General features: G+C 68.6%; 84 protein-coding genes (2 of these 84 only partly in view). 6 read left to right on the top strand and 78 right to left on the bottom strand.

Going from position 1 to position 49354, the window contains the following annotated elements; translation table 11 throughout:
• The 18 genes from ACIPK4_RS12300 to ACIPK4_RS12215 form a co-directional block, all read right to left on the bottom strand.
• Positions 1-556, bottom strand: partial view of a hypothetical protein gene (locus ACIPK4_RS12300; RefSeq protein ID WP_402311575.1) — the 5' portion only. Its footprint begins 314 nt before the window's first position; the window shows 556 of its 870 coding nt (coding positions 1-556); it begins with the start codon at positions 554-556; its stop codon lies off the left edge, out of view.
• Positions 557-569: 13 nt separating this feature from the next.
• Complete coding sequence (locus ACIPK4_RS12295) at positions 570-4121, bottom strand: phage tail tape measure protein (RefSeq protein ID WP_402311574.1); 3552 nt, start codon at positions 4119-4121, stop codon at positions 570-572.
• A gap of 18 nt (positions 4122-4139) precedes the next feature.
• The gene (locus tag ACIPK4_RS12290; RefSeq protein ID WP_402311571.1) at positions 4140-4412 is read right to left on the bottom strand and encodes a hypothetical protein; all 273 of its coding nucleotides are present in this window, start codon (positions 4410-4412) and stop codon (positions 4140-4142) included.
• 32 nt (positions 4413-4444) lie between these two features.
• Positions 4445-4963, bottom strand: a complete 519-nt coding sequence (locus ACIPK4_RS12285) for a hypothetical protein (RefSeq protein WP_402311569.1) — start codon at positions 4961-4963, stop codon at positions 4445-4447.
• Positions 4963-5442 (bottom strand): hypothetical protein, encoded by a 480-nt coding sequence (locus ACIPK4_RS12280; RefSeq protein WP_402311566.1) that lies wholly within the window; start codon positions 5440-5442, stop codon positions 4963-4965. The genes ACIPK4_RS12285 and ACIPK4_RS12280 overlap by 1 nt, the downstream gene beginning before the upstream one ends.
• A 62-nt stretch (positions 5443-5504) precedes the next feature.
• Positions 5505-5837, bottom strand: a complete 333-nt coding sequence (locus tag ACIPK4_RS12275) for a hypothetical protein (protein ID WP_402311563.1) — start codon at positions 5835-5837, stop codon at positions 5505-5507.
• Positions 5838-5849: 12 nt separating this feature from the next.
• The gene (locus ACIPK4_RS12270; RefSeq protein ID WP_402311560.1) at positions 5850-6230 is read right to left on the bottom strand and encodes a hypothetical protein; all 381 of its coding nucleotides are present in this window, start codon (positions 6228-6230) and stop codon (positions 5850-5852) included.
• A gap of 26 nt (positions 6231-6256) precedes the next feature.
• On the bottom strand, positions 6257-6643 hold the full coding sequence (locus ACIPK4_RS12265) for a hypothetical protein (RefSeq protein WP_402311557.1): 387 nt from the start codon (positions 6641-6643) through the stop codon (positions 6257-6259).
• Entirely contained in the window at positions 6640-7047 is a 408-nt protein-coding gene (locus tag ACIPK4_RS12260) for a DUF6093 family protein (protein WP_402311555.1), read from the bottom strand. Before ACIPK4_RS12260 ends, ACIPK4_RS12265 begins: the two co-directional genes overlap by 4 nt.
• Complete coding sequence (locus ACIPK4_RS12255; protein ID WP_402311552.1) at positions 7044-7628, bottom strand: hypothetical protein; 585 nt, start codon at positions 7626-7628, stop codon at positions 7044-7046. Before ACIPK4_RS12255 ends, ACIPK4_RS12260 begins: the two co-directional genes overlap by 4 nt.
• A gap of 15 nt (positions 7629-7643) precedes the next feature.
• Positions 7644-7877, bottom strand: a complete 234-nt coding sequence (locus ACIPK4_RS12250; protein WP_402311550.1) for a hypothetical protein — start codon at positions 7875-7877, stop codon at positions 7644-7646.
• Positions 7878-7890: 13 nt separating this feature from the next.
• Positions 7891-8298 (bottom strand): hypothetical protein, encoded by a 408-nt coding sequence (locus ACIPK4_RS12245; RefSeq protein ID WP_402311548.1) that lies wholly within the window; start codon positions 8296-8298, stop codon positions 7891-7893.
• 30 nt (positions 8299-8328) lie between these two features.
• Positions 8329-9279 (bottom strand): phage major capsid protein, encoded by a 951-nt coding sequence (locus ACIPK4_RS12240; protein WP_402311546.1) that lies wholly within the window; start codon positions 9277-9279, stop codon positions 8329-8331.
• A 54-nt stretch (positions 9280-9333) separates the two neighbouring features.
• Positions 9334-9876: a hypothetical protein gene (locus tag ACIPK4_RS12235; protein WP_402311544.1), complete on the bottom strand. Its 543-nt coding sequence runs from the start codon at positions 9874-9876 to the stop codon at positions 9334-9336.
• Positions 9877-9925: 49 nt separating this feature from the next.
• The gene (locus ACIPK4_RS12230; protein ID WP_402311543.1) at positions 9926-10993 is read right to left on the bottom strand and encodes a hypothetical protein; all 1068 of its coding nucleotides are present in this window, start codon (positions 10991-10993) and stop codon (positions 9926-9928) included.
• On the bottom strand, positions 10990-12357 hold the full coding sequence (locus ACIPK4_RS12225) for a phage portal protein (RefSeq protein ID WP_402311541.1): 1368 nt from the start codon (positions 12355-12357) through the stop codon (positions 10990-10992). The genes ACIPK4_RS12230 and ACIPK4_RS12225 overlap by 4 nt, the downstream gene beginning before the upstream one ends.
• A gap of 15 nt (positions 12358-12372) precedes the next feature.
• On the bottom strand, positions 12373-14004 hold the full coding sequence (locus tag ACIPK4_RS12220) for a hypothetical protein (RefSeq protein WP_402311539.1): 1632 nt from the start codon (positions 14002-14004) through the stop codon (positions 12373-12375).
• A gap of 504 nt (positions 14005-14508) precedes the next feature.
• Positions 14509-14733: an HNH endonuclease gene (locus ACIPK4_RS12215; protein ID WP_402311810.1), complete on the bottom strand. Its 225-nt coding sequence runs from the start codon at positions 14731-14733 to the stop codon at positions 14509-14511.
• Positions 14734-15367: 634 nt separating this feature from the next.
• On the opposite strand from ACIPK4_RS12215, the gene ACIPK4_RS12210 reads away from it, so the two are divergent.
• Positions 15368-15505, top strand: coding sequence for a hypothetical protein (locus tag ACIPK4_RS12210; RefSeq protein WP_402311537.1), 138 nt, complete (start codon positions 15368-15370; stop codon positions 15503-15505).
• A gap of 40 nt (positions 15506-15545) precedes the next feature.
• Here ACIPK4_RS12210 and ACIPK4_RS12205 read toward each other — a convergent pair whose 3' ends face one another.
• Entirely contained in the window at positions 15546-15716 is a 171-nt protein-coding gene (locus ACIPK4_RS12205) for a hypothetical protein (protein ID WP_402311536.1), read from the bottom strand.
• A gap of 407 nt (positions 15717-16123) precedes the next feature.
• On the opposite strand from ACIPK4_RS12205, the gene ACIPK4_RS12200 reads away from it, so the two are divergent.
• Positions 16124-16351: a hypothetical protein gene (locus tag ACIPK4_RS12200; RefSeq protein ID WP_402311534.1), complete on the top strand. Its 228-nt coding sequence runs from the start codon at positions 16124-16126 to the stop codon at positions 16349-16351.
• Here the strand turns inward: ACIPK4_RS12200 and ACIPK4_RS12195 are convergent.
• Entirely contained in the window at positions 16348-18975 is a 2628-nt protein-coding gene (locus ACIPK4_RS12195) for an SGNH/GDSL hydrolase family protein (protein WP_402311532.1), read from the bottom strand. The two genes, ACIPK4_RS12200 and ACIPK4_RS12195, sit on opposite strands and share 4 nt — an antisense overlap.
• Before the next feature lie 19 nt (positions 18976-18994).
• On the bottom strand, positions 18995-19225 hold the full coding sequence (locus ACIPK4_RS12190; protein ID WP_402311529.1) for a DNA-binding protein: 231 nt from the start codon (positions 19223-19225) through the stop codon (positions 18995-18997).
• Positions 19226-19372: 147 nt separating this feature from the next.
• Here ACIPK4_RS12190 and ACIPK4_RS12185 point away from each other — a divergent pair, with 147 nt between their 5' ends.
• Positions 19373-19549: a hypothetical protein gene (locus ACIPK4_RS12185; RefSeq protein WP_402311527.1), complete on the top strand. Its 177-nt coding sequence runs from the start codon at positions 19373-19375 to the stop codon at positions 19547-19549.
• A gap of 226 nt (positions 19550-19775) precedes the next feature.
• On the opposite strand, the gene ACIPK4_RS12180 is transcribed toward ACIPK4_RS12185, so the two are convergent.
• From ACIPK4_RS12180 to ACIPK4_RS11905, 56 genes are all read right to left on the bottom strand, one after another.
• A complete protein-coding gene (locus ACIPK4_RS12180; protein WP_402311526.1) occupies positions 19776-20249 on the bottom strand; it encodes a hypothetical protein in 474 nt (157 codons plus the stop codon).
• Between the two features lie 91 nt (positions 20250-20340).
• Complete coding sequence (locus ACIPK4_RS12175; protein ID WP_402311523.1) at positions 20341-20811, bottom strand: hypothetical protein; 471 nt, start codon at positions 20809-20811, stop codon at positions 20341-20343.
• Positions 20808-21263, bottom strand: coding sequence for a hypothetical protein (locus tag ACIPK4_RS12170; protein ID WP_402311521.1), 456 nt, complete (start codon positions 21261-21263; stop codon positions 20808-20810). The genes ACIPK4_RS12175 and ACIPK4_RS12170 overlap by 4 nt, the downstream gene beginning before the upstream one ends.
• Before the next feature lie 47 nt (positions 21264-21310).
• Complete coding sequence (locus tag ACIPK4_RS12165; RefSeq protein WP_402311518.1) at positions 21311-21559, bottom strand: hypothetical protein; 249 nt, start codon at positions 21557-21559, stop codon at positions 21311-21313.
• 206 nt (positions 21560-21765) lie between these two features.
• Positions 21766-23823: a hypothetical protein gene (locus tag ACIPK4_RS12160; protein WP_402311516.1), complete on the bottom strand. Its 2058-nt coding sequence runs from the start codon at positions 23821-23823 to the stop codon at positions 21766-21768.
• A 7-nt stretch (positions 23824-23830) separates the two neighbouring features.
• Positions 23831-25021: a hypothetical protein gene (locus ACIPK4_RS12155; RefSeq protein ID WP_402311513.1), complete on the bottom strand. Its 1191-nt coding sequence runs from the start codon at positions 25019-25021 to the stop codon at positions 23831-23833.
• An 18-nt stretch (positions 25022-25039) separates the two neighbouring features.
• Complete coding sequence (locus tag ACIPK4_RS12150; protein WP_402311510.1) at positions 25040-25237, bottom strand: hypothetical protein; 198 nt, start codon at positions 25235-25237, stop codon at positions 25040-25042.
• Entirely contained in the window at positions 25222-25536 is a 315-nt protein-coding gene (locus ACIPK4_RS12145) for a hypothetical protein (RefSeq protein WP_402311508.1), read from the bottom strand. The genes ACIPK4_RS12150 and ACIPK4_RS12145 overlap by 16 nt, the downstream gene beginning before the upstream one ends.
• Position 25537: 1 nt before the next feature.
• Positions 25538-25699, bottom strand: a complete 162-nt coding sequence (locus tag ACIPK4_RS12140; RefSeq protein WP_402311506.1) for a hypothetical protein — start codon at positions 25697-25699, stop codon at positions 25538-25540.
• A gap of 87 nt (positions 25700-25786) precedes the next feature.
• Positions 25787-25963: a hypothetical protein gene (locus tag ACIPK4_RS12135; protein WP_402311503.1), complete on the bottom strand. Its 177-nt coding sequence runs from the start codon at positions 25961-25963 to the stop codon at positions 25787-25789.
• 76 nt (positions 25964-26039) lie between these two features.
• Positions 26040-26225 (bottom strand): hypothetical protein, encoded by a 186-nt coding sequence (locus ACIPK4_RS12130; protein WP_402311501.1) that lies wholly within the window; start codon positions 26223-26225, stop codon positions 26040-26042.
• An 8-nt stretch (positions 26226-26233) separates the two neighbouring features.
• Positions 26234-26773 carry a DUF6919 domain-containing protein gene (locus tag ACIPK4_RS12125; protein WP_402311498.1) on the bottom strand — a complete coding sequence of 180 codons (540 nt, stop codon included), beginning with the start codon at positions 26771-26773 and terminating at the stop codon, positions 26234-26236.
• Positions 26773-26928: a hypothetical protein gene (locus ACIPK4_RS12120; protein ID WP_402311496.1), complete on the bottom strand. Its 156-nt coding sequence runs from the start codon at positions 26926-26928 to the stop codon at positions 26773-26775. Before ACIPK4_RS12120 ends, ACIPK4_RS12125 begins: the two co-directional genes overlap by 1 nt.
• 48 nt (positions 26929-26976) lie before the next feature.
• Positions 26977-27177: a hypothetical protein gene (locus ACIPK4_RS12115; RefSeq protein WP_402311494.1), complete on the bottom strand. Its 201-nt coding sequence runs from the start codon at positions 27175-27177 to the stop codon at positions 26977-26979.
• A gap of 36 nt (positions 27178-27213) precedes the next feature.
• On the bottom strand, positions 27214-27405 hold the full coding sequence (locus ACIPK4_RS12110; RefSeq protein WP_402311492.1) for a hypothetical protein: 192 nt from the start codon (positions 27403-27405) through the stop codon (positions 27214-27216).
• A gap of 42 nt (positions 27406-27447) precedes the next feature.
• The gene (locus ACIPK4_RS12105) at positions 27448-27978 is read right to left on the bottom strand and encodes a hypothetical protein (RefSeq protein WP_402311491.1); all 531 of its coding nucleotides are present in this window, start codon (positions 27976-27978) and stop codon (positions 27448-27450) included.
• A gap of 10 nt (positions 27979-27988) precedes the next feature.
• On the bottom strand, positions 27989-28150 hold the full coding sequence (locus tag ACIPK4_RS12100; protein WP_402311489.1) for a hypothetical protein: 162 nt from the start codon (positions 28148-28150) through the stop codon (positions 27989-27991).
• Entirely contained in the window at positions 28150-28389 is a 240-nt protein-coding gene (locus tag ACIPK4_RS12095; protein WP_402311488.1) for a helix-turn-helix domain-containing protein, read from the bottom strand. Before ACIPK4_RS12095 ends, ACIPK4_RS12100 begins: the two co-directional genes overlap by 1 nt.
• A gap of 114 nt (positions 28390-28503) precedes the next feature.
• Entirely contained in the window at positions 28504-29268 is a 765-nt protein-coding gene (locus tag ACIPK4_RS12090) for a GntR family transcriptional regulator (RefSeq protein WP_402311485.1), read from the bottom strand.
• Positions 29269-29379: 111 nt separating this feature from the next.
• Entirely contained in the window at positions 29380-29982 is a 603-nt protein-coding gene (locus ACIPK4_RS12085) for a hypothetical protein (protein ID WP_402311482.1), read from the bottom strand.
• Positions 29983-30013: 31 nt separating this feature from the next.
• Positions 30014-30523, bottom strand: coding sequence for a hypothetical protein (locus ACIPK4_RS12080; protein ID WP_402311479.1), 510 nt, complete (start codon positions 30521-30523; stop codon positions 30014-30016).
• Positions 30501-30707, bottom strand: a complete 207-nt coding sequence (locus ACIPK4_RS12075) for a hypothetical protein (RefSeq protein WP_402311476.1) — start codon at positions 30705-30707, stop codon at positions 30501-30503. Before ACIPK4_RS12075 ends, ACIPK4_RS12080 begins: the two co-directional genes overlap by 23 nt.
• On the bottom strand, positions 30707-30949 hold the full coding sequence (locus ACIPK4_RS12070; protein WP_402311473.1) for a hypothetical protein: 243 nt from the start codon (positions 30947-30949) through the stop codon (positions 30707-30709). The genes ACIPK4_RS12075 and ACIPK4_RS12070 overlap by 1 nt, the downstream gene beginning before the upstream one ends.
• Positions 30946-31299 carry a hypothetical protein gene (locus ACIPK4_RS12065; protein ID WP_402311472.1) on the bottom strand — a complete coding sequence of 118 codons (354 nt, stop codon included), beginning with the start codon at positions 31297-31299 and terminating at the stop codon, positions 30946-30948. Before ACIPK4_RS12065 ends, ACIPK4_RS12070 begins: the two co-directional genes overlap by 4 nt.
• Entirely contained in the window at positions 31296-31490 is a 195-nt protein-coding gene (locus tag ACIPK4_RS12060; RefSeq protein ID WP_402311469.1) for a hypothetical protein, read from the bottom strand. Before ACIPK4_RS12060 ends, ACIPK4_RS12065 begins: the two co-directional genes overlap by 4 nt.
• Positions 31487-31675 (bottom strand): hypothetical protein, encoded by a 189-nt coding sequence (locus ACIPK4_RS12055; protein ID WP_402311467.1) that lies wholly within the window; start codon positions 31673-31675, stop codon positions 31487-31489. Before ACIPK4_RS12055 ends, ACIPK4_RS12060 begins: the two co-directional genes overlap by 4 nt.
• Positions 31676-31677: 2 nt before the next feature.
• Positions 31678-31908 carry a hypothetical protein gene (locus tag ACIPK4_RS12050; RefSeq protein ID WP_402311464.1) on the bottom strand — a complete coding sequence of 77 codons (231 nt, stop codon included), beginning with the start codon at positions 31906-31908 and terminating at the stop codon, positions 31678-31680.
• Positions 31905-32057 carry a hypothetical protein gene (locus ACIPK4_RS12045; RefSeq protein WP_402311462.1) on the bottom strand — a complete coding sequence of 51 codons (153 nt, stop codon included), beginning with the start codon at positions 32055-32057 and terminating at the stop codon, positions 31905-31907. Before ACIPK4_RS12045 ends, ACIPK4_RS12050 begins: the two co-directional genes overlap by 4 nt.
• 65 nt (positions 32058-32122) lie before the next feature.
• On the bottom strand, positions 32123-32389 hold the full coding sequence (locus tag ACIPK4_RS12040) for a hypothetical protein (protein WP_402311459.1): 267 nt from the start codon (positions 32387-32389) through the stop codon (positions 32123-32125).
• Positions 32390-32531: 142 nt separating this feature from the next.
• On the bottom strand, positions 32532-32885 hold the full coding sequence (locus ACIPK4_RS12035; protein WP_402311456.1) for a hypothetical protein: 354 nt from the start codon (positions 32883-32885) through the stop codon (positions 32532-32534).
• Positions 32882-33061 (bottom strand): hypothetical protein, encoded by a 180-nt coding sequence (locus ACIPK4_RS12030; RefSeq protein WP_402311453.1) that lies wholly within the window; start codon positions 33059-33061, stop codon positions 32882-32884. The genes ACIPK4_RS12035 and ACIPK4_RS12030 overlap by 4 nt, the downstream gene beginning before the upstream one ends.
• A gap of 76 nt (positions 33062-33137) precedes the next feature.
• The gene (locus ACIPK4_RS12025; protein ID WP_402311451.1) at positions 33138-33359 is read right to left on the bottom strand and encodes a hypothetical protein; all 222 of its coding nucleotides are present in this window, start codon (positions 33357-33359) and stop codon (positions 33138-33140) included.
• 65 nt (positions 33360-33424) lie between these two features.
• Complete coding sequence (locus ACIPK4_RS12020) at positions 33425-33877, bottom strand: hypothetical protein (RefSeq protein ID WP_402311448.1); 453 nt, start codon at positions 33875-33877, stop codon at positions 33425-33427.
• Positions 33878-33914: 37 nt separating this feature from the next.
• Entirely contained in the window at positions 33915-34586 is a 672-nt protein-coding gene (locus ACIPK4_RS12015; protein WP_402311445.1) for a hypothetical protein, read from the bottom strand.
• A 5-nt stretch (positions 34587-34591) separates the two neighbouring features.
• A complete protein-coding gene (locus tag ACIPK4_RS12010; RefSeq protein WP_402311442.1) occupies positions 34592-35959 on the bottom strand; it encodes a replicative DNA helicase in 1368 nt (455 codons plus the stop codon).
• Entirely contained in the window at positions 35956-36918 is a 963-nt protein-coding gene (locus ACIPK4_RS12005; protein ID WP_402311439.1) for a hypothetical protein, read from the bottom strand. The genes ACIPK4_RS12010 and ACIPK4_RS12005 overlap by 4 nt, the downstream gene beginning before the upstream one ends.
• A 38-nt stretch (positions 36919-36956) precedes the next feature.
• The gene (locus tag ACIPK4_RS12000; RefSeq protein ID WP_402311437.1) at positions 36957-37160 is read right to left on the bottom strand and encodes a hypothetical protein; all 204 of its coding nucleotides are present in this window, start codon (positions 37158-37160) and stop codon (positions 36957-36959) included.
• Positions 37157-37819 (bottom strand): SAM-dependent methyltransferase, encoded by a 663-nt coding sequence (locus ACIPK4_RS11995; protein WP_402311435.1) that lies wholly within the window; start codon positions 37817-37819, stop codon positions 37157-37159. Before ACIPK4_RS11995 ends, ACIPK4_RS12000 begins: the two co-directional genes overlap by 4 nt.
• Complete coding sequence (locus tag ACIPK4_RS11990; RefSeq protein ID WP_402311432.1) at positions 37819-38661, bottom strand: hypothetical protein; 843 nt, start codon at positions 38659-38661, stop codon at positions 37819-37821. The genes ACIPK4_RS11995 and ACIPK4_RS11990 overlap by 1 nt, the downstream gene beginning before the upstream one ends.
• Complete coding sequence (locus ACIPK4_RS11985) at positions 38658-38927, bottom strand: hypothetical protein (RefSeq protein WP_402311429.1); 270 nt, start codon at positions 38925-38927, stop codon at positions 38658-38660. Before ACIPK4_RS11985 ends, ACIPK4_RS11990 begins: the two co-directional genes overlap by 4 nt.
• Positions 38924-39292, bottom strand: coding sequence for a hypothetical protein (locus tag ACIPK4_RS11980; RefSeq protein ID WP_402311427.1), 369 nt, complete (start codon positions 39290-39292; stop codon positions 38924-38926). Before ACIPK4_RS11980 ends, ACIPK4_RS11985 begins: the two co-directional genes overlap by 4 nt.
• A gap of 76 nt (positions 39293-39368) precedes the next feature.
• A complete protein-coding gene (locus ACIPK4_RS11975) occupies positions 39369-39986 on the bottom strand; it encodes a hypothetical protein (RefSeq protein WP_402311424.1) in 618 nt (205 codons plus the stop codon).
• Positions 39983-40828: a PD-(D/E)XK nuclease-like domain-containing protein gene (locus tag ACIPK4_RS11970; RefSeq protein ID WP_402311421.1), complete on the bottom strand. Its 846-nt coding sequence runs from the start codon at positions 40826-40828 to the stop codon at positions 39983-39985. The genes ACIPK4_RS11975 and ACIPK4_RS11970 overlap by 4 nt, the downstream gene beginning before the upstream one ends.
• Positions 40825-41559 carry a hypothetical protein gene (locus ACIPK4_RS11965; protein ID WP_402311418.1) on the bottom strand — a complete coding sequence of 245 codons (735 nt, stop codon included), beginning with the start codon at positions 41557-41559 and terminating at the stop codon, positions 40825-40827. Before ACIPK4_RS11965 ends, ACIPK4_RS11970 begins: the two co-directional genes overlap by 4 nt.
• A 108-nt stretch (positions 41560-41667) precedes the next feature.
• Complete coding sequence (locus ACIPK4_RS11960) at positions 41668-42204, bottom strand: hypothetical protein (RefSeq protein WP_402311416.1); 537 nt, start codon at positions 42202-42204, stop codon at positions 41668-41670.
• A 63-nt stretch (positions 42205-42267) separates the two neighbouring features.
• A complete protein-coding gene (locus tag ACIPK4_RS11955) occupies positions 42268-42480 on the bottom strand; it encodes a hypothetical protein (RefSeq protein WP_402311413.1) in 213 nt (70 codons plus the stop codon).
• Between the two features lie 106 nt (positions 42481-42586).
• Complete coding sequence (locus ACIPK4_RS11950) at positions 42587-43309, bottom strand: hypothetical protein (protein ID WP_402311411.1); 723 nt, start codon at positions 43307-43309, stop codon at positions 42587-42589.
• Complete coding sequence (locus ACIPK4_RS11945; RefSeq protein ID WP_402311409.1) at positions 43299-43556, bottom strand: hypothetical protein; 258 nt, start codon at positions 43554-43556, stop codon at positions 43299-43301. Before ACIPK4_RS11945 ends, ACIPK4_RS11950 begins: the two co-directional genes overlap by 11 nt.
• A gap of 93 nt (positions 43557-43649) precedes the next feature.
• Positions 43650-43811 carry a hypothetical protein gene (locus ACIPK4_RS11940; RefSeq protein WP_402311406.1) on the bottom strand — a complete coding sequence of 54 codons (162 nt, stop codon included), beginning with the start codon at positions 43809-43811 and terminating at the stop codon, positions 43650-43652.
• Positions 43811-43993: a hypothetical protein gene (locus ACIPK4_RS11935; RefSeq protein ID WP_402311403.1), complete on the bottom strand. Its 183-nt coding sequence runs from the start codon at positions 43991-43993 to the stop codon at positions 43811-43813. The genes ACIPK4_RS11940 and ACIPK4_RS11935 overlap by 1 nt, the downstream gene beginning before the upstream one ends.
• The gene (locus ACIPK4_RS11930; RefSeq protein ID WP_402311400.1) at positions 43990-44754 is read right to left on the bottom strand and encodes a hypothetical protein; all 765 of its coding nucleotides are present in this window, start codon (positions 44752-44754) and stop codon (positions 43990-43992) included. Before ACIPK4_RS11930 ends, ACIPK4_RS11935 begins: the two co-directional genes overlap by 4 nt.
• Complete coding sequence (locus ACIPK4_RS11925; RefSeq protein ID WP_402311398.1) at positions 44751-44993, bottom strand: hypothetical protein; 243 nt, start codon at positions 44991-44993, stop codon at positions 44751-44753. The genes ACIPK4_RS11930 and ACIPK4_RS11925 overlap by 4 nt, the downstream gene beginning before the upstream one ends.
• Entirely contained in the window at positions 44986-45246 is a 261-nt protein-coding gene (locus tag ACIPK4_RS11920; protein WP_402311395.1) for a hypothetical protein, read from the bottom strand. Before ACIPK4_RS11920 ends, ACIPK4_RS11925 begins: the two co-directional genes overlap by 8 nt.
• Complete coding sequence (locus ACIPK4_RS11915; protein ID WP_402311393.1) at positions 45239-45520, bottom strand: hypothetical protein; 282 nt, start codon at positions 45518-45520, stop codon at positions 45239-45241. The genes ACIPK4_RS11920 and ACIPK4_RS11915 overlap by 8 nt, the downstream gene beginning before the upstream one ends.
• 102 nt (positions 45521-45622) lie before the next feature.
• Positions 45623-45922 (bottom strand): hypothetical protein, encoded by a 300-nt coding sequence (locus ACIPK4_RS11910; protein ID WP_402311391.1) that lies wholly within the window; start codon positions 45920-45922, stop codon positions 45623-45625.
• Position 45923: 1 nt separating this feature from the next.
• Positions 45924-46166, bottom strand: a complete 243-nt coding sequence (locus ACIPK4_RS11905; protein ID WP_402311388.1) for a helix-turn-helix domain-containing protein — start codon at positions 46164-46166, stop codon at positions 45924-45926.
• Positions 46167-46329: 163 nt separating this feature from the next.
• Between ACIPK4_RS11905 and ACIPK4_RS11900 the strand changes: the two genes are divergently transcribed.
• The 3 genes from ACIPK4_RS11900 (at position 46330) to ACIPK4_RS11890 (ending at position 48959) form a co-directional block, all read left to right on the top strand.
• Positions 46330-46779 carry a hypothetical protein gene (locus ACIPK4_RS11900; RefSeq protein WP_402311385.1) on the top strand — a complete coding sequence of 150 codons (450 nt, stop codon included), beginning with the start codon at positions 46330-46332 and terminating at the stop codon, positions 46777-46779.
• 424 nt (positions 46780-47203) lie between these two features.
• On the top strand, positions 47204-48559 hold the full coding sequence (locus ACIPK4_RS11895; protein WP_402311382.1) for an integrase: 1356 nt from the start codon (positions 47204-47206) through the stop codon (positions 48557-48559).
• Between the two features lie 214 nt (positions 48560-48773).
• Positions 48774-48959, top strand: coding sequence for a hypothetical protein (locus ACIPK4_RS11890; protein WP_054222719.1), 186 nt, complete (start codon positions 48774-48776; stop codon positions 48957-48959).
• 68 nt (positions 48960-49027) lie between these two features.
• Here ACIPK4_RS11890 and ACIPK4_RS11885 read toward each other — a convergent pair whose 3' ends face one another.
• Positions 49028-49354 carry the final stretch of an alkaline phosphatase PhoX gene (locus ACIPK4_RS11885; protein ID WP_402311379.1) on the bottom strand. Its footprint extends 1113 nt past the window's final position, so only the last 327 of its 1440 coding nucleotides appear in the window; the start codon falls outside the window, past its right edge; its stop codon occupies positions 49028-49030.

Raw genomic sequence — 49354 nt, 5'->3', positions numbered from 1 at the left:
CCGCGTTGGACAGGGTGATGGATCCGCCGGTCGAGGTGGTGCTGATGGTGATCGGCATAGTGATCGGCAGAGTCAGGCCGCCTGTCACCGACGGGAGGCCGGTCGACTGTGATTGCAGGACGGTTGAGTACCGCCTCGGATCCTCTGCCGTCACGGCGATCGAGTACTCGGCGATCCGATCCGTGACCGGCTTGATCAGCGGCTTTCCGGACCGGCGGACCGTCGCCTGCTTCGGCACGGTCTCGTAGACGATCAGGGTGGTGTCGGTAAGGGAGGCCGCAGCCCTCAGCTGTTCCATCGCGGCATCGAGCAAGGCCAGACTGGGCGCCTCAATTTTCCCTTCCAGCGCCATGGGGCGCTGGCTGAGGTAGACCGGGGACGCCCACGTCCCGTGGTCGGATTGGCGAGAGCTGTACTCGCTGCGCTGATCGGCTCCATCCCATCCCTCAATGGTCTGTAGGTGCCAGGCGACGCCGGCCGTGTCGACTGCACCAAGCTCCAGGGCGCCGAGGTCGGCCCGGCGCCCCCCGAGATCTGTTCCAGGCGTGTACGGCATCAGCGCCCGCCTCTCACGAGTACATGCGCATGTGTCGGTCGATCTCGACCGCGAGCTCGCCCGTCGGCCGTTCCGCACCGTTGACGTTGATCGTGGTGCTGCGATTCGTGGTGCTCGTCGAGCTCGTCGACGGGCTGCCGAATCGTGCCGCCGGCCGGGCCGTGTAGCCCGCTGTGGACAGGCGGCCCGCGTTGAGCTGGTCGAGCATGGCCACACCGTATTGACGGACGCTGGCGGCCTTGATGACGTACTCGCCATTACTGATGCGGGCGAGGATGCTGTCCGAGGTGCCCGAGCCGGGGCCGCGGACGGCGCCGCCGGTGGGGTAGCGCCTGACGTGTCCGCCACTCGCAAAGGCGATCAGGCCACCATCCTTCTGGGCGGCCTGAATGAGGTCGGGGACGCCGTTGGCGTCCCGGTCGGATGCGGTGGCCCGAAGGAAGACGCCCACGCCGACGGAGGTGCCGTGGATGTCGTTGATCCGCCTCTGGATGGCGTCGGCAGCTGCGGTGGGCGGCCCGGTGGGGAGGTAGACGGTGACATGCCCGTCAGGGAGGCGCTTCACGGAGAACCCGAGGTCTTTCAGGTTCTGCTCGGCCTGAGCCGTAAGGGCGGCAATGGTGATCTCTTTGCCGTTGGTCTTGCGGATCTCCCCCTGCACGTTCTGCAGGTCGGCGACTGCCTGGGCGGTGTTCGCCTTGATGTCCGTGGAGACCTGCACCGGTACCCGGGCGTAGGTGTTGATCAGCTCGTTGACTGCGGCCGTGGAGAACCCGGCTGCGAGCATCTGCCGCTTGAGGACGGCGATGTCCTGCTCGAAGACCGCATTGCCAGCCGCGACAGAGTTCTGCTGCTGGGTCACTGCCTGGGCGTGGGCCATTGCCGCCTGCGCCGCATCGAGGAAGGCCCCCTTGACCGCCCGCCCCTTCTCGCTGGTGACGTCCAGGCTGTAACCGTTTTCTTTCACCGCGTCGGTCAGTTCCTTCAACGAGCCACGGAAAGCGATCTCCTTCTCGGCTGCGTCGATCGCAACGCCGTTCAGAGCGCTGAGCGTGTCCTTCAGCTTCTCGGCTTCGGTCCGGGTGTCGCTGATCTGATCGGCCGTGATGGCCGTCGCGTCACCCAGCTGCTTCTGGGATCCGGCAGCCAGCTTGGACTGCGTGCTGGTGGCTGCCAGAGCGCTGTCGTACTGCGGCAGGAGGGTCATCAACTTCTCGGCCGATGTCCCGTGCTTCTCGGCCTCGGCAGCCATCCGCTGGAAGCCAGCGGCTGCTTCCTGGGTCGCCCCGCCAGACACGAGGCCGGCCAGTGCCTCATCCAGGCTCTTGATCTTCTCGCGTGCAGCCTCAAGAGACGGGCCGGCATCGGCGTTCGGGTCGAAGGTCGAGAAGAAGTCCTCGATGCGGTCGAGACCTCCTGGGTGGGCGATGCGGGCGACCGCTTCACCGACCTTGTCGAGATCCTTGCCGAAGACGCGGGCAAGCTCGCCTGAGACTTTGCCTTGCTGGCCGAAGTCAACCAATGCCTCCGCCATCTTGTTGATCTCCGGCGGGGCGGACTTGAATCGGTCAGTGAGCTTGCCGACGCCGATCGCAATGGCACCGAGAGTGGCTAGGATGACGGTGAGGCCACCCAGGCCCAGCATGGCGCCCCGGACGCGCGTTGCCGTCACCCCCAGGGCGACCAGTTCGGTACGCACTGCCATGATGCGGGGCAGCATCAAGAGCAGGCTGGAGCCGACCAGGCCCAGAACGCCGACGAACCCAGTGAGGATCGTGACGTTGGACTGGACTGCGGGCGACAGGTTGTTGTACCAGTTCACGACGCCGGCGAGGGTCTGCGCCATCTCGCGAAGGATCTTGTTGCCGGAGGATCCCGAGCCGATCAGGGCAGTCTCCAGGGCGCCCTTGAGGCGCTCTAGGTCGCCGCTCAGGTTGTCGGTCATCGTGGCAGCGACACGGGTGGCATAACCGCTGTCATTCACGGCCTTCACCCACTGATCGACGCCTTCGGACCCGGCCTCGTACAGGATCGTCGCAGCGCGAACGGCGTCCGATCCGAAGATCGTCGCCATGGCTGCGTTGCGCGCCTCGGGAGTCAACTTGGAGAACGACTCCTTCATGTTCGCGGCCAGCGCGGACAAGCCGATGAAGTTCCCCGACGCGTCGTAAGCCGAGAAGCCAACGGCGTCCATGGCCCCCGCGGCCTCGTCGGATTGCGGCACGAGACGCTGCAGCATGACCTTCAGCGAAGTGCCAGCGTCCGAACCCACGAGAGCGTTCTGAGCGAACAGCGACAGAGTGCCGACGGTCTGCTCCAGCGAGAGGCCCGTCTGCGACGACAGCAGCGCAGCCTGCCGGAATGCCAGACCCATGGCGTGGACGTTCGTCGCCGACTTACCGGCGCCCGCCGAGATGACGTCGGCAATGTGCCCGACGTCCGAGCCCTTGAGCTTGAAAGCATTCATCGCCTGAGCGGCAATGACGGCGCTCTCGCCAAGCGCCAGTTGTCCCGAAGCGGCCAGGTCCAGTGAGCCTCGCAGCGCTCCACCGATGATGTCCGCCGTGGAAATGCCGGCGCGAGCCAGCTCAGCCTCGGCGTTCGCCGCCTGCGTCGCCGAATAGACGGTGGCCTGACCCGCCTCTAGGGCGGCCGATGACAGGGCCTTCATGTCGTCCGAGGAGCCGCCAGTGACAGCGCGCACCTCTGACATGGCCTTCTCGAATCGGGCCGCCGCGGCAGCGGCCAGACCGAACACAGCGACCAACGCCAGGGAGGCGGCCTGGGTGGTCTTGAGGGTCTTCGTAGAGGAGTTCGCGACCTCGGCCATGCTCGTGCCGACCGTGGATGCCGCGAAACGGATGCCGCCACCGATGGCGGCTGCCGCCGACGACCACGCCGACGCGATACGGCCAGCGTCGGCCGCCGCCGCCGCACGGGCCGCCGCGGAGACTCGCGTCACCGCCCCACCCGCACCGGTGAACTGCCGGGCAGTCGTAGCTGCCGCCGCGGTGGCCGCAGAAGCCACCGTCGCCATGCCCGCCGCAGCCTGCGCCGACGAGCCAGCGACCAGGTTGACAGCAGCCGCGCCGTTCGCCCCCAGCCGCGTCAGCTGCGCACCCGTCACCGCAGCCGACGAGTTGACGGCCCCCATGCGCGACGAGAGCTGCCCCAGCGACGCGGACAGCTGATTGACGCCTGTCGCGCCCCGGCCGCCCAGCTGAGCCAGCTGCGCGCCCGAGAGGGCAGCAGCCCGGTTGACCGCACCCATGCTGGACGCGGCCTGAGCTGCCCCTACGCCCACCTGGTTCAGGGCGGCACGGCCGCTGACGCCGGCGCGCCGCATCTGCGACTCGGTCACCGCCGCAGCGCGGTTCATGCTCGCCGCGGCCCGGGCTCCCTGCGTCTCCGCCGCCCGCGCCATGGTCTGCAGAGCCGCCTGAGACGAGTTCGTCGCAGCCCGCATCGACGTCTCGATCTGGCGGGCCGCAACCTGTGTCGACCGCGCCGCCTGCTGCGTGGCGTTGATGTACGGAGTGGCCGTGCCGGTCAGAACCACGTTCACAGTGCGAGTGGCCATGCGCTACCCCCGCTTCGTGATCGCAATATGCAGGCCCTTGGCGTCGCCGCCGGCTTCCTGGTGGGCATGGGCTTTACGGGCACCCGCGGCGCAGGCATGGCAGCGCAGCAAGGAGACGTCGTAGCCGAACTCGTTCTCGGGGGCGCTGGCCTCAGACCAGGGCTGGCCGCAGTCAGGGCACGAGTCGCGCTCGACCTCGGCCAGGGCCAGGGCCCAGGCCCTGTCTTCGTCGAGCCACAGCGGTTCCCCTGGGACAACGGCCCGCCCGAGGAACACCGACCTGGGAACACCCCAGGCTCGCGCGGTCTCTACTTCCCTGCGGTGAGGGAGTCCAGGATTCCGGAGGCGGTCAACGAGAAAGGGATCCCCGTGGCCTCCGTATTGACGTCGAACGCACCCTGCCAGAGCACGTCACGCTGCGCGTGGTTGAGGACGTCGAAGAGCTCCTTGACCTGGTCCACGCTCATGACCGGGTCGATAGCGCAGGCGGCGATCAGGGCAGGGGCGAAGGTCTCGGGGTCGAAGGCGTTGCCCTTCTCCTTCGGCGGGTGAGCCGCGATGAGGTCCGACCACGCCCTGTCGCCCAGAGCCTCGAAGCGGAACTCCGTCTCGGAAGCGCGGACAGCCTCTCGTGCCGCCGCGACCTTCTCGGCGAGCTTCTTCCGCGGGTCCGTCTCGGCAAGGCTGCCCGGCGCCCAGGCGTCACCCAGGCCCGCGAGCTCCTTCTCCAGCCGCTCCAACTCGGCCAGCTCGTCGCCGGCCAGGCACAGGAAGACCGACTTCTGGCGACGCCTGGCCTTCTTGAGGATCTCGGAGATGTCGGGCATCAGGCCACCGTCGCGGCCGTCGCCGGCTGGCTGGTCACCATCATCGGCGAGACGAACTTCATGACCTCGTTCGCCGCCGGCGAGCTGTTCTGCGGCTCACCGCAGGTGATCGGGTACACCTCCGCCTTCTGGCCCGCCGCCCAGGCGGTGGCGTAGTCGACGCCGCGGCGGACTGCGAGGTAGCCGGACACGCCGTACTTGAGCGTGGTGAACGGCAGGTCCTCGCCACCCGTCGACCCACGCTTGAACGTCAGCTCGACAGAGAAGCCGACGCGACCGACCGTCTTGGTGTCGAAGGTACTAGCCAGGGAGGACGTGTCGACGTCCGCCGTGCTGGGGTCGAGCTTGAGTCCGTCAGGGGTGATGCGCTGGGTGAAGTCGGAGCCGGCGTTCAGCTCCGTCGTGGTCGGGGCATTGATGTTCGCGATGGACGACACCCAGACCACCCGGGTCTTGCCGTCGCTGATCAGGTCAGACATGGGGCCCTCCAGGGCATGAAAAAGGCCCCGTCACGGCGGGGCGAGCAGGACGCGAGTGAGGGTCAGATGACCAGGCTGGCGACGGTGACGCTGGTCGTGCTGGAGTACGTGACCGAGCAGCTGATGCCGTCGGCCGCAGAAGCGAACAGGTCGGCGGTGATCGGGCCGATCATCTTGTCGCCGGTCGTTGCGGGCACCGTGACGACGATGTCGGCCGCGAGCTGGCCGCGGACCCTGGCCGTCGCCGTCAGCGTCACGGTCATGCTGCTGCCGTTGGTGTTCTTGACGTGGAGGAAGGACCGCTCGCCGCACAGGACCGTGGTCGAGGCAGCGGCAGCCGAGTAGGTGGGAGTCAGGCCGCTCAGAGCGACGACCTGCTGCGCGAGGAGCGCCATGGGATTCTCCGATCAGGCAGTGGACTGCAGCCGGTACTGCACCGGCAGGTAGTAGAGAGGCGGGGAGACGTCGTCGTCGCGCTGGATCGGCGGGCCGCCCAGCTCCTCCGGCCGCCACGCGGAACGGCCAGCCACGACCAGAGGCGCATAGAGCGCCATCCGCGCCCGGTGAGCAGCCCAACGGCACTTCTCCGCCGTCGGCCCCACACAGGTGACCTGGAAGGACAGTGAAAAGTCGGTCCGCTGGTCAGCGAGAGACTCGGAGAGTGACTGTCCCGGGTCGAAGTAGATGGCTGCGTAGATGCCGGTTGATGGGATCGACGCTTTCGCTGGGGCGCCGCCGTCCCCCACGACCAGCCCGCCCGCTGTGAGAGCCGCGACGATCGCGTCCACGTGCGGCTTGATGTCTGGGGCCGCCACTACCTGGGCCCCAGACGGTCGACGATCGCTGCGACCTGCGCAACGAACCGCGGTTCTTCAGCGAGCAGCGCGCGGCCACCGTCGTTGTGTGGCCCGTTGTTGACCGACCCAAACTCGAGCAGGTTCCCGAGAGGGCCCTGAGGCTTGTCCTTGTCCGGTCCGATCTCCGCCTCGGCGCCGCCCGGGATGGCCTTGACGTCGTAGCTGATCGAGCTTGGATACAGGCGTGCGTGACGGCCAGCGCTGGCACGCGCGTTGTCCCGCCATTCGTTCTTGACATTGAGAGCGCCGCGGGTGACCACCGCCGCCATCGCGCGCTCCGCCTCGGGCACATTGCGCTCAAGGACCACGGCGAGCTGCACCAGCTCACGCACGTCCGCTGTCATGACCGGTCCTCCCCAGTGATCCGCCACACCGTGGCCGTCGAGCCGAATTCGATGCCTGTCACCCACAGGCGCAGGCCGACCATGCGGGCATCCGGAGACGCGGTCACGTCCATGACGTCACCGACTGCCGGCCGCTGACTCGGGACTGTCGAATACGGGAGAGAGACCAGATACTCCCGCAACGTCGTATTGGCCTCCCCGGCGTCGACCTCCTCGCCGCGGGACCGCGCGACCGGTTTAACGCGGGCCCGGCCGGAGTAGATGGCCGCGGCCGCCGCCGGGGTGTCGGTTCCGGTGCCCCAGTCGAAGCCGTCGGCGCCCGGCCGGTACAGGCTGACGGTCTCGCGCTGCAGCTCCAACGCTGCCGCTCTGCCGGCCGCGAGGACCGCGTCAAGACTGGTCATCGCGTGCCAACCGTTCCAATGCGCCGCCGGTATCCGGCGAGCATCTCTCGGTGGGCGGCCGACAGGACGCCGAGCCCCAGCGTCTCGGTCGCGTACACGTCGCGCTGGCGCCAGTCGTCGATCGCCCGCTCGCTCTCACGGAGCCCGCCCGGATTGGTGACCGACATGGCAGCCAGGTCGAGGCACACGGCACGGACCTCGTCCGGCACCTCGTCGTACCCGTGCGTATACGTGACCTCGACCAGCCCCGGATCCGGGTACGTCGTCGTTCCCGGCAGGTGACGCCAGCCACCCGTGCGCAGCAGACGCTCGCCGGAAAGCACCCAGTCGACGAGGATCAGGCTGTTCACCCGGACCTGCGAGACCGAGATGATCGGCCGCTGGGGCAGCACCAGTTCCTCAGGAGTCAGCACCCTCAGGGTGACGACGTCATCCTCGACGCGGGTGATGGACTGCCTGGTCCAGGACCGGATCACCGCGGACGCGGAAGCGAGCGCCAGATCCGCGGCAGCCGGGTCGAGGTCGGTTCTTTGCGTGGCGGCAGCCAGGTCGGCCGCCGTAGCGAGCGGTGGAAGTGCCACGGCGACCTCCCTTTGTCAGCGAGCGCGCGCGTCGTCGTCCAGCTGCTGTCGGATCTTGCGGGCGTGCTCCAGGTCGGTCTCAGGCGTGGGCTTACCTGCCAGCACCCCGGCCACGGTGTAGTTCTCGTTCGGCGTCTGGTCGACTTCGACGCCCAAGAAGCCGCGATCCTCGGCCCTGTCCATGACCTTCTGCACCTCGGCCGCCGTCGCGTCTGCAGGCGCCGAAGGCTTCTCGTTTCGGGTAGCCATGACGGCTCCTTCCTCAGTTCCGGGAGACGGTGATGCGGATCATGCCGCCGGGGTCGGCGATGCCGGTACCGACGTGGATGCTGCGCCACTGCAGGGTGTCGCCGGCAGCGAGGACCAGGTTTGCGGCCGTGCCCGACAGGGTGATCGCCTTGTCGTCGTTCGCCGAGGCGTTCACTCCGCTGGTCAGCGCCAGCGATGCGACCGTCGTCGTCCCAGAGCCGGCCTGTCCCTTGTTGACCAGGGACACGGTGCGGGAGTTGGTGTCAGCGCCGGTGATCGCGGATTCCGGGATGTAGACGACGCTGGTCACGGTGCAGTCGAAGGGCGCCTGCCCGACGACACTGTCGTCGTCGTTGCCGGCCGTCGAGACGGCGGGGACGTCCGCTTCGAGGACCCGCACGTAGGGAGCGGTGTCTGCCATGGTTCTGCCTCTCTCTTTGTGGGGGTCGGATCAGTACTTGAGGAGGCCGGCCGGGTACCGGTTCGCCTCGACGGACTGCTCGTTGTTGATCGTGTTCGCGACCTGCCAGCCGACGCGGAAGGTCAGGCGGACAGCAGTCATGTCCTGCTGAGCGAGGTTGAAGATGATCGCTCCGGTGTTGTCCTGGATGACGGCCTCGGTGAGGACCTTCATGGTGATGTCCTGGCGGACCCCGACGACGAACTGGGACCAGTCGCCGGCGAACAGGCGGGTGTTGGCGCCCGCCCCGCCGCCCGAGGGGAACAGGCCACGCATGGCGTAGGCGACCGGAAAGCCGTCGATCATGTCGAGGCTGCCGGAGACCCGCGTCTCGTCGAGCTTGCGACCCTGCGTGTCGCGAGCCTTGCGCAGCTTGGACTTGGCGGAGGTCGCGGCCACGAAGCCGTTCACCTCGAACCCGTCACCCTCGACCTTCTCGTACAGGTTGTCGAGGTCGCCGTAGAAGCCGCCCTGTGCGGCGGTCGCCGCCTCGGTGACGCTGTTGCCCGCGGCAGTCGCTGCGGTCGTGATGTCCGACGGCCAGCTCGACGGGGCGTTCGTGCCGAAGAAGACGGCCGCGTCCAGGGTCCGGCCGAACGCTTCGGTGAGCAGAGGCATCGCCTCGTCCCAGATGTTGGCGTCCACGTCAGCCAGGACGTTGTCCGGGACCGGCATGATCGTGGCGATCTCTTCGATGTTCAGGAACTTGTTCTGCCAGTTCAGCTCAGTGGTCTGCTTGAGACCGGTGTCGCCGCCGACGAAGTAGGCGACTGGCAGGGCGCTCAGAACCGGGAAGCGCACCTGAGCGCGACCAACGGGCACCTTGCGGAACATGTTGAGGACGGCAGACTGCTCGGTCGCCTTCCCGAGGAGCTCCTTGGAGACCTCCTCGGGGATGAGCGCGGCAGAGTCCGTCCGGGACGTCAGGTTGTTGTAGGCCATGGTCCAGCCCTTCTTGAGTCAAGCCGGTCGGGCCAGGCCGAGCCGGGGATGGGATCAGCCCAGTCCCGCCTTTTGGCGGATCAGGGAGCTCATGTCAGTCGGTGCTGCCGCGGTGGTCCGGGCACCGCCGTCGAACGACGGCGGCGCCGCCTCCTTGGCGAGGTGTGGCTTGCGCTTGAGCAGGTCCGCGAGGGCCTTCTCGACGGCCTTGGTGTCGACATCGCCGTCGTCGTCCACGAAGTCCGTCGGGTCGAGGAACGCCGCAGCGTCCGAGGGGTCCGCGAAGGTGGCCGCAGCGAGGGCCCGCACTTCGGCACGGACGGTGCGCTGAGCCATTGCGGCGGCGCGCTTCTCGGCAGCTTCGGCTCGCTCCGAGGCCCTCTGGACCTCGGTCTTGTCGCGGTCCTCGATGGCTTGCAGGCGCCTGGCCTGGTCGCGGCTCGCCTTCTCGGCTTCCTTCGCTCGCCGCTTCCACTCGTCGAGGGCCTTCTCTCCAGCCGGCCCGAGCGGCGCGCCGCCTTCCACTTCGGTCGGCTCGGCCGGATCGACCTGAGAGCCGCCCTCGGGCGCGGAGTGTTCCACTGAGATTTCGGACATGGTGATGTCTCCCGTTGCGGGATCGATGACCAGCGGCCTTGCGCCGAGGTCAGGTCATGTAGCCGAACCGGTGCAGCATGGCGATGGCTTCGCTGCGACTGCCGGCCAAGCGGTAGATCTCCTCCGGCCGAAGCCGAGGGGCCATGAGGCGGAACCCTTGCCCCGACCGGGGCACGAGGCCGCGCTGGATGGCACGCTGGCGTTCCTGGCGGAACCAGGCCCCACGGCGGGTGGCCGAGTCTCGAGTGGCACGTACCGTGCGGCCGTAAGCAGAGGCGGTGTACATGCCGCGGCGGGCGTTGACGACACTGGAGATGCTGGCCCCGTCGCGGATGGCCTGGGCGCCGGCATTCGTAAAGATGCGGTTCTGCTCCGCGCGCGACAGGGACGAGAAGTATTTGTCCGCGTCCACGATGCCGCGGGGGCCGCCTCGCCCCGTCGTGGGGAACATTTCCGCCCGGTCCAAATGCCCACGGCGGAGGCTGCTGCGAGCAATCAGCTTGGCGGGCATATGGATGCAGTCACACCGCGGGTGCCGCTGAAAGCCGGTGTTCCAGCCGTACTCTTTGCCCGACAAGATCGCACATCGGGCGCAGCACGGTGCTGACGCTATGCGGATGTAGCCGTTGATCGTCCGATTTCCTGCTATCGACACTCCGGACGCGGTACGGCCGGCGTCCGCCACCTCGGTGGCCACGGCTTTCAGGAGCTTCTCCAAGCCGCCGATCATCGCCTCAACGTCGGAGACATCAGCCTCCTCCAGCAGCCAGCGCGACTCAAGCACCGACTCATAGAAGAGGGATTTCAGGGGCCGGCCGTCCGCTGCAATGCCAGCGAAACGGGCTGGTGCCACCCTTCCGGACGGATCGGATTCCAGGCCGTCGGCCGCGAGTACTGCAGCGACGTAGGAATCGGCATGGGAGGCCGCCTCCTGTTGGCCCGCCGTAACCGCCGACATGAGCCCAGGCGCCACAAGTAGCTGCCACGTGCCTTCCAGGTCGGCCGGGTGAAGCCGCCGCCATACCGCCTGGGCCTGCTCGGCTGTCCTGCGGACGACTTGCTGCTGACGCACATACTGGGCCGCAGCAACTTGCTGAGCCTCAGTGGAGCCCGTCATGCCTCGACCGGGGGCGGCTTGGGCCCGTACTCCGCGGCGAGATCACCAGATAGCGCCCTCTGTAGCGACTCCTCGCCGAGGCGCCGCCACCGCTCGATCTCCTGCGGCGTCGCACCCCAGCGCTCCCACAGCACCTCTCGCGGAACCCCAAGCGTGGACATTTTGACCAGGGCATCGACCAGCTCACCCTCGGTCCGCCACTCAGGCGACTTCCATACGATGCGGGCCTGCGACGACGCGATCCCCGCCAGCCGCATCGTTCGCTCCAGGCCCTCCTCGAGGTGACGTCGGCGCTGATACACCTTATGGATCAGGCCAGCCTCGGCGGCCTTCAAGGCCTCCGCCGACAAGTTGACCATGGAGCCCAGCAGGTAGTGCGGCGGGGTTGAGGTAATCGCCGCGATGTCGCGGACGTCAGCCTCGGCCGCCTTCAAGTAGCCATCGGGAGCAGCGGCCGGGAAGCTGCCGAAGGTGGCCTTGTCCTCCTCGGCCATGAGGATCTTGTCCTGGCCGATGTTGAACGGGGCGATGTCCTGGCCGTTCTCGTCAACCGGGATCTCCATGCCAGTGACCCACCGCTGCGGAAACGCGGCGTACTCCTGGGTCATCATCCGGTCGGCGATCGTCTTGTTGATCCGGTCCTGGATGCCGATGACCGACTGTAGCTCGGAGGCACCCGACTGCAGCATCCGCGGCCGGTTCGCCAGCTCCCCGAAGGGGATGTCCCCGAGGAGATTCCGCCCGCCCCATTCCTCCCCGGTGACCTCTCGACGCGTCCACTCAGGGCCCTGGCTCATGCCGTACTTGGGCTCCGGGGCTTGCCATTTGTAGATCCGATCGGGCAGGTACACGGTGCAGCACAGGTAGGCAGTCCAGTCGTCCAACCACAGCTTCAACGCCGCTGCCGGCTGCCCCGGGCTGTCAGGCCGGTAGGCAATGATCACCTGGGTGGGGTGCTCTGGGGTGATCAGGAAGCCCCCGCCAGGCCGCGGGGACACCATGAGATAGGAGGTACCGCGGATCGCCGCCTCGACGAAGGCCAGCTGTGACCCGCCGTCAAGGTTGTTCTCCTGCCATAGCGCCCAAGCACGGGCGTCGGCCTCACCGTCACCATCCGACTGGAACCCCGCCACCTCCAAGCGGCCTGCCAGGGCATTCACCACAAGCTCGCAGTAGTTCGCCCGCGACATGCGCAGCAGCCGCTTAAAGGGCTCCCGAGCCTTCTCGTGCAGGTGCGGCAGGCGATGCTCGCACTCGTAGTACTCGTCGTAGATGTCCGTCGCCCTGGTCCGCTCGGTGAGCTGCCTGTACAGCCGGTCACGCCACCACTCGGGAGAACCGACGGCATAAGGGGGCTGAGGCATGTGGCCCCCTCTCGATCAGAAGCCGCGAGCTCGGCGGCGTTTCGGCTTGGCGGAACCAGCGGCAATAGCGTCGCCAGCCGCCTCGTGGGCGAGGACGCTCGTCACGGCGGCGTCGATCTTCTGGTGGACGGCGGCCTTCCGGAGCACGTAGCGAGCCGACGGCCGAGCCGCCTTGCGCGCGTTTCGCACATGGATCGAGGTCAGTTCGCATCCGTCGTGGCGGAAGCTTCCCGCCGCTTTCGTGACGTCCGTGACGAGCCGCTCGCAGGCCGCATGCATCTGCACCACACGGTTCGTGTACCAGCGGACTATGCGCTTCTCCCCATACTTCGCGGCCCACCCGTCCACCTCCGTCTCCCAGTAGGGAGGGTCGGCGTACATGCGGACCACGTCGTACTTGGTCATCAGCTCATCCATCGCGGCATCGACCTCAAGCCGCGGCGTCTGGCCTCCCCAGTCGGCCGGATCCCAGATAGTCGGACGCGCGTCCGGGCCGTAGCTTGGCGTCCACTGGTAGCCATCCAGGGTCTCGGCGCGGATAGCGGTCCAGTCATCGACGTCACTTCCGTCGAAGCCGAGGACGATCTGAGTGCGTGCGGGTGGTTCCTCTTGTGGGGCAGCCAGGGCGTCCCAACGGTCCTGGGTCAGCCAGGACCCCATACCGGCGACGATCCGGTTGCCGTAGAAGCGTTCCGCCTCCGCGGGCTCCTTTTCCAGCAGCTCGGCCGCCTCACCCTCGATGGCGTCGAGGTCGATGTGGCGGCTGCCGGCGTAGACGAAGGCGTGGATCTTCCGGCGTTCCGCCTTGTTCGTGTAAGACAGGCCACCAGGCGGCAGGCGGTGGTAGCGGTAGATGTCCTCCCGCTTGGACTCCGCCGTCTTCTGGGCCACCGAGTTCTCGCTCGGATCCCAGCCGTTCGTGGTCTCCAGCGACCGACCCTGCATGCCACCCAGGCCACGGCGTGTGGTTGTCGCCACGCTCGCCATCCGGTTGCCAACCGTCCAGATGCCCGTCTCATCCTGCGCTACGAAGGTGACCGGGTTACCCAGACGGGACTGCGCCGATGACGTTACGACGTCGATGCGGCCGTCGTTCGGCAGGCGAATGAACTGCTCGCCGACCTTCATCTGCTCGGCCAGGAAGCCGTCCCGCACCATGGCCTGGAGAGGACGGTAGATGTTGTCGGTCTGGTCCTCGGAGGTCGCCGTGATTTGGATCAGCGGCTGGTTCCAGGGGCGCCCCATGGGCTCGCCCGGCTCGTACTCATACACCCAGCCGCAACCGCAGCCGTGGTGACGACAGTCGTACCGCTCGCCGCCCTGAGCCCAGCCGGCGAATAGGACCGGACCGATGGCCTCGGCAGCCACGAGCCCGGCCGTCCACGGCCCCTTGCCCGACTTCTGAGGGGCCACGACCTGGGCGCGACGGTAATGAAACGCCGTCGACAGCTGGCCAACCTGGGCCGTCGGCCGAACTCGGTAGAAGTTAGCCGTCGCGCGAAGTTGCCAGTCGTACATCTCGAACGGCTTGGGACTATTGTCCACGCCGCCGACCGAGCGGATGCGGCAGTGCTGGGCGATCCAGTCCGGGACGATAAACAGCGTCGGGAAGTCGAGCGACCAGGTCCCGTCGTCAGCCGCTACCACCCGGCACCGCCCTCAATCTTGCTCGAGCCGAGTTCGTGGAAGGCGCTGCCGACGGTGCAGGCCCGTCGTTGGCGTCGTCAGGGCGGTCGATGCGCCACCGGTTCGCGCGCATCCCTGGCGTTGTGAGGCCAAGTGAGTCGGACATCTGGCGGACCAACGTCGACAGGTTCACGAAGGACTTGGGTTCCTCCGCCTCGGCCAGACGGCGGGCATATAGCGCCACCTCGACCTCCTGGCCGAACCGTTCCCACATCAGCGCCTGCGGCTTCCGCCACAGCGATTCCCAGAGATCCGCTTCGCGTTCGCTAGGTTCGGTCAATGGCCACTCGGGCGCCACACCCTCACGGCCCTCTGCTGGCAGGATGGTCCATTCGCCGGCGTCCCTCTCGCGCCGCAGCGCAGTTGGATCTGGCGCCGGCCCTGAGCGTGATCGTGCTCCACCTTTCGGCATAGATATCTCCTCCGGTCGCGCCGTTGCGGCGCCTGCGCGGCCGGGCGTTGCGCTCAGCCGGTCAAGAGAGGCCCGTCGTTCAGCAGTCGGTCGCCCTTGGAGCTGTTGCAGCCGAGGTGGGCAAGGAAGACATTCGACGGGTCGTGGGCGCCACCTTTAGAGAGGGGCACTCGGTGATCAAGACTCGGACTGAGGGAGTCCGGCCACGTCACTGCGGGATCAACAGGGTGTGAGCAGAGACTGCATCGCCAGCCGTCTCGTTCTGCAATCGAGGCCATCAGGACAGGCTCGCCGGTAGAAGCCGCCTTCTTCTGAGCCCGCCGACGGTGGTAGCGGTCGCGCCGGGCGTCGGTCCACGATTCGGGCTTCTGCCGGCCGTCGGCTCGCGACTCGCGGTTGTACAGCAGCTTGCCGTGCTTCTCGCTGCAGCAACGGGTCGAGGAGCGTTGTGGACGGAACACCACGCCACACCCCGGAAGTGCGCATTCCCGCTCCGACAGAGCGGTCGGCAGGCGCTGCCCGCGAGCCACTTCGCCGCAGCGCTTAGAGCAGTACCGGGTCGAGCTCTGCCGTCCTTCCAGGGATGCACCGCAGACCCGACACGGGACTTGGGCCGGCCGGACCTGACCGGGGTTGTTGAATACCCAAACGCGGCACCGGTCGCTGCACCATTTCCGCTTGTTGCGTTCACGTCGCCCGACGGGGAGTGGCTGCTGGCATCCGAAGCAGATCCGCAGAGTGTCCTGCTCCTCAAGGCTCATGCCAGTGAGGCTACTTGGCACCTCCGACAAGCAGGCCGTCGACACTTTCCGTCACCACTTAAGTGGATCTTGAAAGCTCTGATCCCGACAAACCTGGAGCGCACCTCCCCGGCGGTCCTGGTGATCGATGATCTTGGGGTGATCCCCCAGGGTGATCAAGACTCAAAGTGACGATCAACAAGTTGATCAAGTCGATTTGATCTTCTCGGTGATCATCGCGGTGATCATCCGCTGGACCTTGGGTGATCATCCAACCTGCGACCTTGATCGCCGACCGTTGATCACCTAGCCGGTGATCACGTCGCCTCGCCAGGCTGAGGGCCGGCCGGTCAGGCCCGCTCGCGCTCGGCCAGAACGTTGGCCACGGCTAGCCACGAGCAGGCCAGCTGATCGAGCCGCTCCATCAACGGCAGGTTGGTCAGCTCCAGCTCAGCCTGGGCCAGCAGCCTGGCCGCGTGCTCGACCGCCTGGCCGGCCGTCGTGACTACCGGTTCGCTCATCCGTTCCACCCTCCGGGCTGGTGCCTCGCCGTCTCGCTGCTGTGACACGGCCCGCACAGACCGCGCCCATGCCGCGGATCGTTGGGGTCGAGGCCTTGTTCGACGAGCTCACGCCGGCTGAGCGGATGGTGATCGGCGTGGACGGCCGGTGCCTGCTGGCACAGGACGCAGACCCGGTCTCGCGCTAGCACGCCGGGCCTGAACTGCTGCTCGTGCTGCCGCCCGTAGCCGCGCTGCCGTGCGCTACCTCGCTTGGCCTCGGCCTGCGCCCGATGGTCTGGGCAGCGGCCCCCTTGGTCGGTGTACTCGGGGCAGCCTGGGGTCGAGCAGACCCGCCATCCTGTCCGTCTGGTCACCGTGCTCACCTCCTTAGGTCTAGCCTGTGGCGCCTGAGCTAAGGGGTGGGCATGTCCAGTCAGAGATCAGATGGGGCGGTCGGCGTGTTCGTCGTCGGCTTGGTCATCTTCATGTTCGGCGTGGTCGCCGAGTTCATGATCGGACCGCTCGTGCTCGGCGGCCTGCTGATGGTGGGCGCCGTGGCAGCCACGGCCCGCCAGCGGCGGACGGGGCCGGCGCCCGAGGTGACGCTGCGCCCTGGCAGTGGCGACCGCCCTTGGCGTCGCACCAAGGACTAGGCGGCCAGCTCTCTGATCGCTGCAGCGACCCGGCCAGCCAGGTACGTGTGGCCGGCGTCGGTGGGGTGGGTCGCGTCGGTGCCGATGTACACGTCCGCGTTGCCTGAGCCGGTGGTCGCTCCGACGCGCCCGGTCCCTGTGATCCAGGCTCCGTGCGTGGCGATGAGGGTGCCGGTGCTGTCGTAGATCCCGCCGGTGAGGGGCGAGATGAACGGCAGCTGGGCGGCGGCTGCGGCGGCCTTGAGCGTGTTGTCGGTGTTGGTGATGGACGCGGCTGGTGAGCCGCTGGGTGACCAGCAGCCGATGACGTAGACCCTCGTGCTGGGCAGGCCGGCCTTGATCGCGCTGTACAGGCTAGCCGCGGCGGAGCTGATGCTGGGCTGGCTGCCGCCGTTGTCGTTGTAGCCCGCCGAGATGATCAGCACGTCGGGATTGTTCGGGATGACGTCGATCGGCGCGCGGGTACCGAGGGTGGCGGTGGAGCCGGCCGTGATGTAGCCGGTACCGCCGAGGGCTTCGTTCCAGGCGTCGCTGTAGCCCAGCGCCCGGGCTGCCCGCGGGAACCACGTGCCTGCGCCGCCGCCTACGTTCAGGCTGGAGCCGCCGGGGATGCTGTCACCCAGCACCATGATCCGACTGGCAGGCGTCTGGGGCTTCCACATGGTCGCGCCGGGCGGCAGGTAGATCCCGCCGAACGGGGCGACTGCGAAGTCGATCCTGATCACCCTCGGTTGTGCGGCGCCGAGGGTGACGGTCATCAGGTGGGTGCTGCCGGGCGTGGTGCCGCCGAGGGACTGCATGAGGTCGGTCATGCGGCGGCCGTCGACCCAGAGTCGGTAGCAGCCGCCCGTCTGCCAGTTGAACCGGAGCTGGAAGGCGGTGGCGTCTGTGCCGAACTCGAGGCTCCAGATGCTCTGGCTGCTGCTCAGGGTGCCGCGGGTGTTCGGGTAGCGGGTGGTCGGCAGGACGTAGGTTGAGTCTGGGGTGCCGGTGCCGACTTGGAAGCTGCCGGCGCCGAGGTAGCTGAACGGGCCGGTGACGTCGCTGCCTGACAGTGTCACGCCTGCCGGCGTGTATTTGATGTAGCCGGCCGCCGGCGTACTTCCTGGGGCGACGCTGATCCCGGTGGGCGCGGGTGCGGGGCCGAGGTTGGTGAGGGTGAGTCGGAACGGGTAGCCGGAGTAAGCGTAGATCTTGCCTGCGCCGGTGCCCTGGTTGGCTATGGCGACGGTCGCCTGCCCGCCGGAAAGGTGCCCGGAGGCGACGGTGAACAGGATGCTCGAGGATGCCTTGCCGAAGCTCGTGCTTGGGTAGAACTCCGGGTTGCCTTCGGTGAGCGGGCTGGTGGTCTGCGTGCCCGCGTAGAGGTTGATGGCGCCGGCCGAGTCCAGGAGCACGGCGTCGATGTACCGGGTGCCGGAGTACAGCATGCCGACGTCGGCCCTGATGCGGTCGCCGGGCTCTGCCGGGATCGAGCATTTGAGCTGGGTGCCGACGCTGGTGGCGGCGATGGTCCATGAGGCTGCGCTGGCCAGGTCCTGCACGGCGCCGTCGGTGATCCGGACCTCTGCGGTGCGGAAGCCGGGGACGTCGCTGGGGAAGGGCGAGGCGGCGTTCCCGATGGGGGTGAATCGGAGGTCGTCTCCGGCTGCGACCGTGCCTGTGGCGGAGCCGACGGAGAGTGTCGCTGCTCCGCCGAGGCCGAGGTTCGTGCGGGCGGTGGGCTTGTCTGAAAGGGTCGCCAGGTTGTCCGTCTTCGCCAGGTACTTGCTGGCAGCGTCTGCCCGGTCTCCGTGGGGGTCTGTCGCGCCAGCGTGCGTCGACACCTTCGTGGTGGCGTCAGACGCGGCCGCGGACTGGGCAGCGTCGGCCTTCGCCTGGGCGCCGGCCGTGGTCTCCAGCAGTGCGGTGTTGGCGATCCCGTGGACCGCGGTGGTGTCTGCCTCGTGGGCCGCGACCTTGGCCGTGGCGTCCGAGGCTGCCGTCGAGATGGCGGCTGCTTGGGCGGCATCCGCCTTGGCCTGCGCCCCGCTCTGGGTTTCCAGGGCCGCCGTGTTGCTGATGCCGTGCACGGATGTCGTGTCGGCCTCGTGCGCGGCGAGGGCGCTCGTAGCCGCGGCCCGGTCGCCGTGCGGGTCCGTGGCGGCTACGTGAGCCGTGACAGCCGCCGCAGCCGCGCCTGCGGGGTCTGCGCCTACGTCGGTGGCGTCCAGGACAACCACGCCGACTTCGCCGTTGACGGACGTTACTGCGCCGCCGCCTCCACCGCCGCTGGAGCCTCCGCCGGGAGCTGGGACGGGGGTGAGGTCGGCGAGGTCGACTGTGCCGGTGCCGGTGATGTTGGCCCAGTACTGGATGCGCTTGCCGCCGGTGGGCTGGATGTCGACGCGCCACCGCCAGCCGGTCGGCAGGATGCCTGCTGCGTCGCAGGGGAGGATCTGAACGAAGAAGCTGCCGTTGGTGATCGTCACTGCGCCGCCGCCGGCGTATACGGCGTTGCGGGTCGAGTCGACGAGGTATGCGGACGGCGTGAGGACGAGGCGGCCCTGGAATGGGGTGCCGGCTACAGCGGAGGGGAGCGTGCCGACCAGGGTGACCGTGGGGGTGCCTGCGGGGAACGACACGGCGGCACCTCCTCGTAGGTCAGGCGGCTCGGGCTCCGGCGGGCAGTGGCGGCGGGTCGCCGAGGTGGGTTTCGCCGGTCCACGGGTCGACGGTTTTGCGGTCGAGTTCGCGGAGGTCGTAGCGGGCTGCTTTCCCGGTGCCGCCGTGGCGGGTGATGCGGCCTTCGGATGCCCAGCGCCAGATGGTTCCGACGGGGCGGCCGGTGTAGTAGGCGGCGTCGGCTGCGGTGGCCAGCCAGGGTCGAGTCATGGGCACTCCCTGGAATGACGAAAGGCCGTCCTGTGGGGGACGGCCTGAGCGCGCACGAGTGCTACTTCAGCAGATCATGACTTCGGTAGGTTACTCGTGTCAAGTGCAGGGCCGCGGTGGGAGACTGCGGCCATGAGGGTGTCGTTCATGGTGCGATGCGCGACGGAGGCCGAGTGCCGACGCGAGCTGGACTGGTTGTGTCGGGAGCGGGGCGCGGTGGTGACGATGCTGCCGACGGACCGGCATGGGGATGGCTGGCTGGCGCGCGCGGTGCCCATGACGAAGGCCCCCGCGGTCGGCGAGGGCCTGTCGGTGGAGCGGTAGGTCAGACGGCTGGTTGTCCGCTGCCCGGGCAGGTTTCGAGGCCGCCTGCTCGTTGGTGCATGGCGGCGGGCTGTCCGGGTTCGGCGCCGACGATAGCGCCGCATACTGAGCAGCCGCCGTTGCATTGGCCTGGGTCGAAGCGGTTTCCGGGGACACAGGGCATGTGCTGCCTCCTCGCTCGGGTTGGCGAGGGCAGTGTCCTGCGGGTAGTTGGGGTCGACTAGGCCTAGAACGAGCCTTGGAGGTCGTAGGCGCGACTGCCGCGAGCTTGTCCGGCTCGGGCGGTGTGCGTGAACAGGCACCAGATCTTCGCGCCGTTGTGGAAGGTAACCCCGAAGCCAGGGTTCTGGACGTCGTCGTCGTTGTACGGCTCGGCAGCGAGGATCTCCGTGTTGCCGGTATTGGTGGTGGCGGCGGCGAGGTATGCCTGGGCGGTGGCGGGAGTGACGCTGCCACTGTCGAACAGTGGTGGGTACGGGATTTCGGATGGTGCGTCGCCGTGGACGGGCTGCTCTGCGATGTCGTACTTGTCGCCGGGGGCGAGTGTGCCGGTGACGCCGATCCATACCTGGGAGCCATTGGTGAATGTGACGTGCAGGCTGTAGGGCCGGCCGCTCTCTCCACCGTCTTCGACTGCCTGCACGTCGGGGGCCTTGGGCAGGGTGTCGATTGCAAACTGGTGGAACCGTGCGGGGCGCATGAGGAATCCTTCCGTGGCGGCTGGGCCAGTCTATGTCGGGTGCGGCGGTTGGGTGGTGGATGGTGGGGCTGGGCCTGTCGGTGAGCGGCAGTCAGCCGAGCATTCGGATCACGGGCGCTGGTCCGGCCTGGGCGTCGTTCCAGGCGCCGGCCGAGAGGGCGTCGGGGGCTTCGCGGCGGATCCGGTTCCAGATTTCGTTGCAGGCTTGGTCGGCGAGTGGGCCTTCGCCGCCGGCCGCGGCCCGGATGGCGCCGATGATGCAGTACCCGACGCCGGGGTGGCCGACGTAGCCGACGCACAGGCCGTAGGTGTCGATCAGCCGGGCGGCCTCGGCGAATACCTCCTCGACCGTGGCCGGGGCGTCGGCCGGCCCGGTACTGGCCATGGGGGCGGCGAGGATCTCGGGGGCTTCGGTGTCGACGTGGGCGGTGCGGATCGCCATGTCGCCGTGGGCTCCGGCGAGCCGCTCATCCATGGCCAGGCTGCTCAGGGTGAGCCGCTCGTCGAGGGTGAGGGCCGGGGCCGCCGCGCGGGTCGCGGCGGCCGTGCGGGTGGCGATCATCGGCGACCACGCCCCCACCCGGAGTGCTCGTCGACCTTGCGGGCCATGTTCGGGTCGTTCCAGTGGCCGAAGCTGGTGGCGCCCTCGAAGTCGTACATGTCGCCAGTGATCTCGGGCCGGAGGCCGCATCCGCGTTCGGGTGAGGCGAGTTCACGGAGGCCGGGGGGCGGGGTGGTGCTGCAGTACGTGCTGCCGAGCTGGAGGACGACGTTCGCGGCCTGGATGGTGCCCTTCTTTTCGAGCGGGCGTCCGGCGTGTACGGAGTAGTGGCCGAACATCCAGGCCTGCCACATCCGGGAGTAGTGGGTGCAGATCAGGGCGGACCAGGTCTGGGCTTCGAACTGGGCGGCGAGGTTGGTGGCGTGCTCGGTGACGTAGTAGACGATCATTCCTTCTCGGGCGTCGCGTTCCAGCTGTCGTGCGCCGCTCTTGCCGCGGTAGTCCTTGCTCATGGCGTTCTCCTTTGATGGCGGGTCTGGGGTGGGTTGCGCGGTGGGGTCTACGTGCGGGAGGGCGGGACTTCGTGGAGCTCGCCGTACCAGCGGAGGAGGCTCTTTGCGGAGTCGCCCTCGAAGGAGGGCTTGCCGAAGAAGCCGTAGCCGGTGCAGAGGCGCTGATCGCAGGTCCATGGCCCGAACGGGGAGCCGGGTGCCTGCTCGCGGATGACCCAGACGGATTTGCCTGGCCGGGCCCAGCGCTCGAGGGCCTTGACGTCTCCTGGGGCCTGGATGCTCCAGATCTTGCCCATGGTGAGCTCCAATGCGGTTTGTGGTGGTTTGTTCCCTGATCGGGGGCGTGCTCGGTCTGCTCCGTTGCAGGTCAGGGGTTGCTCGCGGTCTGCTCGGGGGCTGCTCGTCGGCCGTCGCGAGCAGCGGGCGAGCGGGGCCCGATCGGGCGCTGACCTGCGGTGGAGCAGGCCGATCAGCGCCCGATCAGGGGTGCGATCTGCGCATATCAGGCGCGAGCGAGGGTGTCCCGCTTGTAGCCGCGGGGGTTCTGCAGACCGTCGATCTCGCCGATCGGAGCGGGGTCAGGGACCCCCGCTGCGCGGAGCTTTGACCTCAGTTCCGAGGCCGTCAGATGAAGTGCTGCGGCCAGGGTTTCGGTCCGCATGCGGTCAACGTTCCTCTCGTCCATCACGGCCAGCGCTTCGGCGACGATCGGGTGGCTGGCGGCGTGGCCTGCGGGAGGTTCGGCGTCGCACAGTCGAAGCAGCGCGGGCCACGACAGCACCTGGGGGAAGCCGGCGATCTGCGGCTGGTCCACCTCGGCCATGCCGTCGAGTGACTGCTGGTCGAGCTCCACCAGGCCAGCGGCCTTGCGTTCGGCGGCGCGTTCCCGAAGGGCCGCCGAGTCGGCGTAGTGGATGGCGTACTCGACGGGCTCGTCGGCGAGGCCGGGGACGCCTTGCACGAAGACGTGGCCGGCGTCCTTGGGGTCGGTGTCGGTTGCCGGGTCCAGGCGGTGCGGAAGCCATCCTTCGGCTGCGGCGCCGTCGCCGAAGACGGCGTTGGTGTCGACGCGCTTGCAGGGGCCGACCATCCGCAGGGCGATCATCTGTGCGATGTTCTCGCTGAGGTACCGGCTCGTTCCTCCCTGCGACGCGAGTACCACCTGGATCAGCTCCTTCCTGCCTACGAGCAGGAGCTCGACCGCGAGGAGCTGGGCCAGTTCGGAGGCCTTGGGGAACTCGTCGAAGAACACGGTGACGGCCGGCGCCTCGGGGCTGGCCTGCCACTTCTTGCCCATGCCGAGCTTGCCCCGCAGGCGGGCCCGCGACTTGGCGAGTAGCAGCAGGAAGGCGAGCACGGCTTCGATCTGCTCGTTGGTGCGCGCGGTCACCCGTACTGCTTCGCGGAGGTCTTCGAGGCCGTCACCGAACGGGTCGAGGTCGATGGTCAGGTTGTCGTTGCAGGCGGTAGTGATCTCGCCGAGGGCCTGCAGGATGCCGGTCTTTCCGCCTCCAGAGGCAGCCACGACGAGACCCATGACGCCAGCCAGCGTGACGTCGAGGGCGTCGCCCCCGATCGACGTGCCGGCGCGGGCTTTCCCGGCGATGCTGAGCGACTTGGGCTGCCGGTGCGGCATGCCGGGCGCGGATGCGAAGGCGTTGCCGTCGATGAGGCGGAGGATGGCGCAGGAGCGGCGGGACTTGAGGGGCTGGGGTCGGACGCCCCCATGGCCGAGGTCGAAGCGGGTTTCCAGGGCGCCGGCCGCCTTGATGATCGCCTCGGGGGTGCCTTCGCTGACGCGGACGATGCACTGCCAGCCCCAGGGTTCAAGGCTGATGTCGGACACCTCGGCGACGGGGATGTTCTCGGCGCGGAGCGCGGCGAGAACGCAGACGGCGAGCTGGTCGACGGTGTCGACCTGGGTGAGCGGGAAGGGGCGGGCGTCAGCAGGCAGGCGGTCCAGGGTGAAGCCTCGGGCGGCCGGCTGGGCGAGGTGGGGCGCGGCCAGGGAGGTGACGGCGACGGGCTGGCCGGTTTCGGGGTGCTGTTCGATGCCGGTCCGTCCGCGCCGGACGCCGTACCACCAGCTGGCGGCGAGGAGAGGGAGGTCGAACCAGAGGCCCCCGGTGAGGGTGCCAACCGTGGCGCCGGCCAGGCCGACGGTGCCGATGCCGGCGGTGACGCCGCTGTAGATAAGCCGGTGGCGCCAGTAGTCGGCGCGCCGCTTGTTGAGCTCGTCGCGGAGCTTTCCCTGTTCGGCGATGTCCCGGCTGGTGGCGATCGCGGCGTCGACGGTCTCGATCATGTGGGGCCAGTTGTCGCGGTAGCCGGCGAGCCAGCGGGAGCCGAGTCGTTGGTAGCCGCGACCGGCTTGCGGCAGGTAGCCGTAGCTGTCGCGGAAGTCGCGGGCCTGGCGGGCGATGGCAGCCTGCGAACGGGCCCACAGCGGGGTCCGGCCGACAGGGACGATGGCGCCCTCGATCGGGACTGCGGGGGCGACCGTCTCGGGGGTCGGGTCGTCTTTGACGATGGACAGTCGGGGGGCGGGGGCAGTCGTCATCGTCGTCTCAACCTTCCTGCTTGCCGGTGACGGCGTTCCGGATGCGGCGGGCGTAGACGTTGCTGCGACCGAGAAGCTTGGCGACTTCGGGGGCGGAGAACTTGTCTTCACCGATCAGGTTGAACAGTCCGCGCGCCTTCTCGATGTCAGCCTCATCGAGAGGCTCTGTGGCGTCTTTGTACCGCGGGGCGCCAGACTCCCGCTTCTCAAGCCTCCCAAGGGCTGTACGGCCCTCGTGACCCCCATTGCGGGCGCCCTTGCCCGAGGTGTCGGAGACGCCTACCTCGGATCCGAAGAGGTCGGCAAGGAGGAACTCGACGGCTAGGCGTTCTGGAGTTCGCTCTGCCTCGTCGAGCACCTCGGCGACAGCGGACTCGGCCTTGAGGCGGTTCTTGATGACGTCGGCAGTAACGGCTCGCGGGGCGCCGTGAATGTCCCACCATGCTCGATTGAACGCCTCCTCTTCCTTGAGGGCTCCGTAGGGTGCTGCAAGGAGAAGCTGCTGGGCTCGGGCCATGACGTCGGGGAAGGCCTCGCGGCGCTTCTTCTCGTGACGAGCGCGCGCCTTCTTCTCCAGCCGATGCTTGGCGTTGCCGACGGCGGCCGACAGCGTGAGCACCCACTGGCGCACTTCGAAGAAGAGCGGCCCACCGAGGGTGACTGCGGCAAGACCCATGGCGGCGGTCTGCGCCTGGCCGGCAGTGAGCCCGTGCTCGGTGAGGCTTTGGCCGTACTGGTAGTTGATCAGGGCGGCGTAGGAGGCTGCAGACATTGAGAGGGCTCGCATGACCCACCGCACCCACGACGCCAGCTTCTTCTCGTCCGCGTGAGCGACACCGGCGGCGAGGATCCAGGCGGCACCCTCGAGGACAGGCCCGATGGTGAAGAGCATCCAGTAAATCGATGTGAAGTGGATGATCTGCGCGGGCAGGCTCGCCGCGATACTGAAGCCGATCAGCAGCAGCGTCCCGCGCCGGTACACCGTGCCGGGAGCGAAATCGCGCTGCCTCTTCGCCGCACGCTCCCGCCGCCGCTGCGCACGATCCTTGCGAGCCTGAAGCTTTTCTGCCCGCCGGTCGGCCTTCTCCTTGAGGCGCTGGGTGCGCTCCAAGTCGACTGCCGCGGCCTTGGCCTCCACTTCACGGGCGACCCTCGCGTCTTCATCCTTGCGGCGCTGTTCGTACCAGTCGCTGCTCACGGAACGATCCCTTCTTGATCAGGTTCGGGTGGGGGTGGGTGGTGCGTGCTGGTCGAGGAGGCCCTCGCCGGTAATCGCGAGGAGGACGAGGACGGCGATCCCGATGCGGGTCAGAAGCGGGGGCTGGAGGCCGGCGATCCAGGCCAGGCCAGCGAGAATGAGGAAGACCCGGGCCTTGTGGATGCCGACCAGGGCGGCCGTCACGACCAGCTCCACATCTCGCCGGCTCCGTGGGCGCGGTAGCCGGCTGCGGCCCAGCGGCGGACGATGTCGGCCAGCTCGCGGGGCATCTTCGGGTGCTGGGCGGCCTTGGCGAAGATGTCTGCGATGACTCCGGCCTGCTGGGGTCCGATCAGTCCCACGACGTCGGACTTGCGGTCGAACAGGAATCGGATAGCCCGCCAGTCGCTGGCGGGGAGGACGTGGGCGAGGTGGCGGCCCATGTTGGCGAACGCGCTGTAGGAGAGAGTTTCGGTGCCCCACTGGGTGGAGCCGTGGGAGATGTCGACGCTCATTTCAGGCCTCCGGTCCGGTGACGTGCTGGACGTGGATGCTGAGCTGGCGCGGGTCGACCGCGGCGAGAGCCACGATGGTGATCAGCTCGGACTCGTTGGTGACGGTGGCCGTGTCGGTCGGTGCGTCGGCGGTCTCGCTGCTGGTGGTGACGGTCCAGGGCATGGCGAAGCTCCTTGTGTCGCGGGGTGGGGTGGGTGGTGCTGGCGGATCTCCAGGCCGCCCGTGCGGGACGGGCGGCGAGGGCTACCGTCAGTGCCGGACGTCCCAGCCCTTGCCGAGCTTGCGGACTTCATCCGCGGTGGCGGCGCTGGCCTTGTCGGGGGTCGTATAGCGGGGTTCTCCGTCGGTGGTGGTTCGGTTCCACCGCGTCCAGACCCTGCCGTAGCTGTCGGTGATCGTCTCGGGGTTCTGGCCTCGCTCGCTCATGCGGGTCCCTTCCTGGGCCGGGGCTGTCCCGGGCTCCCCTCACCGCCGGTACGGGACCGGCGGATCGGGCAACCGGTCAGCGACCGGGCTGGTTGTGTTCGCAGGTGGGGTCGCAGGGCTTCCAGTCCCGGTTGAACAGAGCGATGCTCGCGGCGTTGGCCAGCTTGAAGCCGAGGAGCCCGCCAGCCTTGTCGCCTGCCGCGATCAGTGCCCGGCTCGCCCGGTCGGCCGCGGTAGGCACGTTCTCGTTGCGCTTGGACATGGGTTCCCCTATCGAATGGCGTTGGCGAGTGCGGGCCAGAGTCGGTCGTCGCGACCCCAGGCCATGTCGATGACGTGCAGGGTGGTGCCGTGCTGACTGAGCTCCCGCAACGCGTGCCGGCCGACGCCGTGCCACTCGCGGGCCTTCCAGTTCCGGTCGACGCGGTAGCCGAGGGTGGTGAACGGCTCCCCGCCCTCCTCGGTGAGCACCAGGTACGGGGTCCGGCTGCCGCGGATGACGATGAAGCCCTGCCGCTCCAGGCCGAGGAGCCGTCCGAGGATCGGGCTGCGGTCGTGGACGACACCCTCGACCCAGGCGCGCTGCCGGGATCCGCGGCCGTCGTCGGTGGCCGGCTGGGAGCAGGTGGTGACGAACCCGGCCCGGTTCACCGCGGCCAGGGTGGGGACGAGGTGGCGGGCTCCGTTGTCCTCTTCCTGCCCGAACGGCCCGTCGTAGCCCGGCCAGGACGGCAGGCGGCCCTCCAGCCATGAGGCCATGTTCTGCCCGAGGTCAGCGATGGTCCGGGCGTCCCGCCACACATTGCCCATCAGGCGGCCTGGGGCGGGTCGAAGACGGTCTGCTTGAACTCGATGACCTCGATGCGGGCTTCGAGCTCGGCAGCCTTCGCCTTGAGGGTCTGCAGGTTGTCGCGTTCGTACCAGGCTTCCTCGGTTTCGGCCTGGATCAGGGTCAGGTGGGTCATGACGGTGGTCCTTCCGGTGGTCAGGCGGGTGGGGGCTGAACTGTCGTTTCAGGCGGGGCGGATGTCGTCGGCGCTGACGATGTCCTCGCACGGGTACGGCTCGTCCACGAGGGCGACCTTGATGCCCCCATCGGGGTAGCGGCAGAGGATGGTGACGAGTACGCCGGTGGACTTGAGGCGGTAGATCTTGTCGTCCGGGTGGGACGGGATAGCAGGGGCGGGGGTGGGCTTGCTCTTCCTGCCGAACATGGGTGGTCCTTCCGGTGGTCAGACGGAGACGGGGGGCTAGTGGTGGATGAGCTGGATGCGGCCTCCGCGGGCGGCGATGCTCAGCTCGCAGGTGTCGCACTCCCAGTCGGCGGTACCGGGTCCGATCCGGTGGTGCCACATCTGGCGGTGGCAGCAGATGATCGGCGTGGAGTCGCTGATGGGCTGGCTGGGGCGGAGCGCTTCGGCCTGCACTGCGGCGGCGGGCATGACGGTGCTCCTCGTTGGTCAGGCGGGAAGGTCTAGCGGCGGCTAGTACAGAAGGCCAGGCGCGATCAGCCAGGCGGCTGGCGCCCCGCCGGGATAGCCGGGCGTGGCAGACCAGCTGTAGCGGCCTCGGATGAAGCGGGTGGGTGCGATCTGCACGACCAGGGAGCCGACTCGCATCTCTTCGACGAGAAGAGTGCGGCTGTAGTCGTCGAGCTCTGTGCGCATGTAGGCGTGGAATGCGGCGACAGCTCGTCGTGCGGTCAAGTCGGGGCCGATGGCGATCAGGTGGCCGTCTGCGTAGTCGGGGTCGAGGCTGGCGACAAGGAAGCCGTAGTGGCTGGCTTCCATGTCGGTCGGAGTGGGCGTGAAGGGCCCAACGTTCAGGCGCTCGCAGTGCCGGGCGTGGTACTCGGCTCCCCGGCACATGGCGGCTTCGGCTTCCGCTGCGGGGATGTCGTCGCTGAAGTCGCGGGTGTCGCAGCCGGTGCAGTGGTCGGAGTAGCCGCCGATGGCGTTCTGGTGGACTTCGACAACGTGTCCAGCTCGGGTGGGGTAGGTGGCGATGACGGTCACGGTCACCTCCTTAGCTGCGGTGGGTGTGCTGCTGTCCGGTGCCGAGCTGGCCGATCTGGTTGCGGGCGTCGGCGGCGGCCTGCGCGGCCTGAGCCGGCGGCCTGTAGTCGGCCTGGCATTCCTGGGCCGTGGTCGGCTTGCTGGCGAAGCTGTGCTCCTGCGGGGCGGCCATCAGGCACCACCGATCGAGGCGGCTGCCATGTAGGCGGTGACGGCGGTCTCGGGGATGCGGACTCCGCGGCGGCGGTGCTGGCCGATCCCGACCTGGATGGAGCCGGGCAGGTGGCCGGCGTTGACGAGTCGGATCACGGTGCTGCGGCTGACCTTGAGGCGCTCCGCAACCTGTCCGGAGGTGAGGAAGTCGGGCGCGGGCATGGGGTCCTGGGGACCTCCAGTGGGCTGGGGGCTCATGTCATCCATAAGAGCACACTCATCTGTACGTGCCAAGTCATCTGTATAAGCATTGGCGGAATCAGGCCACCAAAAAGCCCCCGCCGACGAGGGCGGGGGCGATAGGCGTGCAGGTCACGCTGGGAAGTCGTACACCAGCAGGTATCGAGATGCGTCCAGAATCATTCGGTTCACCTCGACGACCCGGTCGCGCGTGTCGTAGGCGTATCGCGTCAGCTCAACCACCGGCGCTGTCGCGGCGATCGACAGGTCGGCCATCTCGTCGGCGCGCGGCATCCGGCAGCGCGCCTCCTCCCGAAAGCGCACCGGCCCGCGGCCGTCGTCAGCGAGCCGCGCATAGATGCCGCCCGGCCCTGTGTCGACTCGGGTGATCGCTGTACCACGGGCCAGATCGTCGGGGATGAAGGACGTTGACCGCATGACCGGAACCCGGTCAACGAGGTAGCGGCGGGTGCGCGTCCAGATGAGCGTTCCGACCTCAAGGCCGAGGGCGCGCGCCACGTCCGCGTCCGCGTCCAACTGCTCGATCCGCACGTCAGTGGGCTCGAGCTTGCGGTCGTCGATGTCGACATCCCACATCGACTTACCCTGCCCCCACTGCTCGGCAGACAGCCGCTTGAGAGCGTTGCGGACGATCGGCTGCCATTGCCCGGCTAGGACGTACACGCCCTTGCCGTGGCGTGCTTCGGCGAGGCCTTCGGTGGCGAGGATGGAGATCGCGTGCCGGATGGTGAGGCGGGCCGCGTCGTACTCCTCCATGAGTGCCGTCTCGGACGGCAGCTTGGCGCCGGGCTCGTAGACTTTCCGCTCGATCTTGTCTCGCAGATCGTCGGCGATCTGCTTGTACCGAGGCGGCTGCCCCTTGGGTGCTCTTGGCACTGCTCTCCTCCCGGCGGCTTATCTATAGAGCGTAGCTCCTACAGTTAACCGCAGGTCAGCGGGCTGTGCATATGCCGAAGCCCCCGCCGCCTCTCGGCTGCGGGGGCAGATTCACGCTGCGGACCTCTCCGCCATCGGCAGCCGGAGTACTTCCGCATGCCCGTATTGGGCTTCGCATCCGGGGCAGCGGGCGCCGGGGGTGTCGAGGGTGATGCGGAGGACGGTTCCGCACGGGCAGGTGACGGGGATCCGGCGGGGCGGCTTGTCGCCGCCGATGATCGCCTCGCATTCGGAGCGGACCCGGCGTATGTCCTGGGCGAGTTCGAAGACGGCTTCGTGGGCGTCGCAGAACCAGGAGACCTGCAGGCGGAGGAAGGTGACGGCGCCATCGATGGTCTGCTGTACGTCGCCGCGGAACGGTGCCGGCTCCCAGCCGAGGGTTTCCCGGGCGTCGCGTTCCCAGGTGGTGACGACGCCTTCGATGCCGCCGCGGGCCCGGAGGTCGAGGACTCGTTCGTTGACCGGCAGGGGTGCGGTGCGGCTGCCGGAGCGTCCGCTTTCGCCACGGCGGCTCGGGGCGAGGTGCTCTTCGAGTTCCCGGTACAGGCCGGGGAGGGCGCCGAGGTTGCCGTCGAGGCGTTCCTCGCAGCCGGGGTGAACGCGGGTGCTGGACGGGTTTCGGCAGATCGCGCAGGTGCTGGTGGCGTCGTTCACGGTGTCTCCTGTGCGGGCGGTACGGGGCGGGTCAGGCGGTCTGGTCGAGGGCGGCGATCGTCGGACAGGGGTGTTCGACTGGAGGGCTGTCGGTGGTGCCGGTCCCGTCGTAGGCGGAGCATTCGGCGCAGATGATGCGGCCCATGTGCTCGACCGGCCGGTGCAGCTTCCGGATCCGGTCGCGCGTCTCGTCGAGGAGGGTCTGGATGCGGATGGCACGCCGCCGGCTGGCCTCGAGCTCGCCCGCTGTCCGTTTGTGCTGGTCGACGAGTTCGGCGTAGTCGCGGCGCCACCGTTCCCGGCTGGCCCGTGCCTGCTCGAGGGCCGGGTCGCGGACGGTGATGATGGCGTCGGCGTCGCTGCCGTAGGCGAGGACGTCGTCGGGGTGGGCTTCCTCCCAGCGGTGGCCAGGGTTGTTCCGCTCGTAGATCGCCTTCGCGTACAAGTCGCGGAGGTCGTCGCAGAAGCCTTCCTCGCCGGAGCACTTCGTCGGGTCGGTCGGTTCGGAGGCGTGCGGGTCAGTGGAACTTGTCTCGGTCACAGCAGAGCTCCGGGGCGTGGAAGGTGATGGTGGTCCGGGGGACGGGGTAGCCGTGAAGCTCGAGGAAGGCGGCCTCCTCGGGGTCAATGCGGGAGACGCGGATCCAGCGGGCCGAGGCGGGCGTGGTGTCGCAGGGCTCGATGTCCCAGCCCGGCAGGAACAGGGGCGGCTGGACGGTGGCCATCAAAGGCGTCCGAAGCGCCGGATGTGCTCAGCGATGCGCTCGTCGAAGATGCCGATCACGTCGTCCCCGTCGCCGAGGAAGTGGCGCTCGGCCATCACGCGGGCGGCCTGGCAGGCGATCGCGGCCATGGCGTCGCCCTCCGCACGGGCTCGGGCCTCGAACTCGGTGAGCCGGTCGAGGTACCCCTGGACCTTGGAGCGGGCCCAGGCCAGGGCCTCGAGGTCCTCGTCGAAGGCGGTCACTGCTGACTCCGATCGCTGGTCAAGGCCTGGTCGCGGTTGCTGTACGGCGCCTCGCTGCTCTGCTGCCACCAGTGCCCGGCCTCGCCGTCCCAGTGCTTCGATTCGGGGTGCCGTCCGGCGAGGAGAGTGCACGTCCAGTCGCCGCGCCGGTCGTCGCAGGCCTGGAGTTCGGGCTCGGGGTGGGGTTCGGTTCCGGGCTGATGCGGCTTCGCGCCGGGGGTGGCGTCGCTCCACCGGAGCGTCGTCCCGTCGCAGGTCGGCCCGCGGTGCCAGCCGTCGTGTCCGCCGGCGAGGGTGCAGTGGTGGAGGCGGGCGGTGACCGTGTCGTCGAGGCTCGCAGTGCAGGTCATCGGGTGCTCCCGTCGGGCTGGGTGCCGACGGTCCGCAGCAGCGCGTCGACTTGGGTCGGGGTGAACCGGCGGCGTCCCCAGGCGCAGGGCACGCGGTAGGTGTGGCCCTCGGAGCAGTCGGTGGGGCATTCGGCGTGGAGGCCGCGGCGGGCATGGGAGGCGAGAATGCGGAGGCGGTTGAGGAGGGTCATGGGGTTCTCCGGTGGTGGTCGGTGCGGGCCCACCGTGGGGTGTGGGCGGCCGCGTGGCGGGCTTTACGGGTGTCGCGGGCCTGCTCCTTGCCCCGGCGGATGGCGCGGCCCAGGAGGAGCGCTACGGCGAGGCCGAGGGCGGCCCATACGGCGAGGCCGGCCAGGACGAGCAGCAGGGTGAACACGACTACTCCTCGGCCTGGGCGAGGTCGTGCAGGCTGAAGCGCTGACGGCTGGTGGTGATGCGGTCGAAGCGGATCTCCTGCACTGTCGGGATCGAGACGATCGCTTCGGCCGACCGGATGGCGAGGTCAGATGTTGGCCAACCACCTCGGCCCCATTCGCTCCAGGCCCCCGTGCTGTCCTTGAACATGACGGACCAGGTGACTGTCACCTCGGGCGCGGGCTGCTGGCTCATGCTCCGTCCCCCTCGGCGGCGCAGTCGTCGCAGTGTGCGGCGTCCACGGTCGGGGTGGCGGGCAGGCACTGGCAGCCCGGGTCTCCGGCGGGCGGGCGGGTACCGGCGATCACGGACAGCGGCTGGACGGTGGCGGGCGGGCTGGTCACGGTGGTCTCCTGTCGTGGCTGGTGGGGTGCCGGCCCGCGGGGTGCGGGCCGGCGGCGGGGCGGGGTCAGGCGGACGGGGCGGCGGATTCCTCGGCTTCGGTTCGGGAGGCGGCGGCAATGACGTGAAGCTGCGCGATCAGCGCGTCCAGGTCGGTGAGCGGCACTCCGGAGCCGTTGGGGTCGGTGCGGAAGTAGATGCCGGGGGTCCCGTCGTTGAGGAGGGCGGTGCTGATGAGGAGCCGGTCCCCGTCCTCGTCGCTGTGGGAGTAGCGGCTGGGGTGGGGAATGGCGCCGGCCGGGGGGAGGATGGTGATGATCTCGGTGTGGGTCATGTCGGGCCTTTCGGTCGATATCGCGGTGGCGGACTGACGGGTGCAGGCGGCGTGCGGGCCGGAGTTGGCGATTGCGGGCCACTGGGAGCGTCTCTGGCAGCCTCGGGGGTTCGGGTTGGTGTCTGCGGGCCCGGGCGGTGCTTCAGGGGCTCTCAGGAGCCTTCCGCGCCTTCGGGTATCGCTTCCGATGCTCCGCCTCCCCCTCCGGGCATCCGAGGCGGCAGAGCTTCGGATCCTCGCCGCGGCGCCGGTGCGCCTCGTAGCCGGCGTGATCGCCGTGGCGCTGAGGGCGGCCGTCGAGGAGGCCGGCCCGGCAGGCGAGCAGGACCGCCTGCGGCATCGATCGGGCGCCGAGCTTCTTCAGGAGCTGGGAAGCGAGCTTCGCCGTGAACGGCCGCCCTGTGCCGAGTTCGCGGGCGATGTGCTCGTAGGTAAACCCGGCGGCTGACAGTTCGAGGACGCGCTGCTCGCGCTCGTCGAGGGCGGGCGCGGTCACGACTCGGCCTTCTCGTTGGTCGCGGGCTGACCCCAGTGGGTGCAGCCGTCCTTGTGCCGGCCCTCATGACCTGCGTCCAGTTCGCAGCGGAAGTCGCCGCCAGGACAGGGCGAGGTGGCCGTGCAGACCGTGGTGACGTCCCGCAGATAGCGGTGCGGGCGGCGGGGTCGAGCCATCGGGTTCTCCTCGGGATCGTGGGATGATCGGGGTGGCTGGCCCCCTCGGTTCCGACGAGGGGGCCAGCCGCCTGCGTCACGGGGTGGGGCGGGTGGCGATCGCCCAGGCCCAGTCCTGCGTGTAGCCGCAAGCCGGGTCGGGACAGACCCAGCCCGAGTGCGTCGCGTCCAGCACTGGACTCCGGCCGGAGGGGTGCAGAGCGCCACAGGTGTACGGGTGCATGTCGCCGCGCTCTTGGTAGTCGTTGAGGGCCTGGACCTGTTCGCTGGTCCACGGAGCGGTGATGGGCTCGGTCACAGGGTTGCCTTTCGGGGGCGGCGTGATGCCTGACGGCGGGTCGGGATGGGCTGCATGGACGGCGGTCACGCGGCGTCCTGGTCGGCGCCGGCGGTGAGGGCGGCGTACACGCGGCGGGCGGTCTCGACGTCGCGGCACACCCAGTCGCAGTGCTTCCCGTCCATCTCGCGTCGGTCCTCGCAGCCGCTCAGCTGGACCAGCCGCCGGTGCCAGTCCTCGTGCAGCTCTTCGGCGGTCGTCCACGTCATGTCCGCGGGGGTCCGGTTCGGGCTCTGGGTGCAGCCGCGGAACATCATCTGCGCGAGGCGGGTGACGCGGTTGGCGCGGCCATCCTTGCGGGGTGCGTTGGCGTGCAGCCAGCGGACGAACGTCGGCTCGAGCAACCCGACCGGCCGCCGGCTACCGGGGCAGCGGGCGCCGTACCGCTGGTGCTGTTGGAGGGTGCCGTCGACACGGACGCGGATCTCCTCGGAGCAGCCGGGGCAATCACCGAGGCGGGGCAGCGGGTTGGTGTCCATCAGGCGGCCTTTCGGGTCGGGGTGCGGTACGCGGTGGTCACGCGGCCTGGGCTCCGTGCTCGAACCGGGCGGTGCGACCGAGGGTGTAGGCCGCCTCAAGGTGCGGGCCGACCGGCACTCGCGGGTCGAGGAGCGCCCGGGTGAGGTCGCCTCGCGGGACAGTGCTGCTCGCCTTGCAGTACGGGATGGGGTAGGCGCCCCACTTGCGCCACGTCTCCCGGTCACTCGGCCGGATCTTGGTGAGGTCGGTGCCGAGGCTGGCCAGGTCATCGATGGCGAGGAAGTAGTCCAGGCCGTACAGCGGCGGCGGGTAGTCGCAGTTGTCGTCGCAGCGGTGCAACTGACCGCAGTCGGCCTGGCGGGTGACGCTGAAGTGCAGTGGGGTCGCGCCGCAGGTGTCGGGGATCGGCCCGAGGATCAGGAGGCTGGTTGTGCCGCCATGCGGGCCGATGCCCTTGGTGGGGTGTACGGCGTCGGCGAGGAGGGTCATGTCCAGGCGTTCGCTGGCTCCCTTGACCTCGATCCACCATCCGAGGTCGGGGAAGTGGAAGTCGGGAAGGTAGGGGCGCTGCTGGTCTCCTACGAGGAAGCCCTGCGGTTCGTACTCCCAGCGGATTCCGAGGTCGTTGAAGACGGTTGCCCAGCGGGCTTCGAGGCGGGAGCGGAACAGGTGCCCGGAGTAGTAGGTCTCGATCGCGGTGATGGCCATGTGGATCACATCCGTCCCATGGAGCGGAGGCGGGCGTAGTGCCCCTGGAAGGTGAGGGCGACGGTCCGGCCGGCGGCGCCGTTGCGGTTCTTGGCGACGATGAGGTCGATTTCTCCGGCGCGTTCGGTGGTGTCGGAGCCGTCTTCGGCGAGGGGCCGGTGCAGGAGGACGATCACGTTGGAGTCCTGCTCGATGGCCGAAGAGTCCTTGAAGTCGGTGACCTGCGGCTGGCGGCCGGCGGCGTTGCGGTTGAACTGGGCGAGGGCGACGACAGGGATCTCGAACTCCATGGCGAGGAGCTTCAGGCCGCGGGAGAGTTCGGCGACTTCGTTGGCGCGGGTGGCGTTGGACTTGGTGCCTTCGGGTGTCATGAGCTGGAGGTAGTCGGCGACGACCATGGCGGGCGGGGTACCGCGGGAGGTCATCCACCGCATGCGGGCCCGGATCTTGCCGAGGGTTAGGTTGGCGGAGTCGTCGAGGATGAAGTTCCCGGCGTTCTGCAGGCGGGGTGCCGCCTTGAAGATCCGGCCCCAGTCGGCTTCGTCGAGCTTGCGGCGGATCAGCCGGTCGAGGGGGATGCTCGCTTCGGCGGCGGTGAGGCGGGCCATGAGTTCGGATCCGCCCATTTCCATGCTGGCGACGAGGACGGGCTTGCCGCGGGTGAGGGCGACGTGCGCGGCGAGGTTCATGCCGAACAGGGACTTGCCGCCGCCGGTTGCAGCGCCGACGGTGACGAGCTGGCCGGGCTTGAGTTCAACGACTTGGTTGAGGTCGGGCCAGGGGGTGTCGAGGGCATTGGGGTCGGCGCCGACTTCCAGTTCGTCGATGAAGCCCTGCCAGCGTTCGGCGACGGACAGTCGGACGTCGGCTGCGGGGGCGCCCGAGGCGGCGGCCTGAAGGTCGGCCATGGCGGCGTCGAGGATCTCGGCGGCGGTGGAGGCCGCAGTGAGGGCGCGGGTGGTAGCCCGGCGGGTCGCCGCGAGGACGGCGCGGAGCTTGGCGCTCTCCCGAATCAGATCCGCGTAGTAGGTGGCGTTCGCCGTGGAGGGCACCGAGTGGACGAGCGTTGACAGGTAGGCGCCGCCACCGATCCTGCTGATCTCTCCGTTGGCAAGGAGCTCGGCAGCGACGGTGATCTGGTCGATGCGCGGATCGCGGCTACGGGCGTACAGGTCGCAGATCGTCATGTAGATCGTCTGGTGCTGCGGCTTGTAGAAGTCGGCCGGTCCGCCGGTGAGGATCGCGGAGATCGGTTCGACGAGGGACTTCTCAAGGAGCATCGCGCCGAGGACGGCCATCTCGGCTTCCTCGTTGTGCGGGGCTGCGGTCAGGCTCTCGTCGGGGAAGTCGGCTTCCCAGGCGGGCTCGGTCATGCGGCTTGTCCTTTGCTGGCGGGGTGGCAGTCGGGGCAGCGCTTGAGGCTGCGGATGCCGCGGTCGTCTTCGATCTCGCGGGTGCGGCTGATCTCGTCGCAGTCGGGGTCCTTGCACCAGTCGGGCAAGTCCGCGGGCCGGCTTGAACGCTGCTGACTGCCGGGGGTGGGGTCGGGGTACTCCAGCCAGATCGTCAGGAGGAGGCTGGCGAATTTGATCGGATCTCGCGGGTTCCAGCGGCTGACGGCGGTGTCGACCAGGCTGTCGACGCCCCGCTTCCTGATCAGTTCTTGGATGCCTAGGAGCTGGAAGTTGCTGAGCCGTGCCCAGCTGACCCGGATGCCCTTGCTGGCGAGTTTGTCGATCAGTGGCTGGGCCCAGTCCGGCGTCTGCACGCCCTGCTGCGGGACACCTTCGGGCCGTCCTGCCTGCAGGCTTTTAAAAGGCATGGCATGGCTAGGCGTGACACCCTCCATAGCGTCACGCTGTGACAGACCATCCTGACCTGCAGTGGAACCTAGGAAATGGGGTTCAGATTGCGCGCCGTTTGAGTCGCGGAGCGTTTCATTCCGCGCGCCGTTTGCGATGCGTTTCGCATCGGCGCCCCTCGCTCGGGACTTCGCCTGGCGGTCTGCGGCACCCTTCCGGGCAGCCTCAACCTGGGCCTTGGTGGAGTTCCTGCCGCCCTCGAAGAAGTCGTGCATCAGGTAGTCGCCGGAGGCCGGCTGGGGGCAGCGGGGGCAGTCGTGGTCGGGTGCGTGCCAGAGGCCTGCCTCGATCAGCTTCTTGACCTGAGCGGGCGTCCCGAATGCCTTGACGATGGACTTCGGGACGCGGCCCTCAAGGAGGTGCTGTGCCGAGTACGCGCCGCACCTCAGCCAGAGACCGAGGGCAGCGTTCCCGGCCCGAATGAACTTCGGGTGGGAGTGCGCCGAGTCGTCGATCTTGAACCAGGGCATCGGATGCTTCTCTCTGGCTGGTGCGGGTGGGGAAGCGGCTAGGCCGCGGCGGCAGCGGTGACTGCGGCTGCGTGCGTCGGGCAGAGGTCGGAGCCGGCCCGGGTGCGGCGCCAGCCGCGGGTCTTGAGCAGTCGGCGCAGCTCGCGATGGGTGTGAGGCTCGAAGCGGACCGGCCAGTGACCCTCGGGGAACTCGCAGCCGGGCTGGTCGCAGAGGATGATCAGGTAGGCGTCCGCGCTCACGCTGCCGCCTCCGTCGATCCCTGGGCGAGCCACTGCTCGCCGATCCAGCGGGCGTAGGCCGGGGGGATCGCCTCGCGGATGCCGTCGCGGTTCATCCACGGCACGTCCCATTCGGCGCGCACGATGCCGACGCCGGAGAAGTTGCCGATGGCCTGGATGACTTCGCCGTTGCGGGCGGGGCGGCCCAGCTTGACCTGGGGCTTCTGGTGTTCGGGGTGAGCGGGCTGCGGGAGTGTCCAGCCGCCGCCGGCTTCGAAGTAGCGGTGCCGGTAGGTACGGTCCATGCCGAACATGAGCCCGCACAGTTCGACCGGCTGCTTCAGCTTCGGGGTGGCGCCGCTGACGTTCTCGATGACGTAGGGCAGTCCGGTTTCGTCGAGGAGCTCGCGTGTCGGCTCGATCAGGTCGGGGTGCTCCCGGCCCATGATCCGCTGGCAGTCGGAGTCGAACTGGCAGGGCGGGGAGGCGTGGACGAATGCGAACGTTGTCCGGATCCAGTTCATGTTGTCGGCGAGGAAGCGGATGACGTCGGCCTGGGTGAAGGCGTCGCCGCAGTAGCGGGGCTGGTCGTCGATGTCGACGCCGTGGACGGTGAAGCCGGCCTGCTGGTAGCCGCGGGTGGCGCCGCCCTGGCAGGAGTAGAGGTCGAGGAGGTTCATCAGGCGGCCTTTCGCATGTCGGTCTTCTTGCGGTTCCGGATCAGGACGGCGAGGTCGTGGATGTAGGCCTCACTGGCGCCCATCTGCTTTGCGATGGTCGTTTCGGATTCGCCGAGGTCGAGGAGGTGTTCGAGTTCGGCCATCCGCATCGAGTCGCGGCCGTTGGCTGCCGGCGCGGCGTAGGCGGGGCAGGCCTCAGGCTGGGCGTTCGGACGGTCGATGTTGTCGCCCCAGGCCGCCGGACCATGCCATGTGTTCCTGCGGGCTCGGTTCTTGACGGTCTGATTGCGTCCGGGGGTGGCGCACAGCACCCGGTAGCCGCGCCTAACTGCGTCGTAGGTGGCCGCGGTCACCGTGTCGGACCGGCTGTAGAGGATCCGGCGGATGCTGCTGCCCGTGAGACCGGTGGCTGCCTGGATGGGGAGCGAGCCGTGGCCGATGGCGTAAAGGGCCTGGAGTCGGCGGCGCGTTCCGACCGCCGGCACCAGGTCCGTGGGCCGGACGATGCAGGGCTTGACCGCGAGGATCTTGTCGCCGGTGGTCCGGTTTACGTGAGGTGAGGCGCTCTTCGAGATCTTGCTGACGATTGAGCGGGACACTCCAGCGGCGATGCCGATCTGGGTGCGGCTCATGCCTGCGGCAAGGAGACGTTGTACGTGGTCGCGGATCGGACCGGCGGGGATGCGCGGCGGGCGACCTTCGATGCGGGCGAGGGCGCGCAGCTGGCCGGCGCGGTTGTGGGCGTTCTTGCAGCGTCGGCACCGGCAGGGAGGCCGGGTCCCGGTTCGGTTGCCCTGGTAGCGGGCTGTCGTTCCGTGGTCGGGGAGCGGCTTGGTGGTCACTGGTTGTCCTCCGTCCGGCGGGTCTGGTGGGGGATCTGGCGGGTGCCGCGGGGCGGGTCGGGCCAGATTTCGTACAGCTGGGCGATCTCGAGGGCTTTACGGGTGGCGGCGATGTCGCGGCGGACGTCGTCCTCGGTGCGGAGTGCGGTCGACTCCTGCCAGGCGTCCCGGTCGTCGTCCTCGTCGGGCCGGCGGGCGCAGTGGACGCCGATGGCGACGACCAGGGCGCAGGCCCCGAAGAGCAGGGCCCAATCCCAGGCGGTCATGCCGCCGTCTCCCTGCGTGCGGCGGCGCTCTTCGCGGCGACGGCCAGACCCTTCGCGGTGAACTCCCAGACCGCGATCCGATGCCCGTGGGTGGAGTCGAGCGTCGACGGGACGGTCTGCCCGGTGTGCTGAATCAGTCCGCCGGTCCGCATGGCGTTGATCGCGGCGCCGAGGAAGCCGTGCCCCATCTCGGGGAGGAGGTCGCGGACGTCGTTGGCGGAGGCGGTGCCGTAGGCGAGGAGGGTGACGAAGACGGCCTGCTCGACGAGGAACTGGTCCCAGGTCGACCGCTCGGCTATCTCCTCGAGGCGGAAGTCCTTGGCGGTGGAGGCGTGGCGTTCGGCGACGGTGAGGCGACGGGGCATGGCGGGGGTCCTCTCACGTGCTGTTCACTGGGGGGGTGGGGTGCCGCAGGTTCGGGCCGCGGCACCCCAAGTCCTGCTACTCGGTCAGGTCTGCGACGCTGAGGCGGGGCCTGGCGGCCGGGACGGCTTCGGCGTAGGCGACGCCTTCGAGTTCCTCGGCGACGTAGGCGAGGCCGTGGAGGATGTCCGCAGCGATGAGCCGGGCGAGTTCACCGGTGGCGCGGGCGACGAGCATGGTCTGCGGCTGCTTCTGCCACTCGGCTTTCTCGGTGAGCTTCATCTGCTTGGCGCGTTCGATGGTCCACTCGACCTGCTGCCAGGCTTCAGACCCCTTGCGGCGACCCCGCATGACGCACACCGTCGGGGTGGAGTCGACGAGTTCCATTTCGTGGCCGTGCGAGAGGACGAGGGCTCGCATGGCGTGAGCTCGGAGTGCTGGGGTGCCCTGGATGATGTCGATCGATTTGAGCGACGCCATGGGCTGGAGGCCCAGTTCGTGGCCGGCGAGGATCACGGCGGTGACCTCTTCCGGCTTGCCGCGGAGCTGGCCGGCGAACGAGGTGGTGGCGAGCGACTGGGCGATCTGGGAGATGGCGCGGGCCTCACGGGCCCACTTCTCCATCTCGGACGGCTGAGTGTTCCGGGTGGGGGTCGCAGGCGCCTGCTCGGCGCCAGTAGTGGCCAGTTCGCTCATGTCAGGTACTCCTCGGTGTCGCGGATGGCGGCGTAGCGGGGCAGGGACAGGTAGGGGATTTCGGTGAGGTCGCCGTGCCAGTCCGGCCACTTGCCGTCGGCCTGGCACTGGGCGTAGATCTCGATGGCCCGGCGGTTCTTCGCAGCGCCGATGCGGCGGGCTTCGTCGTCGAGCTCGACCACGGTGACCAGGTACGGCGGGTTCTTGGCCTGGAAGGCGAACAAGAACCGGTGATCCCCGAGGCCGACCGCGGCGGCGCCGTCCGTGTAGAACGGGTCCTGCTGGTGGTAGCCGTAGGTGTCGATGGCTTTGGCGACGGCGGACGGTGCCGCGTCGGTGGTGGTCTTGTAGTCGACGATGACGCCGGGGCGGCGCCAGTCGGGCCGGCAGCGGAGCCAAATCCCAGTGGCCGGGTCCTGCCAGAAGATCGACTCTTCTGCGACGCCGGTCCCGGGCCGGAACAGGGCGCCCGCCACCGGGTGCCTCCGGATCGCGGCGGCCATCTCCTCGATCTGGTCGTACTCGTGCTTCTTGAGCGGGATCCCGCCCTCGGCTCGTATGGCTGCGACCTCGGCCCGTATGGCATCGGTGTTCCACAGGGGCGCGTCGACCACGACGAGTTCGGGGCCTTCGTCTAGGACGAGCTTGTGGGCGGCGTGCCCGTAGTCGAACGTCTTCTTCGCCGGCTGCGGGTTGTCCTGCTCCCACCGGTACAGGGCGGGGCAGCCGGGCGGCAGGAGACGGCGGGCACCTGACGAGGAGAGGCTGCCGCCGGGGACCGGATCGCGGTGGTAGTCCTCGGCGGTCATCTCGTAGATGCCAGGCTCGGTGACGGTGATCACTGCCCCGGGTTCCCGCGCATGGCCTCGCCGACGAGCGCCGCGAGTTCTTCGTCGGAGGCGGCGTAGAAGGCGTCTGCCTTGGTGATGGCGTCGTACACGTCGCGGGCCCAGCGGGCGTCGCCCAGCGCGGTGTGGGCTTCGGTCTTTGCCGGCGGTTCGATGCCCATCAGGCGGGACAGCTCGTAGGACTTCCAGCCGTCCGCCAGCAGGGCATCCGCCCGGCCGTAGAACTCTGCGTCGCACTGCTGCTTGGTCAGCGTGTACGCCTGCCCGTACAGGTGGCCGACCGCGAGAGCAGCAATGTCGACGGTCCGGTAGTGCCAGGCCGGCGTGGCGCCTGCCGCGTTGAACAACTTCCTCAGGAACCGCTCGTCGAACGCCGGGTTGGAGCCGACGAGGATGCTGCCATCGAGGAGCGCCATCAGGTCGAGCATCAGGTCCCGGCCGGAGACGGGACGGTTGGCTGCCATGGTGCCGGTGGCCATCTGGACGGCGAGTTCTCCGTCCGGCATGGCAAGCCGCTGGTGGTAGCGGTTGATGTCCAGGGCTTCGGGGTCGGCCTCGGCGAGGCTGGTGCGGATCTGCCACAGGTACTCGGCGTCCGGGTGGCCGGGGCGCCGGTGGATGACGGCGATTTCCCATGCGTCGTGGTGGTCGACGTCGAGGCCGGTGGTCTCGGTGTCGATGAAGGCGAGCGGCCTCGGCGCCTTCGGGGTGGTCTGGGTGCTCACGAGTCCTCGTTTCAGGGTGTGGCGGGCCGCGGGCGGGCGGTGTGCCCGTCCGGGGCGGTGGTTGGGGCGCCGGGGCGGCCGGCCAGGGCACGACCGACCCGGCGGGTATCAGGCGGCGTAGTGCTCGGGGTGCACGATCCGCATGACCCGGTCGAACGCGTCGTTGAAGGCGTCGTCGTCGAGGTACATGAACGGCTCGTTGACTGCCATGCCGGAGATGATCGCGACGCCGTCGGTGTCGTCGCCCTCGTACCGGTCCGCCACCATGCGGATGTCCGCCTCGGTGACGGGACGCGGCTTCTTCACTTCGGCTGCGTCGCTCGGGTGCAGACCGCCGTGGCCTTGGACGGTGTCCCAGTAGCGCTGGCGCAGCTCGGCGTTCGGCAGGATCGCAGCCCTGATCTGCTCGTTCGAGGCCGTCCAGTCGGCGAGCTGGGCGATGGCTTCCGCCGCTTGCGTGGCGTCGGTGCTGTCTTCGAATGAGGCGATGGCCAGCCCGGAGTGGTGCCCGAGAGTCCAGCGGTAGCGGCTGTCAGGGGTCACGGTGTCGGGGATCTGGTAGACCAGCAAGCCGGGTACGGGCTGCCTAGCCTCGACGGTGAAGATCCCGTCGTGGGTCAAGATCGAGTGCTCTGCGGTTTCCACGACTGCTCCTGCGTGTGGTTGGTGGCTGACGTCGCGGTCCGTGGGATGCGCGGCGTCAGCGGTTCAGGCGGCCTGCTGGGCGCGGGCCAGGCGGTGCGAGACGTCCTCGCGGGGGCAGACCGTGCCGCCGGTCGGCAGCTGGGTCCAGCCGGCAGCGACCGCCTCGGTCTCGCCTTCCTGCGTGGATCCGAAGAGGGCGACGTGGTCGCCGTTCTCGAGGGCGCGAAGGCAGGTGTCGCAGTCGACGACGAAGCTGGTGACGGGACGGAAGCTCATCGCAGGGCCCCCTTCGCCGCTGCCTCGTGGAGGGGCAGGACGCGTATCGGGCGGCGGGGCGGGGTGGCGTTGGCCGGACGGCTGCCTTCCCCGCGGGCTATGAGGCTCATGCGGGCACTCCCGGCTGGTCGTCGTCGAGGGCGGGCTCGGCGGCGAGGAGGTGGGCGATCTGCTCGTCGCGTTCAGCGAGGGTGGACTCCAGCTCGGCGATGCGAGCCACCAGCCCTTCCACCTTGCTGACCGAGGTGACGTGGTCGAGCGCGTTCTCCCAGGGGCAGTTGCCCGACGAGTGCTCGCCGATGACCTCGAGCGGGGCTACCGCATAGGCGAGCCGGTCGGCCATGTGGTGCATGAAGTCCCGCTCGCGCATGGTCTCGTTCAGGGCGCGGTCCAGATCGGCGGCATCGGATCGGAGCTGCTGTTGGTGCTGCTCCGTCTCGTGCTCCGGCGTGAATACCTGGGTGCCGTGCTTGACGGCCGTGGCGCAGGGCCAGACCGTCGACCAGCCGTCGCCCCAGCAGACGGTGCACAGCCAGGCGTTCGGCTTTCCGCAGCTCTCGAAGACCGGAAGGTGGAAGCGAGCCGGCAGGTCCGCCTTCTCCTGCTCGGTCATCTCGGTGAGGACTTCCCAGCAGGGCATGTCCGGCGGCTGGATGAGCATGGCCCGCTGGGCGCACTCGTCGTCCTCGACGGGCTTGCCGTCCTTGACCGCGGCGCGGCAGGTGCCGCAGGCGGACGGGTCGGCGTGCTGACCACGCGAGGCGACGTGCTTATCGATCTGCTGCTGCCAGAAGGGGTCACGCTCGGCGAGGCGGGTGTCAGCGTCCATCGGAGGCCACCGCCTCGGCGTCTACGGGGAAAGCCCTGTCGAGCATCTGTCGGATCTCGGTCGCGTCGCGCTCGGTCAGCTCGACGCGGAGCAAGTTCTCGCTGGAGCCGTTGTACTTGGGGCCCGCGAGTCGGTAGCCCCAGCCGTGGTTGTTCTCGTCGAGCTCCGCGATGTTGAGTTGGAGTTTCTTGGTCCAGCCGTCACGGTCGACGTCCATCACGAGACGGGCGGGCTTCTGGTCAGGCACTTCGGCCTCCGGTCTGGATGTGGCGCCCGAGGGCGATGAGCAGGAGCGAGGCGACACCCGCGAGGGCGTCCAGGACTGCGATACGGCGGAGGGTCATGACCGGCTCCCGATCCGCGCCATCCACTCGTCAGGCGTTTCGACGTAGCCAGCCCTGACGGAATCCGCGTAGTTCTTGTCGACGGCGCGTTCCGGCGCCTCGGGCTCGACGGGCGGGTCGGACAGCAGGGGCGACGTCACGGTCTCGATGCGGGCCATCACGCCGCCTCCGCCCAGTCCGTGGCCCGCTGGCGGGCGAGGTGGCAGTCGATGAGGTACTGGCCGACGACGGTCGACGACCACGTGTTCTGCGGGTCGAACAAGTCCCGATACCACTGGTCCTCGGCGGCCAGAGCGGCCTGCAAGACGTCCTCGGGACGCTGCTCCGACGGGGCGCTCACGACGCCACCGCCTTGAGTGCCCCGTAGCTCCCCAGCCCGTAGTTCTGTAGCTGGTCGTACCGGGCGACCGCCCACTTCAGCGCGTAGCACTGGTAGATGAAGTGGTAGTCCAGCTGGCTGGTCTGCCAGTCGAAGATGTCGTCGAAGGTGAAGCCGCCGGTCTCGCGGATGGACACCTTGTGGTCCTTGCTGGTCTGCTTGTGGACGTAGAACTGCCAGCGGCAGGCCGAGTCGTAGGAGTCGTGGTCCTCGGCTGCCCCGCACGAGCATTCGCTGCGGTAGGTCATGCCGTGCTGGAACTCGCTGACGAGGCGCTTGGCGTTCTGCTCGTCGTCCATCCACTCGTCGCCGAGCAGCTCTTCGGCTACGGCCTCGCGCAGGCCGTCCGGAGCCCATCCGTCGTTGACGGCTTCGGACACCCGCTCGTTGACCAGTCGTTCCAGGGTGTCCCGGTCGTATTCCTCGACCGAATGGCGGCCGTTGACCAACTTGCCCGCCCAGTGAGCCGGGTCGACCCGGACGCGGCGGATCCAGGCGAGCATGTCCAGGGTGTCGTCGCCCTGTCGCTCGAAGTGGAAGGAGCCGTGGCTGCCAGCGACGAGGAGGTTGTACGGCCAGGTGATGACGGTCAGCCGGGTCCAGCTGGCCGGAGCGCCACAGGCGAGATGCCGGTAGACGCCGTTCTCCTGCTGGATGAGCATCTTGCCGTCGAGCAGGTCGTGTGCGGCCTGCTTCTGGATTTCGGCGTAGCGGGCGCTCACGACTGGCCTCCGGGCTTCTTCGGGGTGCAGCAGCCCGGGTGGGTGATCAGCACCATGTCGAGGGCGTAGGCGATCCGGTCGGACTCGCTGTGCGACGCCTCACGGGCGGCACGCAAGGTCTCGCAGTCGGCGGCCTGCTTCAGCTCAGCCGCAGTGCGCAGCGGCTCCGGGGGCAGCTCGGCGAGGGCCGGGGAGGCGGTGTCGGCCGGGAGGACACTGCTCGGGAGGACATCAGCCACGAGACTCACCGCCGTCCGCAAGCCGCAGCAGCTCATCGGCGACCCGGATGATCCCGACGTTCTCGGAGATCTGCGCGCCAGCACGGGCGCCGAAGGCCTTCTCGAACTGGCGGAGGTTGAGCGCGATCACGGCAGCCTCGGACAGGACCTCGGCGCGGTGCTGGTCCAGCAGGCGGTCGACCTGGGTACGCCAGTCGCTGTCGCCGGCATAGTTCAGGAGCCAGTCACGAGCCGTGGGGTTGGTGTCAGCCACGAGACTCACCAGCCTTGACCATGCGAGCGACGAACGCATCGATCGTGGCGTGCATGACCAGCTCGCCGTAGCTGAAGGCCAGTCGGCCGTCGATCCGCAGGACGGGAACCTCGTCAGCTTCAGCGGCGGCTCGCAGCGCGCGCTTGGCGTCGGCAGGCGTATACCGGGCGTAGAGGTTGCTCCGGCCGAGCAGCAGCTCGGCTGCCTCCGTCACGGGGTACAGCTGATCGGTGGGGTTGGGGTTGCCCGACTCGGCGGGCATGATGTGGGACATCGGGGTCCTCGTCTCTCTGCATGTAGGCGTGCAGGGGAGGTGGATTTCGGGAGGCCTCGGCCGGCGGTGTGTCGAAGCCCGCTGGTCGGGGCCGTTTGCCGCTTAGGCGGCAGCTGCGGAGGGGCGAGTGACGGGGCGTCGTCGCGCCGGTCGCCGCCGGCTCCGCGTCTCAGGCTTGTTGCGGTGACGCTCGGCGATCTCGGCGAGGTCGGTGTCGCTGAACTTCAGCTGGCCGGCCAGTCGGTGGCAGGGGAAGCCGTGGAGGTTGACTCCGTCGCGGAGCCACTTCTCGCCCCCCTTGCCCGTGTCCTCCGGCTTTCGAAGGCCGAGCCGGACCGCGGCTTCCGGAACGCTGTAGAAGTTCTCAAGGGTCTTCAGCTGGGGCGCCTTGGTGGCGGCCATGTCACTCCTTGCTGGGCTTGTCCTCGGTTGCGAGGAGACGGTCGTCGGTCACGCGGAGGGCAGTGCGGAGCGCCGCGTATATGGGGGGTCGCGGGTGGCGCCGGTGGCCGAGTTCAAGCTGGTCCAGGTACGGCCTGCTGATCCCGGCGGCGGCAGCACACTCGGCGAGTTCCATACCGAGTTCCTTGCGGCGTGTGCGGATTGCCGCCCCGTTCACCTCGAAGGTGGCTGGGGGTCTTTCCATGCCTCGAATCTAGATGGAGCATCTAGTCGCGTCTAGGGATACCGAGTAGTAACTTCTAATAATCTCTAGTGAGCTCTAGTCAGCTCCACCCGGACGGTCAAGTTCTGGCCTCATGGGTAGCCGTTTCTAGCGGTAGCTAGAGGTAGCTGGGATGATGGGCGCCATGGCCGCAGCTACCGAAACCCCCACTGACCAGCAGACACTCCTGGGTGAGCTGGTCATGCAGCGCCGAATCGCGCTCGGGTACACGCAGGTCCAAGGCTCCAAAGCCTGCGGGCTGTCTGGGCAGACCTACTGGAACGTCGAGCACGGCCGACCGGCCAGCCCGACCACATACGCCAAGGTTGAGCACGGGTTCGGCATGCGCGCGGGATCCTGCAGGGCCGTGCTCGACGGGGCCGACAGCATCACCCTGACCGACGGAACCGAGCTGATCTCTGGAGCGCAGATTCAGCGCATCCCTGCCGAGCAGCTGGCTGATGACGTTCGCGCGGCAGTCAACTCGGCAGCGCGGCTCACCCTGCCGGACGTTACCCACCGCCAGACCGAGGCAATGACGGAGAGGGTCGTGGAAGAACTCCGTCGCCTTGGCCTGCTCCCTGAGGCCTCTTGAGCACCCCCACTCTCTGCAAGCGGGCCGTGACTCATTTGTAACACTGGCCAGACGGGCAATATTCAACCAATGGGTGCCCAACAGGCGTTCGGTCTGTCAGGCTTTAGAGCACCTGGAGGGGTTCTCCGCAAGGCGAGGGGGACCTATGAGCACTGTCATCGAACTTGATCTGGGACCCGGCCACGAGGCCCACGTGTTCCGGATCAACGACAAGATGGTGTGTGTCCTGGCCCCGCAAGCGGCCACCGACGCGGAGATCCAAGGCCGCGTCCGGCGACTGATGCAGAGCCAGGGAGTTGACTGCTCGACGTGTCGCGGGTGCCCCGTCGGCGCGTCACAGTAGTCCGATGCGGAAGGGCCGGCGGCTGGGGTGCCCGCCGGCGCATCCGTCGTCCACTCTCCAGATGACGTAAGGGGATGCTCCATGCCCTTTGTTGAGCAGCGCGGCAACAAGTTCCGGGTCAAGTGGTGGGCCGGCGAGTACCTGGACAACGGGAAGAAGAAGTACGAGTCCGAGTCCGGCTTCGATGAGTGGGACAAGGCCAACGACTTCGGCCTCGACCGTGAGTACGAGGTGCGGCACGGCACTCACCATCGCAAGGCGGCAGGCGACCTCCTCTTCAAGGACTACAGCCTGCCAATCTGGCTGGCCGACCAGGACCTGCGGCCCGAATCGGTCAAGTCTTACCGGTCCATGATCAAGGCGCAGATTGATCCCGTCTGGGGGCGCCGGCGCGTCGGCGACATTGCCACACCTGAGTACCTCGCCTGGAAGAACCAGCTGGCTGCGAAGGTCGAGGCCAAGGAACTTTCCCGGACCTACGTGAACGACGTTCTCATGGTCTTCGGCATGCTGATGGCCGACGCGGTGGAGCGCTACAAGTACCGCAAGGACGTGCCGATCCCTCGGGCGGCGCCGCGGCGTGGCCGCTACGTGAAGAAAACCCGGAAGGTCAAGCGCGCGCTGGGCATGGCGCCGGTGTATCAGCTGGCTGTCAACGCCTACGTTGTGTGGGGCTTCACGGGCTGGGTGTACATCTGGCATGCCGCCTTCACGGGCATGCGGCCGGGTGAGATGTACGGCCTTCAGAAAGCCTTCGCCGCGCCGAGCTGGCCGGCCAGCGAGCCGCCAGGGCAGCGGCGGCTTGAGGCCATGGACCGGTACGCGAAGGTGGCGGCGACCAGGGTCGAGTACCAGCACCAGTGGGTGGACGGCAAGAAGACCCTGACGGCGCCGAAGTACGAGAGTCATCGCACCCTCGTGACGCCGCCGTTCCTTAGCGAGATGCACCGCGAGCTGGCTGCCACTGGAAGCTCGCGGTGGTTGTTCCCCGCCATGAACGGCGGCGACCTCCTGGGGGCCCGGTTCGACCGCGACTACTGGAGCCCGATCCGCGACGGCTCCCCAGCACGGGAGGCGCGACGGGATTTCGCCCGCCCAGCCATCCCGCCCGTGGCCGAGTTCGCAGGGCTGCCGATCTACCGCCTCCGGCACTGGATGAAGGAATGCCTCGACGAGGAGGGGCACTCCGAGGTCGCGGTAGAGACCCGCATGGGACATGAGCTCGCCGGCGTGAAGGGCTTGTACAGCAACCTGACACCGAAGATGGAGGCCGATATCATCGAGTCTCAGCAGGTCAGGTGGGATGCCTTCCATCAGGCAGCAGGGGGCCTTTGGATGCCGCCGTTTCCCAGTTCTCTCCCAGTCGATCTTGACGGGGTGGAAGACTCGCAGATCAGCGACCATGATCCGCATTCTGTCTCTACAGGGCCAAGCTGATTCGCCAGTTCTCGGGCGAATGGGAGATGACGGCCATCGGGGAGTTTGTGAAGTCCCGCACAGTGCGCGGGATGGTCAAGCCCGGCTCCCAGACACTCTGAGCAGGTGGGCGGGCACATGGAGCCACCATGACCGGCGTGCCGCCGGTCCGAGGTGATGGATTCCACCCTTAATCCGGAGGTGACTGTCAGTGCCCGCCCGTAGCCTTGAAAGCATGTACAGCACACTCCGGCCCGTGGGTCCCGCCCGCCCGTCCGCCGCAGAGGCGAACGAGGCGATACGGCACCTCGTCGAGACCCGGGTGGCAGACGAGTGGCCCTCCGAGGCGTATGAGTTCCTGCTCGAGGAATGGGCCGCCGCCAGTCGCGCCGAGATCGCCGAGGTCGCCGCCGCCCCGTGAAGGGGCGGCGGCGCAGCCGTCGATCGTGATGCCGGCCGCCGGTCGTGCCGCCGGCCGGCCTTCGGGCGTCAGTGTGCGCGCCGCCACGGTCCGGTGATGGCCAGCATGATGCCGGGCTCCTGGATGTTGGCGTACAGGGTGCGCCCGTCCGGGGAGAAGCAGACCCCCGTGAACTCGGAGTACTCGGGCTCCTGCGCCGTCCCCAGGTTCAGCTCGTTGCGCGCCAGCGGGTAGGTGCGTCCGGACTCGGTGGCGCCGAACAGGTGCTGCAGACCGCTGCCGTCCTCGGCGATGACCAGACCGCCGTACGGGGAGACGGTGATGTTGTCGGGGCCGTCGAAGGAGCCGTCCTTCGCCGGGTCCGCGTTCACTCCGAGCACGACCGTCAGCCGGAT

It is taken from the genome of Streptomyces sp. NPDC086989, assembly GCF_044745505.1.
Lineage (GTDB): Bacteria > Actinomycetota > Actinomycetes > Streptomycetales > Streptomycetaceae > Streptomyces.
Note: the sequence above shows the minus strand (reverse complement) of the source record. Positions and strands in the feature narration are given on the sequence as shown.

Coding starts and splice junctions, on each gene's coding strand:
- ACIPK4_RS12285 (WP_402311569.1), bottom strand. CDS start 4,963: ATGCCCGACATCTCCGAGATCCTCAAGAAGGCCAGGCGTCGCCAGAAG.
- ACIPK4_RS12280 (WP_402311566.1), bottom strand. CDS start 5,442: ATGTCTGACCTGATCAGCGACGGCAAGACCCGGGTGGTCTGGGTGTCG.
- ACIPK4_RS12275 (WP_402311563.1), bottom strand. CDS start 5,837: ATGGCGCTCCTCGCGCAGCAGGTCGTCGCTCTGAGCGGCCTGACTCCC.
- ACIPK4_RS12265 (WP_402311557.1), bottom strand. CDS start 6,643: ATGACAGCGGACGTGCGTGAGCTGGTGCAGCTCGCCGTGGTCCTTGAG.
- ACIPK4_RS12260 (WP_402311555.1), bottom strand. CDS start 7,047: ATGACCAGTCTTGACGCGGTCCTCGCGGCCGGCAGAGCGGCAGCGTTG.
- ACIPK4_RS12250 (WP_402311550.1), bottom strand. CDS start 7,877: ATGGCTACCCGAAACGAGAAGCCTTCGGCGCCTGCAGACGCGACGGCG.
- ACIPK4_RS12245 (WP_402311548.1), bottom strand. CDS start 8,298: ATGGCAGACACCGCTCCCTACGTGCGGGTCCTCGAAGCGGACGTCCCC.
- ACIPK4_RS12240 (WP_402311546.1), bottom strand. CDS start 9,279: ATGGCCTACAACAACCTGACGTCCCGGACGGACTCTGCCGCGCTCATC.
- ACIPK4_RS12235 (WP_402311544.1), bottom strand. CDS start 9,876: ATGTCCGAAATCTCAGTGGAACACTCCGCGCCCGAGGGCGGCTCTCAG.
- ACIPK4_RS12230 (WP_402311543.1), bottom strand. CDS start 10,993: ATGACGGGCTCCACTGAGGCTCAGCAAGTTGCTGCGGCCCAGTATGTG.
- ACIPK4_RS12225 (WP_402311541.1), bottom strand. CDS start 12,357: ATGCCTCAGCCCCCTTATGCCGTCGGTTCTCCCGAGTGGTGGCGTGAC.
- ACIPK4_RS12215 (WP_402311810.1), bottom strand. CDS start 14,733: ATGGCCTCGATTGCAGAACGAGACGGCTGGCGATGCAGTCTCTGCTCA.
- ACIPK4_RS12205 (WP_402311536.1), bottom strand. CDS start 15,716: ATGAGCGAACCGGTAGTCACGACGGCCGGCCAGGCGGTCGAGCACGCG.
- ACIPK4_RS12200 (WP_402311534.1), top strand. CDS start 16,124: ATGTCCAGTCAGAGATCAGATGGGGCGGTCGGCGTGTTCGTCGTCGGC.
- ACIPK4_RS12190 (WP_402311529.1), bottom strand. CDS start 19,225: ATGACTCGACCCTGGCTGGCCACCGCAGCCGACGCCGCCTACTACACC.
- ACIPK4_RS12185 (WP_402311527.1), top strand. CDS start 19,373: ATGGTGCGATGCGCGACGGAGGCCGAGTGCCGACGCGAGCTGGACTGG.
- ACIPK4_RS12180 (WP_402311526.1), bottom strand. CDS start 20,249: ATGCGCCCCGCACGGTTCCACCAGTTTGCAATCGACACCCTGCCCAAG.
- ACIPK4_RS12175 (WP_402311523.1), bottom strand. CDS start 20,811: ATGATCGCCACCCGCACGGCCGCCGCGACCCGCGCGGCGGCCCCGGCC.
- ACIPK4_RS12170 (WP_402311521.1), bottom strand. CDS start 21,263: ATGAGCAAGGACTACCGCGGCAAGAGCGGCGCACGACAGCTGGAACGC.
- ACIPK4_RS12165 (WP_402311518.1), bottom strand. CDS start 21,559: ATGGGCAAGATCTGGAGCATCCAGGCCCCAGGAGACGTCAAGGCCCTC.
- ACIPK4_RS12160 (WP_402311516.1), bottom strand. CDS start 23,823: ATGACGACTGCCCCCGCCCCCCGACTGTCCATCGTCAAAGACGACCCG.
- ACIPK4_RS12145 (WP_402311508.1), bottom strand. CDS start 25,536: ATGAGCGTCGACATCTCCCACGGCTCCACCCAGTGGGGCACCGAAACT.
- ACIPK4_RS12140 (WP_402311506.1), bottom strand. CDS start 25,699: ATGCCCTGGACCGTCACCACCAGCAGCGAGACCGCCGACGCACCGACC.
- ACIPK4_RS12135 (WP_402311503.1), bottom strand. CDS start 25,963: ATGAGCGAGCGAGGCCAGAACCCCGAGACGATCACCGACAGCTACGGC.
- ACIPK4_RS12130 (WP_402311501.1), bottom strand. CDS start 26,225: ATGTCCAAGCGCAACGAGAACGTGCCTACCGCGGCCGACCGGGCGAGC.
- ACIPK4_RS12125 (WP_402311498.1), bottom strand. CDS start 26,773: ATGGGCAATGTGTGGCGGGACGCCCGGACCATCGCTGACCTCGGGCAG.
- ACIPK4_RS12120 (WP_402311496.1), bottom strand. CDS start 26,928: ATGACCCACCTGACCCTGATCCAGGCCGAAACCGAGGAAGCCTGGTAC.
- ACIPK4_RS12115 (WP_402311494.1), bottom strand. CDS start 27,177: ATGTTCGGCAGGAAGAGCAAGCCCACCCCCGCCCCTGCTATCCCGTCC.
- ACIPK4_RS12110 (WP_402311492.1), bottom strand. CDS start 27,405: ATGCCCGCCGCCGCAGTGCAGGCCGAAGCGCTCCGCCCCAGCCAGCCC.
- ACIPK4_RS12100 (WP_402311489.1), bottom strand. CDS start 28,150: ATGGCCGCCCCGCAGGAGCACAGCTTCGCCAGCAAGCCGACCACGGCC.
- ACIPK4_RS12095 (WP_402311488.1), bottom strand. CDS start 28,389: ATGAGCCCCCAGCCCACTGGAGGTCCCCAGGACCCCATGCCCGCGCCC.
- ACIPK4_RS12075 (WP_402311476.1), bottom strand. CDS start 30,707: ATGGCCACCGTCCAGCCGCCCCTGTTCCTGCCGGGCTGGGACATCGAG.
- ACIPK4_RS12065 (WP_402311472.1), bottom strand. CDS start 31,299: ATGACCTGCACTGCGAGCCTCGACGACACGGTCACCGCCCGCCTCCAC.
- ACIPK4_RS12060 (WP_402311469.1), bottom strand. CDS start 31,490: ATGACCCTCCTCAACCGCCTCCGCATTCTCGCCTCCCATGCCCGCCGC.
- ACIPK4_RS12050 (WP_402311464.1), bottom strand. CDS start 31,908: ATGAGCCAGCAGCCCGCGCCCGAGGTGACAGTCACCTGGTCCGTCATG.
- ACIPK4_RS12040 (WP_402311459.1), bottom strand. CDS start 32,389: ATGACCCACACCGAGATCATCACCATCCTCCCCCCGGCCGGCGCCATT.
- ACIPK4_RS12030 (WP_402311453.1), bottom strand. CDS start 33,061: ATGGCTCGACCCCGCCGCCCGCACCGCTATCTGCGGGACGTCACCACG.
- ACIPK4_RS12020 (WP_402311448.1), bottom strand. CDS start 33,877: ATGGACACCAACCCGCTGCCCCGCCTCGGTGATTGCCCCGGCTGCTCC.
- ACIPK4_RS12015 (WP_402311445.1), bottom strand. CDS start 34,586: ATGGCCATCACCGCGATCGAGACCTACTACTCCGGGCACCTGTTCCGC.
- ACIPK4_RS12010 (WP_402311442.1), bottom strand. CDS start 35,959: ATGACCGAGCCCGCCTGGGAAGCCGACTTCCCCGACGAGAGCCTGACC.
- ACIPK4_RS12005 (WP_402311439.1), bottom strand. CDS start 36,918: ATGCCCTGGTTCAAGATCGACGACTCGGCGCACTCCCACCCGAAGTTC.
- ACIPK4_RS11995 (WP_402311435.1), bottom strand. CDS start 37,819: ATGAACCTCCTCGACCTCTACTCCTGCCAGGGCGGCGCCACCCGCGGC.
- ACIPK4_RS11985 (WP_402311429.1), bottom strand. CDS start 38,927: ATGACCGCCTGGGATTGGGCCCTGCTCTTCGGGGCCTGCGCCCTGGTC.
- ACIPK4_RS11980 (WP_402311427.1), bottom strand. CDS start 39,292: ATGCCCCGTCGCCTCACCGTCGCCGAACGCCACGCCTCCACCGCCAAG.
- ACIPK4_RS11975 (WP_402311424.1), bottom strand. CDS start 39,986: ATGAGCGAACTGGCCACTACTGGCGCCGAGCAGGCGCCTGCGACCCCC.
- ACIPK4_RS11955 (WP_402311413.1), bottom strand. CDS start 42,480: ATGAGCTTCCGTCCCGTCACCAGCTTCGTCGTCGACTGCGACACCTGC.
- ACIPK4_RS11950 (WP_402311411.1), bottom strand. CDS start 43,309: ATGGACGCTGACACCCGCCTCGCCGAGCGTGACCCCTTCTGGCAGCAG.
- ACIPK4_RS11940 (WP_402311406.1), bottom strand. CDS start 43,811: ATGGCCCGCATCGAGACCGTGACGTCGCCCCTGCTGTCCGACCCGCCC.
- ACIPK4_RS11915 (WP_402311393.1), bottom strand. CDS start 45,520: ATGTCCCACATCATGCCCGCCGAGTCGGGCAACCCCAACCCCACCGAT.
- ACIPK4_RS11910 (WP_402311391.1), bottom strand. CDS start 45,922: ATGGCCGCCACCAAGGCGCCCCAGCTGAAGACCCTTGAGAACTTCTAC.
- ACIPK4_RS11905 (WP_402311388.1), bottom strand. CDS start 46,166: ATGGAAAGACCCCCAGCCACCTTCGAGGTGAACGGGGCGGCAATCCGC.
- ACIPK4_RS11900 (WP_402311385.1), top strand. CDS start 46,330: ATGGCCGCAGCTACCGAAACCCCCACTGACCAGCAGACACTCCTGGGT.
- ACIPK4_RS11895 (WP_402311382.1), top strand. CDS start 47,204: ATGCCCTTTGTTGAGCAGCGCGGCAACAAGTTCCGGGTCAAGTGGTGG.
- ACIPK4_RS11890 (WP_054222719.1), top strand. CDS start 48,774: ATGTACAGCACACTCCGGCCCGTGGGTCCCGCCCGCCCGTCCGCCGCA.